Below are 56,270 nucleotides of genomic sequence, written 5' to 3' on the forward strand. Positions count from 1 at the left end.
CCTCCGCCTTGCAGCTGCACGCACCAGACCCCGCTCGGGTCAGCCGAAAGGCACCGCCGCCCCAGGCCGACCTGATCCGAAAGAAAGGACCTAGTGGGCGCTGCCCGAGGTGGCCGGTGGGAGTTCCACCTGGACGCCCGGGTCGCCGCTGTCGGCCGTGTAGTCGTCCGGGCTGGTCTCGTCGACGCCGTCGGGGGCCTTCACGGCCCGCAGGACGAGCGTCAGGACCACGGTGACCAGAACGTTCAGGACGAACGCCGTCAGGCCGATGTAGCCGATCTCGCCGATGCCCGGGATCTCCTTGGCGTTGCCGCCGAAGTGCCTCTGGGACGGCGAGGCGATGCCGTACGCGGCGGCCGTGCCGTACACCATGCCGACCGCCCAGCCGGCCAGCAGCGCCCAGCGGTGGAACCAGCGGGTGAACAGGCCGCCGACCAGGGCCGGGAAGGTCTGCAGGATCCAGATCCCGCCCAGCAGCTGGAAGTTGATGGCCACCGTCTTGTCCATGGTGAGGACGAAGACCAGCGCGCCGACCTTCACCAGCAGCGACACCAGCTTCGAGACGCGCGTCTCCTGCTCCGCCGTGGCGTCCGGCTTGATGAAGTCCTTGTAGATGTTGCGGGTGAACAGGTTGGCCGCCGCGATGGACATGATCGCCGCCGGTACCAGCGCGCCGATGCCGATCGCCGCGAAGGCGACGCCCGCGAACCAGTCCGGGAACATGTCCTCGAACAGCTGCGGGATCGCCAGCTGGCCGTTGGTCACCTTCACCCCGGCCGCGATCGCCATGAAGCCCAGCAGCGCCAGCAGGCCCAGCATCAGGGAGTACAGCGGCAGGATCGTGGTGTTGCGGCGGATCACCTCACGGCTCCTGGACGACAGGGTCGCGGTGATCGAGTGCGGGTACATGAACAGCGCCAGCGCGGAGCCCAGCGCCAGTGTGGCGTAGGTCCACTGCTTGGCCTCCGGCGGGGCGAGCGCGCCGCGGGGACTCCTGGTCGCCGGGTCGACCACGCTGAACGCGTGGCCCGCCTTGGCGAAGATGTCGTCGAACCCGCCCAGTTTGATCGGGATGTAGATGATCGCCACCAGGATGACGATGTAGATCAGCGTGTCCTTGACGAACGCGATCAGCGCGGGGGCGCGCAGACCGGAGGAGTACGTGTACGCGGCCAGCACACCGAAGGCGATGAGCAGCGGCAGGTCCTTCACGAACCAGTTGGTGTTCTCGCCGCCGCCGACGCCCATCACGTCCAGCACCGCCTGGATGCCGACCAGTTGGAGCGCGATGTACGGCATGGTCGCCAGGATGCCGGTCACCGCCACCGCCAGCGACAGGCCCTTCGAGCCGAACCGGCCGCGCACGAAGTCGGAGGTGGTGACGTACCCGTGCCGGTGCGAGACCGACCACAGGCGCGGCAGGAAGGTGAAGATCAGCGGGTACACCAGGATCGTGTACGGCACCGCGAAGAACCCGGACGCGCCCGCCGCGTAGATCGCCGCCGGTACGGCGACGAAGGTGTACGCCGTGTACAGGTCGCCGCCGAGCAGGAACCAGGTGATCCAGGTGCCGAAGGACCGGCCGCCCAGGCCCCATTCGTCCAGGGAGTGCTCGTTCTCGGCCCTGCGCCAGCGCGCGGCCAGGAAGCCCATGACCGTGACGGCCAGGAAGAAGAAGACGAAGACGCCGAGCGCGACGCCGTTGACGCCGTCCTTCACTTCGCCGCACCCCCGTCCGCGCGCTCGCGGGAGCGCTGGTCACGCTGCCAGAGCCGGTACGCCAGCACGGTCAGCGCGGAGGAGACGGGCACCCAGAGCATCTGGTACCAGTAGAAGAACGGGATCCCGATGAACGCGGGCTCCGTCCTGGCGTACGAGCCGACCCACAGCATCGCCACGAAGGGCGCGACGAGACACAGGCCGATGATCACCCGGACCGGCGTCACCACCGGTGGTCTCACTTCAGGCGTTTCGGACATGCCACGGCTCCGTCCCCTCGCTGATCACCTGGGTAATGCGCAGGCAATCTAGGTGACGCCGCCGTGGGAGTGGAAGACCTCGTCCGCATGTCGGTATCCCGATTCGGCGAACGCGCGGGGCGGTTACTCCACGGGCCGCTTCAGCCTGGCCACGAACTTGTACCGGTCACCGCGGTACACCGAGCGCACCCACTCCACCGGCCGGCCCCCGCGGTCCAGCGAGTGGCGGGAGAGCATCAGCATCGGCAGGCCCACGTCGGTGCCGAGCAGACCCGCCTCGCGCGGGGTGGCCAGGGAGGTCTCGATGGTCTCCTCGGCCTCGGCGAGGTGGACGTCGTAGACCTCGGCGAGCGCGGTGTACAGCGAGGTGTACTTCGCCAGCGAGCGCCTGAGCGCCGGGAAGCGCTTGGCGGACAGGTGGGTGGTCTCGATCGCCATCGGCTCGCCGTTGGCCATCCGCAGCCGTTCGATGCGCAGCACGCGTCCGCCGGGGGTGATGTCGAGCAGCTCCGCGAGCCGGTCGTCGGCGGTGACGTACCCGATGTCCAGCAGCTGCGAGGTCGGCTCCAGGCCCTGGGCGCGCATGTCCTCCGTGTAGGAGGTCAGCTGGAGCGCCTGGGAGACCTTGGGCTTGGCCACGAAGGTGCCCTTGCCCTGGATGCGCTCCAGCCGGCCCTCCACCACCAGCTCCTGCAGGGCCTGGCGCACGGTGGTGCGGGAGGTGTCGAACTCGGCGGCCAGCGTGCGCTCCGGCGGGACCGGCGTGCCCGGCGCCTGGGTCTCCGTCATGTCGAGCAGGTGCTTCTTCAAGCGGTAGTACTTGGGCACGCGCGCGGTACGGGTGGTGCCGGCCTCGTTCTCCGCACTGCTGACGTCGGTGCTCATGCTCCGCCTTCCCGGCTCCGGATGCCGAAAGCGACCGACATCCCCATCGGCCACGGCTCACATCGTGGCACGGGATGTCGTGTCAGCACTCCACCCCGCACGCTCCGTGATCCTTCTGTATACCGTCGCACCCGTTGTTGGTCTAGTCCACCGGGCGAGCGCGCTCCCCGCGCCCCGGTGGTGGTCAGATCCCCTGCCACTCCGGCTTGTTGGCGTACGTGTGCCGGAAGTAGCCGGCGAGCTTCAGCTTGGCCGCCGCGGCCTCGTCGACGACCACCGTGGCGTGCGGATGCAGCTGGAGCGCCGAGGCGGGGCACACGGCGGCCACCGGGCCCTCGACGGTCGCGGCGACCGCGTCCGCCTTGCCCTCGCCGGTCGCCAGCAGCACCAGGTGCCGGGCCTCCAGGATCGTCCCGATGCCCTGGGTGATGACGTGGTGCGGGACCTGCTCGATGTCGCCGTCGAAGAAGCGGGCGTTGTCGATCCGGGTCTGCTCGGTCAGCGTCTTGATCCGGGTGCGTGAGGCGAGCGAGGAGCACGGCTCGTTGAACCCGATGTGCCCGTCGGTCCCGATGCCGAGCAGCTGGAGGTCCACCCCGCCGGCCTCGGCGAGCGCGCGGTCGTACGCCTCGCAGGCCGCCTGGACGTCCTCGGCCGTGCCGTCCGGGCCCAGGAAGGCGTCCATGCTCGTCCCGAGCGGCTCCAGCACCTCGCGGCGCAGCACCGAGCGGTAGGACTCGGGGTGGTCCGCGGGCAGCCCCACGTACTCGTCGAGCTGCGCTATCCGCGCCCGCGAGGCGTCCACCGCGCCGGAGCGCACCTTGGCGGTCAGCGCCTGGTAGACGGGCAGCGGGGTGGAGCCGGTGGCCACGCCGAGCAGGGCGTCGGGCTTGCGTCGCAGCAGCTGGGCCATGGCCTCGGCGATCAGCTCGCCGCCCGCGGCGGCGTCCGGAACGATGACGACTTCCACGCTGGACCTGCCGTTCTGGAGAGGGCTCTGTGCGTCTCTATGTGGTTTAGACCAATCTAACAGAACCGGCATTCCCGGCGGGGCCCACGGCCGGCTTCCACCGCCCACGGGGAGGGATGGCAAGCGCTCGCGGAAATTGCCGTGGCCATCCGGTCCCACGACCGGCCCGGGCGGGCTAGGCTGCGTGGCATCGCGTGCCGTCGCACCCTTCCGCGCGGGACGCCTTCACGTCATGGACAGGCGCTCGTGGTCCAGTCCACAATCGAGTACGACGAGAATCGAGTACGACAAGCCTCCGCCTTCCCCGCACAGGAAGGCGGATCGAGGAACCGGCGCTCTCTGCCCTGACTGCCCCGGTTCCTCGGCCTTCGGCCGACCGGGACCGCACACCCCGCGGCCGATGATGCTCCGGGCTGCGGTGCCGGGAGGGTTGAGGGTCCCTTCCAGGCGCCGCGGCCCGCGGGTGTTTTTCGGCCACCCGCGAGGCCCCGGGTACGCTCGCAGACGTGCCCTCCATGAACGAACTCGTACGCCAGCACACCGCACTCGACGACTCCGACCTCGAGTGGCTCCACCTGCTGGTCTCGGAGTGGCAACTGCTCTCCGACCTCTCCTTCGCCGACCTGGTGCTGTGGGTGCCCACCCGGGACGGCACCCGGTACGTCTCGGTCGCCCAGATGCGGCCCAACACCGGCCCGACCTCCTACCAGGACGACATGGTCGGCCACCTCGTCCCGCGCGGCCGGCGGCCCATGCTGGACGCGGCCCTGGACGAGGGCCGGATCGTGCGCGAGGGCGACCCGGAGTGGCGCGAAGAGGTCCCCGTGCGGGTCGAGTCCATCCCCGTACGACGTGAGGGCCGCGTCCTCGGTGTGATCGCCCGGAACACCAACCTGCTCACCGTGCGCACCCCGAGCCGCCTGGAGCTGACCTACCTCCAGAGCGCCTCCGACCTGGCGCAGATGATCGCGGCCGGCTCCTTCCCCTTCCCCGACCAGCAGGTCGACATGGACGCCTCCCCGCGCGTCGGCGACGGCCTGATCCGGCTGGACGCGGACGGCGTCGTCCAGTACGCCTCCCCGAACGCCCTGTCCGCCTACCACCGGCTCGGCCTCGCCTCCGACCTGGTCGGCCAACACCTCGGGCACACCACCGCCGAACTCGCCCCGACCCGCGGGCCGGTGGACGAGGCGCTCGCCAAGGTGGCCAGCGGCTGGGCGCCGCGCGAGTTCGAGATCGAGGCCCACGACGGCGTCATCCAGTTCCGGGCCATCCCGCTCAAGCCCAAGGGGACCCGCATCGGTTCGCTGGTGCTGCTCCGGGACGTCACCGAACTGCGACGCCGCGAACGCGAGTTGATCACCAAGGACGCCACCATCCGGGAGATCCACCACCGGGTGAAGAACAACCTCCAGACGGTCGCCGCGCTGCTGCGGCTCCAGGCCCGGCGCATCGAGTCCGAGCGCGGCCGGGAGGCGCTGGAGGAGGCGGTCCGCCGGGTCGGCTCCATCGCCATCGTCCACGAGACGCTGTCCCAGAACCTGGACGAGCGGGTGGAGTTCGACGACATCGCCGACCGGGTGCTCGCCATGGTCGCCGAGATCTCCCCGGGCAAGGTGACCGGCCGGCGCAGCGGACGGTTCGGCATACTCGACGCCGAGGTCGCCACCCCGCTGTCCATGGTCCTCACCGAGATCCTGCAGAACGCGCTGGAGCACGGCTTCCGCGAGGGCGACACCGGCACGGTCGAGGTCTCCGCGGTCCGGGGCGGCACCACCAAGGAGGCCCGGCTGCTGGTCACCGTCCAGGACGACGGCGTCGGCCTGCCCGAGGGCTTCGACCCGCACCGCTCGGGCAACCTCGGTCTGCAGATCGTCCGCACCCTGGTCGAGGGCGAGTTGGGCGGTACGTTCGACATGGTGCCGGCGCCGGGGCGGGGCACCCGGGTGATCCTCGACATCCCGGTGCGCGCACAGAAGTGAGCCGACGGGCGCACGGGGGTGCGGGGGTGTGCGGGCACAGCAAAAAGCCCCGGACCGCCGTTGGTCCGAGGCTGATGCTCGTTGATGTACTGCGCGCTGCGGCTCGGGGGCGGGAGATGCGTACGTGCTGTGCGCGCCGCCAAGCTCAGGCTGTCAGCAGGGGTGGGTATGTCAGGCGGAGGCCTGACGAGCCCGGTTGCGAGCGGCGCGGCGCTTCATGGCGCGGCGCTCGTCCTCGCTGAGACCACCCCAGACGCCGGAGTCCTGACCGGACTCGAGCGCCCACTGCAGACACTGCTCGATCACCGGGCAGCGACGGCAGACGGCCTTGGCTTCCTCGATCTGCAGCAGCGCAGGACCGGTGTTGCCGATGGGGAAGAAGAGCTCGGGGTCTTCCTCGCGGCAAACGGCGTTGTGACGCCAGTCCATGGCTGCTACCTCTCCTTGGTATTACGTGCAAGTTGCTTGTGAATGTGAACGCTTTCACGAATCCCTCAACAAGTGAAGGGCCGACTGCCGAGTCTTCACCCGGCGTGGTCCTGTGATTGAAGAGGGGTTCCGGTGATCAGTGGAGGCCGATGTTGCGGGCCGTCCCGATCGCCACGTAGAGACTCGCAAACCTCAGCGGCGGATACAACCCCTTCCGGAAAGTTTTTTTTGATTCCTCGGTGTCGACTAGGTCACAGCCGTACTTCCATGGGGTGGATCCTGGCCTAAACGTTCGAGTGAAAGGACTTTCGCCCGTTCCGCTCACACAATCACACGCAGTGCACGGCGTACGCCTGTGAACGTCACGCTGGTACGCAGCCCCAGGTGGTCACCGTCCATCTGCAGGGGCAGAGGCGCCTTCGAATGCAAGGTGAACTGGTCCAGGTCGTGCAGCGAGAGGGCATGCCTGCCCTGCGGTCCCCGCTCGGGGGACGAAGTGAGCAACTGGGTGCCATACCGGGCAACCGCGGCGGTCGACAGGCGGCTGAGACCGAGCACGTCGATACCGGTGTCGAACGACGCCTTAGGCGACGTATACATGGGGCGATTGCCGAGATACGTCCACGGGGACGTGTTCGAGACTATGGCGGCGACGAGATCCTCGACCGGGTCCGCGCCGGGCCGTTCCAGCGTGATCGTGCCGTGCCGGCGGTTCGGATCACCGAGGAACTGCCGGACCACCTGGCGGACGTAGAGCGCGTGCGTCGACTTCTTCCCGCGCTCGCGCTGCTGCTCGACCCGGCCCACCACGCCCGCGTCGAACCCGAGCCCGGCGTTGAACGTGAACCAGCGGGCCGGCACCGCCTCGTCCTCGGTGCCCGGCGTGCCCGAGGTCAGCCCGAGCCCGACGAGCCGTTCGCCGCCCTCGCGCAGCGCGTCCAGCAGGGCGCCGGTGGCCTCGACGGGATCGTTGGGCAGCCCCAGGGCGCGGGCGAAGACGTTCGTGGAACCACCGGGGACGACGGCGAGGCCGGGGAGGCGGTCCGGCGCGGGACCGGCGTGCAGGAGGCCGTTGACCACCTCGTTGACCGTGCCGTCGCCGCCGAGGGCCACCACCAGGTCGATGTCGTCGCTCTCCGCGGCCTGCCGGCCCAGGTCGCGGGCGTGGCCGCGGTACTCGGTGGTGACCGCCTCCAGCTTCATCTCGCTCGCCAGCGCGTGGATCAACACATCGCGTCCGCGTGCGCTTGTGGTGGTTGCCGCCGGATTGACCACGAGGAGTGCACGCATGCATGGCAGCGTACCTACTGGGGGGTACAGGGCCCAGACCGAGGTAGGGATCCGGTAAGAGGCCGGGGCGTGAGCCTGGACACCCGCCGGCGCGGGGCACGGCCGCGCGCCGGCGGGGGCGGGCTACCCTGCTGGGGTGAGCAGTCAGCAGAACCCCGCCCCGGACACCGCCGAACCCGTCCCGGCCGCGCAGCCCCGCCCGCGCCGGCTGACGTACGCGGCGGCGCTGGCCGCGCTGGAGGGCACCGCCCTGCTGGCCGGCGGCCTGTGGGTGCTGGTCCTCGGACTCACCGGCGCCCCGGACGACCGGCAGCAGGCCGTGACCCTCGGGATCACCCTCGCCGTGCTCGCGCTGCTGCCGCTGCTCGCCGCGCGCGGTCTGCTGCTGCTCCGGAGCTGGAGCCGGGGCCCCGCGGTGATCACCCAGATCATGGCCCTCCCGGTGGCCTACAACCTGCTCCAGGCCGACAGCGTGGCCGTCCCGGCCGGCATCGTCCTCGCGGTGGTCGCCGTGGCGGCGCTGGTGCTCCTCGTCAACGGCGAGACGACCCGGGCCCTCGGGATCAGGGGACCGGGCCGGACCGAGTAGCCACCGGACCGAGTGCCGGGCGGGTGGCTCCTGGGTGCCGAGCAGCCACCCGCTCTGTGCTCACTCGCGGGCGCTCACTCCTGGGCGCTCACTCCTCGACGAGGAGCTTCTCCCGCAGCTGGGCCAGCGTGCGGGCCAGCAGCCGGGAGACGTGCATCTGCGAGATGCCGACCTCCTGCGCGATCTGCGACTGGGTCATGTTCCCGAAGAAGCGCAGCAGCAGGATCCGCTTCTCGCGCGGAGGCAGGTCCTCCAGCAGCGGCTTGAGGGACTCGCGGTACTCCACGCCCTCCAGCGCCTCGTCCTCGGCGCCCAGGGTGTCGGCGACCGCCGGCGACTCGTCGTCGGTGTCGGGGACGTCCAGGGACAGCGTGGAGTACGCGTTCGCGGACTCCAGGCCCTCCAGGACCTCCTCCTCGGAGATGGCGAGCTTCTCGGCCAGCTCGTGCACCGTCGGGGAGCGGCCGTGCAGCTGGGACAGCTCGGCCGTCGCGGTGGTCAGCGACAGCCGCAGCTCCTGGAGCCGGCGCGGCACCCGGACCGCCCAGCCCTTGTCCCGGAAGTGGCGCTTGATCTCGCCGACCACGGTCGGGGTGGCGTACGTGGAGAACTCCACGCCCCGCTCGGGGTCGAACCGGTCGACGGACTTGATCAGGCCGATCGTGGCGACCTGGGTCAGGTCGTCCAGCGGCTCGCCGCGGTTGCGGAATCGGCGCGCCAGGTGCTCCACGAGCGGCAGGTGCATCCGGACCAGCTGGTTGCGCAGCTCCGCGTACTCCGCGCTGCCCGCGTTCAGCTTGCGCAGCTCCACGAACATCGCCCGCGCCCCGCTGCGGTCCTGCGGGCCGTGCGGTACGGCCCGCACGGCCTCCGCGCCCGGCGCCTCTTCCTCGGCGTCCCGCTCGTGCTCGCTCATCGTCCCGCCCGTAGCCCTTCCCCGAGCCGTGGCCTCCGCGCGGACACCGGGGGCGGCGCCGTCGCGTGCCTCGGGTGGCGTGCCCTGCGGGGCACCGTCACCCTCGACCCGCGCGGAGTCGTCCTCCGGGTGCGGCCTGGCCTGCTCGGGGATGCCGTCGATGCCGTCCGCCATGCGCCGGGAACCCTCCCGGGGACCCGCCCCGGAGGTCTCGGCGCCGCCCGACCAGGAGGCACCCCCGTCCCCGGTCGGCAGCTCGCGCGTGCCGCGCTCTTCGTCCCGCACCGGCCCGTCCCCGTTCCTCACGCCGGCCCAGGGCCGGCGCCACGCTGTTTGTAGAGGCTGATCGACACCGTCTTGTCCTCGTCCACGGCGGAGGAGACCTTCCCCGCGAGGGCCGACAGCACGGTCCAGGCGAAGGTGTCCCGCGAGGGGGCGTGGCCGTCCGTGGTCGGCGCCGACACCGTGACCTCCAGCGAGTCGTCCACGAGCCGGAAGACACAACTGAGCACCGAGCCGGGCACGGCCTGCTGGAGCAGGATCGCGCAGGCCTCGTCCACGGCGATGCGCAGGTCCTCGATCTCGTCCAGGGTGAAGTCCAAGCGGGCCGCCAGACCGGCCGTGGCCGTCCGCAGCACCGACAGGTAGGCACCCGCAGCCGGCAGCCGGACTTCCACGAAGTCCTGGTTCGCCGCGGACTCGCCTGCGATCTGGGACACCCTCACCTCCATGGTGGTACAAGCTTTACGGGGCCGAGGGTCGCCCCCCGGGGTAACGCGTACATGGTTCAAGCGGTGACGCTATCGCGCTCCGAACATTCCTGTCCCGGGACCCCAACCCCCTGGCGTCACTCACAGTAAAGCTGTGGATACGCTCCGTGTCTAGAGGGTTTGCGGGCCCAAAAGGGAAGAGCGCGCGCCGGGTTGACGTACCCAGACGTCAGACACTCGAACCGTCGTGCGGCAGCCGCCGCATGCAGTGTCACACGAGAACCCCGTAGGACGGGAACGCCGGACGGAAACGCCGTCCTGGAACGGTCGGCCGGGAACGCGGCCGGACCGAACGCTCAGACGAGCACGTGGTCCACGAAGCACCACCGCCAGTCCTCGCCGGGCTCGAAGGTCCGCATCACCGGGTGACCGGAGTTCGCGTGGTGCTCCGTCGCGTGCCGCCCCGGCGAGGAGTCGCAGCAGCCGACGTGGCCACAGGTCAGGCACAGCCGCAGCTGCACCGGGTGGGTGCCGTCGCGCAGGCACTCGGGACAGGTCTCGGCGAGGGGGTCCGGCTCCGGGTGCGGCAGCGCGTCGGCGTGCGTGCACTGTTTCATGATTGCCAGATTACGACGGGTGTGCGGGTGGCCGCGCGGAAGACGAGGGTGGGCGAGGACCATGGACGTGATGCCCCTGCTGTTGCTGGTGGCGGGCAGTGCGGCGGTGGCGGCGGCGGCCCGGCGCACTCCCGCGCCGGCGCCCCTGCTGCTGGTCGCGGTCGGACTGCTGGTCTCGTACATCCCCGGTGTGCCGTCGTACACCCTCGATCCGCACATCGTCCTGCCGCTGCTGCTGCCCCCGCTGCTGTACACCTCCGCGAGCGACAGCTCCTACCTCGACCTGCGGGCGCAGCTGCGGCCGGTGGCGCTGCTCTCCGTCGGGTACGTGCTGTTCGCGACCGTCGTCGTCGGCTGGGCCGCCTATCTGCTGGTCCCCGGGCTGCCGCTGACCGCGGCGCTGGTGCTGGGCGCGGTGGTGGCGCCGCCGGACGCGGTGGCCGCGACCGCGGTCGCGCGCCGGGTCGGACTGCCCTCCCGGATCACCACCATCCTCCAGGGCGAGTCCCTGCTGAACGACGCCACGGCGATCACCGCCTACAAGGTGGCCCTCGGCGCCGCCGTCGGGGAGGGGGCCACCTGGGCGGGCGGCATCGGCGAGTTCGCGCTGGCCGCGGTCGGCGGTGTCGGCATCGGCCTCGTCCTCATGGCGCCCCTGCACTGGCTGCGCACGCACCTGACCGAGCCCCTGCTGCAGAACACGCTCTCGCTGCTGATCCCGTTCGTCGCCTACGGGGTCGCCGAACAGGCGCACGCCTCCGGGGTGCTCGCGGTCGTGGTCGTCGCCCTCTACCTCGGCCACCGCGCGTGGGAGGTCGATTTCGCCACCCGGCTCCAGGAGGAGGCGGTGTGGAAGATGGTCGCCTTCGTCCTGGAGTCCGCGGTGTTCGCCCTGATCGGCCTCCAGCTGCCGATCGTCCTCAAGCGGCTCGGCGAGTACGAGGGCGCCTCCGCCGCCTGGTACGCGGTCGCCGTCTTCCTGGTCGTGGTGGTGGCCCGGTTCGTCTGGGTCTACCCGGCCACCTTCCTGCCCAGGCTGTTGTCGGCACGCATCAGGGAGCGCGAGGACAACCCGACCTGGCGGGGCGCGATGGTCACCTCGTGGGCCGGGATGCGCGGGGTCGTCTCGCTGGCCATCGCCTTCGCCATCCCGTCGACCATGGCCGCCGGCCCCCGCAACCTGATCCTCTTCCTGACCTTCAGCACCGTCATCGGCACCCTCGTCGTCCAGGGCGTGACGCTGCCGCCGCTGATCCGGCTGCTGAAATTCCCCGGCCGCGACCGGCAGGCCGAGACGCTCGCCGAGGCCAACGCCCAGGCGCAGGCCTCGCGGGCCGCCGAGAGCCGGCTGGACGCACTCCTCTCCGACGAGCGCAACGCCCTGCCGCCGCCGCTCGCCGACCGGCTGCGCACGGTCCTGGAGCGCCGCCGCAACGCCGTCTGGGAGCGGCTCGGCCAGGTCAACCCGGTCACGGGCGAGTCCGTGGACGACACCTACCGCCGGCTGTCCGGCGAGATGATCAGCGCCGAGCGCGAGGTCTTCGTCAGGCTGCGCGACCTGCGCTACATCGACGACGAGATGCTGCGCGCGCTGCTGCGCCGCCTGGACCTGGAGGAGGCGGCGGCCTACCGGGAGGCCGGCTAGGTCCTGCCCTTCGGAGCAGGCGGGCTTCGGGACGGCCGGAAGGGAGGGCCTAGCCCGTGGTGGCCGTCCCGGGCTCCGGGAACGGCCGTCCCGTGACGACGGCGGCGATCGCCGTCCCGCGCGCGAAGGCGCCCTCCCGCGCCAGAGCGGCGAGCCCGTACAGCATCTTGGCGACATAGAGACGTTCCACGGGCAGTCCGTGGCGCTGCTCGAAGTCCTGTGCGAACGCCTCCAGTTCCGGGGTGGTTCGGGCGTAACCCCCGCAGTGGAAGCGGTCGTCCAGGGACCAGGCGCCGGTACGGCCGCCGAAGGCACGTTCCTGCAGCTCCTGTACGCCGGCTTCCAGGAAGCCGCCCTTCAGCACCGGTACGCCCAGCGCGCGCTGGCCGGCCGCCAGCCCGGCGGCGAGGCCCGCGAGGGTGCCGCCGGTGCCGCAGGCGACCGCGACGACATCCGCGTGCCCGCGCAGCTCCGCGCCGAGGCCGCGGCAGCCGCGGACCGCCTCGGCGTTGCTGCCGCCTTCGGGCACGACGTACGCGTCCTCGGCACCGGCCGCGCGCAGGACCCGGGCCAGGGTCTCCGGCTCGGACTTGCGGCGGTATGTCGATCTGTCGACGAAGTGCAGCCGCATGCCGTCGGCCGCGCACCGGGCCAGGGACGGGTTGAGCGGGCGGTCGGCCAGCTCCTGGCCGCGGACCACACCCGTGGTCGGCAGACCCAGCAGGCGTCCCGCGGCGGCGGTGGCCCGCAGGTGGTTGGAGTACGCCCCGCCAAAGGTGACCAGCGGGCGTCCGGCGGCCGCCGCGAGGTTCGGCACGAGTTTGCGCCACTTGTTGCCGATGAGGTCGGGGTGGATCAGGTCGTCGCGCTTGAGCAGCAGCCGGAGACCGTGGCGCTCGAACCGTGCGTCGCGGATGTCGTGCAGGGGGGAGTGCGGCCGGGGGCCGAGCGGGTCCGGGCTGGTCACCGCTCCATTGTCGCCCCCGGGCGCCACCTTCCGGCGCCCGCCCTACTGCTTGAGCCGCTCCCGCACCCGCTCCCTGAGCCACGCCATCGAGAAGCCCCGCGGATCCACCTTCCCGGGCTGCCACTCCAGGTGGCCGATGACCGACCGCTCCGTCCACCCGTGGTGGCGGCACAGCGCCGCTGCGGCCCGTTCGACCGCCTCCAGCTGTGCCGGCGGCCACGGGTCCTCCCCGTCGCCGAGGTTCTCGCACTCGAAGCCGTAGAAGTGCCGGTTGCCGTCGGTGTTCGCCTCGTTGTCCGGCGGCAGCCCCTTCTCGGCGATCACCGCGCGCAGCACCTCGTCGTCGCCGAGACCGGCGTGGTTGGCGCGGCCGTAGCCGACCAGGTGGACCGTGCCGTCCTTGGTGATCACACCGTGGCACAGCGGCCCCGGCAGGTCCCCGGTGCCCTCGCGGCACAACTCCACCGTCGCCGCACTGCCACGGGTCACCGTGTGGTGGATCATCACGCCGTGCACCGGCCCCCAGGGCCCCTTGTGGTTGCGGTTGTGGTGCGGCCAGTCGCCGACCTCGGCGACCGTGACGCCCTCCGCCCTGAGCGCGTCCAGGAATCCGCTCGCCGACATGGGTGAGGCCATGCGCGACTCCTTCGTACCGTTCCCCTCCGGCCGCCGATCGCGGCCGGACGTCCTGCCAGGTTCTATCGAAACCGGACGTCACCGGACACATCGTTCGTATGGTGTGCGAGCCGATCCGGACAACCGCAAAGGCCGCGCGAGCCGGGGCGAGGTCCCTCGTTGTGCCCACTAATCAGATGATCCATTCCCGCTCTTTCGGGTTATGGCGCCATCACGGCCGGTGCTGGAACGCTCGAAGGTGAAACCGGTGCCCGTGCGATCCGGCACCGGGCATACATGGGAGGCATATCTCTATGTCGGTAGGCGAAGAGGTCCGCACGGATCAGGGCAGGCCGCAGCAGTCCCTCGGGACGGCGGCTGCGCGGAACCTGGCCACCACCACCAAGTCCGTCCCGCAGATGCAGGAGATCAGCTCGCGCTGGCTGCTCCGCACGCTGCCCTGGGTCGACGTCCAAGGCGGCACCTACCGGGTGAACAGGCGGCTGACCTATGCCGTCGGCGACGGCCGGATCACCTTTGTGAAGACCGGGGACCAGGTCGAGGTCATCCCCCAGGAGCTGGGCGAGCTGCCGGCCCTGCGGTCGTACGAGGACGAGGAGGTGCTGACGGAGCTGGCCCGGCGCTGCCGCCAGCGCGACTTCGCGGCCGGTGAGGTGATCGCCGATTTCGGCAACCGCACGGACGAGGTCTACCTGCTCGCCCACGGCCGCGTGGAGAAGATCGGCGCGGGGCCCTACGGCGACGACGCGGTGCTCGGCGTCCTCGCCGACGGCGCCTACTTCGGCGACCAGGCGCTGCTCGACCCGGAGGCGATCTGGGAGCACACCGTCCGCGCGGACACCCCGACCACCGTGCTGATCCTCAGCCGCCAGGACTTCGAGCAGGTCGCCGAGCGCGCCGACTCGCTGCGCGCCCACCTGGAGCAGCTGCGTGCGATCCCCGAGCAGCGGACCAACAAGTACGGCGAGAAGGAGGTCGAGCTGGCGTCCGGCCACTCCGGCGAGCCCGACATCCCGCACACCTTCGTGGACTACGAGCCACGGCCCCGCGAGTACGAACTCAGCATCGCCCAGACCGTCCTGCGCATCCACAGCCGCGTGGCCGACCTCTACAACCAGCCGATGAACCAGACCGAGCAGCAGCTGCGGCTCACGGTCGAGGCGCTGAAGGAGCGCCAGGAGCACGAGCTGGTCAACAACCCGGAGTTCGGCCTGCTCAGCAACTGCGAGTACGACCAGCGGATCCAGCCGCACGACGGTGTGCCCAGCCCGGACGATCTGGACGAGCTGCTCAGCCGCCGCCGGGGTACCAAGCTGCTCCTGGCCCACCCGCGCGCGATCGCCGCGTTCGGGCGGGAGCTGAACAAGCGGGGACTGGTCCCGGAGACCCTCGACATCTCCGGCAACCGCATCCCCACCTGGCGCGGGGTGCCGATCTACCCGTGCAACAAGATCCCGATCAGCGAGGCCCGTACGACCTCCATCATCGCGATGCGTACCGGCGAGGCCGACCAGGGTGTCATCGGCCTCAGGCAGTCCGGCATCCCGGACGAGATCGAGCCGAGCCTGTCCGTCCGGTTCATGGGCATCAACGAACAGGCCATCATCAAGTACCTGGTGACGGCGTACTACTCGGCCGCCGTCCTGGTGCCCGACGCGCTCGGCGTGCTGGAGAACGTCGAGATCGGCCGGTGGAGGTGACGTCTGCGCATGTCACGGCCGTGTCCCCGGCCGCCGGCGCGGGCAGGCCCCCGGGGCCCGCGTCCGGCGGGGCCGACGGCACCGGGCCTTGCGGACCCGGCGAGGGGGAGGCAGGGCCGAGTTCATGACGGAGACCGAGGAGCGTTCCTCCGCCGTGCCGCGTCCCGGCACGGCGGAGGAACCGGGGGAGCGGGCCGGAGAGACCGCCGGACCGCTCGATCCGCAGGAGGCGACGGCACAGCTGGTGCGCACCCGGGCGCTGGTCGACCCGGTGCTGCGCGCGGCCGTGGAGTCGCTGCCCGGCACCATGCGCCGGGTCGGGCTGTACCACTTCGGCTGGCAGCACGCCGACGGCAGCCCGGCGGAGGACAACGCGGGCAAGGCGATCAGACCGGCGCTGGTGCTGGCGGCCGCCGACGCGCTCGGCGGGCCGGCGGCCCGGACCGCGGCCGTGCGGGCGGCGACCGCGGTCGAACTGGTCCACAACTTCACACTGGTGCACGACGACGTGATGGACCGGGACACCACCCGCCGGCACCGGCCGACGGTCTGGAGCGTGTTCGGCGTCCCCGACGCGGTCCTCGCCGGGGACGCCCTCCAGGCGCTGGCCCTCCGGCTGCTCGCCGAGGACCCGCACCCGGCCGCCGCCCCGGCCGCGGCCCGGCTCGCGGCCTGTGTCGTGGAGTTGTGCGAGGGCCAGCACACCGACACGGACCTGGAGCGGCGCCCACCGGAGGCGGTCACCCTGGAGGAGGTGCTCGCCATGGCGGAGGCCAAGACCGGCGCCCTGCTGGGCTGCGCCTGCGCGATCGGCGCGCTGTACGCGGGCGCGGGCGAGGAGGAGGTGGCCGCGCTGGACGGCTTCGGCCGCCAGGCCGGGCTCGCCTTCCAGCTGATCGACGACGTCATCGGCATATGGGGAGACCCGCGGCACACCGGCAAGCCGGCCGGCGCGGATCTCGCCGCCCGCAAGAAGTCCCTGCCGGTCGTGGCGGCGCTGACCACCGGCACCCCGGCGGCGGCCGAACTCGCCGCGCTGTACGGGAAGCCGTACCCGGGGCAGAAGGCGGCGGACGGGGAGATCGCGCGTACGGCGCTGGCGGTGGAGCGGGCCGGTGGCCGGGACTGGGCGCAGGCCGAGGCGGCCGACCGGATGGCCCGGGCCATGCAGGAGCTGGCCCGCGCGGTCCCCGAGCCCGAGGCGGCGGGCGGTCTGCTGGCGCTCGCCGAGTTCGTGACCCGGCGCACCAGCTGAGGCCGCCCGGCCCCGCGCACCAGCTGAGGGCCGTCCGACCCGGCGGCCGGTAAGGCCCCGGAGTCCCCGGTCCGTGCGGCTCCTGACCCCGCACGGACACCGGGGGCTCCGGCCAGGCGGCCCCGCACATTCCCACCGTGTGCGGGGCCACGTACGGCAGCGAGCGCCGAGGCGGCCCCCGGCCTACGCTGAGGACATGGACAGCGACGAACACGCCTGTCCCGTCTGCGGACAGCCCGTCGGGACGGTCGTCAAGCGGCACAAGACGCTGGGCGCCTGGGTGCCGGTCTGGAGCCCCGGTCCGTGCCGCAACGCCGACTGCGCGCGGTTCGACGCGGCCGACCGGCCCGCCGGCCCCGGCCGGGAGAACCCGTCGGCGGCCGGCTCCGGGAACAGCGCCGGCTGAGAGCGGGCGGTCCCGTCACGGAGACGGCCGGGGGACGCCGTAGCGTGGGCGCATGCCGAAACTGCCGTACATCCTCCACATCACCGAGCGCTCCCTGTGGGAGGCGGCGCGCGAGCGGGGCACCTACGAGGTGTCCACCCGGGGCCGCACCCTCCAAGAGGAGGGCTTCATCCACTTCTCCACCCGCGACCAGCTCCCGACCGTCGCCGGCTTCCTCTACGGCGGTTACGACGGCCCGGACGAGTTGGTCGTCCTGGTGGTGGACCCGGCCCTGGTCGGCGTGCCCGTGAAGTTCGAGCCGGCCGAGCCGGGCGGGGAGGAGTTCCCGCACGTGTACGGGCCGGTGCCGGTCGAGGCCGTGGTGGACGTGGAGACCTGGGGATGAGGCGACCGTAGGACCCTGACGCGGGGGCTATCCGACGGGGGTCCGGCGGGCGGTGCCGGCCGGCAGTCCGCCCGTCTCCGGGTCGCGGCCGGTCAGGCAGTACGTGCCGCCGGCCGGGTCGCGCATCACCGTCCAGTGGGCGCCCTCGTGCACGACTACGGCGCCCAGCTCCTCGTGCCGGGCGCGGACGGCCGCGAAGTCCGCGCAGGCGAGGTCGAGGTGGGCGGAGGCCGGGCGCTCCTCGTCCAGCCGCTGGAGCAGCAGCCGTACCGGGAAGCCCGCCGGCGGTCGCAGCACGGTGAACTCCGGCCGGGAGCCGGCCTGTTGCTCCCACCCGGTCAGTGCGGCCCAGAACGCGGACTCGGCGTCGTACCGGGACGGCGGGATGTCGAGGCACACCTGGTCCAGGCGGCTGCCGGACACCACCGGCGGCCGTACCGTCTCCCCGTGCCAGGGCACGGCACAGAACAACTGCCCGGCGGGAGAGCGCAGTACGGCCCAGTCGCCGTGGTCCGCCACCAGGCCGGCGCCGAGCCCCCGGGCGAGCGCGACCACGTCCCGTACGTCCTCGGCGCACAGGTCGATGTGGGCGCCGCCGTCGCCCCCGGTGACGCCCTGGAGCTTCACGCTCGGGTCCGTCCCCTCGGGCAGCAGCGTCACGAACTCGCCGTCGTCACCACGGAACGCCGACAGCCGGCTACCGGTGACGGCCGTCCAGAAGGCGCACGCCTCGGCGAGGCGAGCGGCGGGGCGGTCGGCGAAGGCGTAGGTCCAGCGGATCGTCATCCGGGGAGTGTAGGGGCGCTGCTGGGGGCTCAACCAGGGGTTTCTTGGGAGTCCGGCCGGGATCTCAGCCGGTGGGGCGTTCGATGAAGCGGAGCTGGTTGCCCGCCGGGTCCCGGAAGGCGCAGTCGCGGACCCCGTACGGCTGGTCCATCGGCTCCTGGAGGACAGAGGCGCCGGACTCCCGTACCCGCGCGTACAGCGCGTCGCAGTCCGGCGTGGTGAAGATGACCCCGCGCAGCAGACCCTTGGCGAGGAGTTCGTTGAGCGCCTGCTTGTCCCCGGGGGAGGCGTCCGGGCTCGCGTCCGGCGGCTCCAGGACGATCTCGACGTCCGGCTGGAGCGGGGAACCCAGGGTCACCCAGCGCATCCCCTCGAAGCCGACGTCGTTGCGGATCTCCAGGCCGAGCACGTCGCGGTAGAAGGCGATGGCCTTGTCGTGATCGTCCACGGCGAGGAAGCACTGCGCGAGTTTCACGTCCATGAACCCACCCTAGGACCGGCGGGGCCACCGCGCCTCAGCACGGGCCGCGCCTCGGTACGGGCCCGCGCCTCGGCACGGGGCCCGGGTCTTGGGACGGGCTTGCGCCTCGGTACGGGCCGCGCCTCAGTACGGACCGAGGCCTCGGTACGGGGCCCGCGCCTCGGTACGGGCCGCGCCTCAGTACGGGCGCCGCCGCGGCCGGGTCAGCCGGCGGGCCACACAGGGCGGGATCGCCGCGCTCTCCTCGTGGTCCCGGGCGCGGTAGGCGCTCGGTGTCTCGCCGACCAGCTCGGTGAAGCGGGAACTGAAGGAACCGAGGGAGGTACAGCCGACGGCGAGGCACACCTCGGTCACGCTCAGGTCGCCCCGGCGCAGCAGCACCTTGGCCCGCTCGATGCGCCGGGTCATCAGATAACCGTACGGCGTCTCCCCGAACGCCTTGCGGAAGCTGCGCTGGAAGTGCCCCGGGGACATCAGGGCGTCCCGGGCCAGCTCGGTCATGTCGAGCGGCTCGGCGTACTCACGGTCCATACGGTCCCGCACCCGCCGCAACCGCCTCAGATCCTCCAGGGTGCTCACCCGGCCAGCTTCGCACAGGGTTTCCGTCCGGAGACCGGGGAAAGCTCAGTATCCTCGAAGGGGCCGGCCGTCACGGGCCGGCGGGGGTTCACGACTGTCTAGGGGGACTCGTGATCGACCTGTCCGACATGATCCGCACGCTGCGGCACGAGTTGAACACCGCGCTCCGGGACGGCGAGGGCGATCCCGTCCGGTTCGAGCTCGGGCCGGTGGAGATCGAGACGACCGTCGCCGTGGAGCGGGAGGCGGGGGTGGGCGGCAAGGTGCGCTTCTGGGTCGTGACGGCGGAGACCGAGGCCAGGCTCGCCGGCTCCCGGACGCAGAAGATCACGCTCACCCTGCAGCCCAAGGTCGTAGCGGACGACGGTGTTCCCACCACGGCACTGATCTCCGGCGGCGCGCTCCCCGGTGAGCGTTGACGGGCGGCTCGGCGGGCGGCGCCGGGCTCCAGAGGGAACGGGTCGCCCAGATCATCGTGGAACCGCCGGAGGACGGGCAGCAGGGTGAGAAGCGGACCGGGCCGTCCCGCGGATCGGGCTACCTCGTCGCGGCGGCGACGGTCCTCACCGCGGCGCACGTCGTCCGCGACGCGGCCCGACTGCGGGTGTGGCTGCCGTCCGACCGGCCTGAAGGACGCGAGTTCGCGGTCGGCGTGACCTGGCGGGACGACGGCATAGACGTCGCCGTTCTCACCCTGCTGGCGCCTGACCGCGCGCGGATCGAGGTGGTCCCCACACCGCTGGGCCGGGTCGGCGAGCACGACCGGGCGCTGCCGTGCAGCGCGGTCGGCTACCCGCTGTACAAGATCCGCGACGACCCGGCCGGCAGGTACCGCGACGCCGCGCACCTGCACGACGCCGTCTGCGCGCCCCTGTCCAACAGCCGGGGCGGCACCCTGGAGCTGACCGTCCCCACCCCTCCGGCCGACCTCGGCCCCGGGCGGTCGCCCTGGGAGGGCATGTCGGGGGCCGCGGTGTTCAGCGGTGGCCGGATCGTCGGCGTCATCGGCAGGCACCACTCTTGGGAAGGGCCGGGCCGGCTGGACGCCGGGCACGTCGGCCGGTGGGCCGACCTGCTCACCCGGGAGGAGAACGGCCACGGCGGCGGGGAGGACGCGCCGGCCCGGCTCCGCCGCCTGGAGTCCCTGCTGCGACAGCGACTGCGACCCGCCGACCTGCCGGACGTGGTGCCGCAGGCCGCCGGACCCGGGCGGCTCCCGCGGGGCATCCGCACCCACGGCCAGGTGGTCGCCCGCAGTGTCCACGGCAAGAAGTACCTGACGGACGATCAGCTGCCCTTCGTACGGCCACGCGACGGGCGGCACCAGGCCGACCCCTCACAGCTGTGGGGCCGGCTGTCGGGAGGTTCCCCGCAGGCCGTGCGCGGCATCGTGCTCGTCGGCCAGGCGGGCACGGGCAAGACCCGCACCTGCTTCGAGGTGGCGGCCGAGGCCGAACGGGCGGGCTGGCACATCCTGCACGTCACCGTGGGCGCGGCGGTGACGGCCGAGGACATCGTCGACGCGGTGCGCGCGGTGCCCGGCGGCCGCGTGCTGCTCGTCTTCGACTACCTCGACACCTATGCGCAGCTGAACCTGGCACAGCTCGCCAACGACCTGGAGGAGCTCCAGGCGTGGGAGGCGCCGGACACGCGCGTCGCGTGCGTGGCCTCCGTACGACCGGGTGCCCTCCCCGCCCTCGAACGGCAGAATCCGGGCGTGCGCCGCGTCTTCTCCCCGCCGGTGGAGGTCTGCCAGGACGAGGACCACCGGCGGGCCGTCGCCGACCGCATCCTGGACAGCGTCGCCCGCGGGGCGATGTCCCGGTTCGGCGAGGCGAACGTCAGGGCGCTGTGCGTGCGGCGGCACGTCCCGGCCGTGGTGCTGATGGAGGGCCAGAAGGTCGAGGCGGCCGCGCGCGAGGGCGTGACGCTGCAACAGCTCCGCCACGGTGCCGGGCGCAACGAGGACACCCCGCTGGCGGTGTGGACACGGCAGCGCTCGGAGGCGGACCTCGCCACCTTCCCCGGCGAGGCCGAGACGACGCGGCTTGCCTCGGCCGTGGTGGCGGCGGCCTGCCCGCAGGACCGGCGGGCCGTCGAGGAGGCCGTCCAATACCTCCTGGACCACCACGACGGGCCCGCCCCCGCAACGGGCGCCGTAGGAGTGATCGACGGCCTGCTGCACCGGGGATGGCTGGTCGAGTCCGACGCCGAGACCGGCGAGATCGACGTCATGCACGACTTCTTCGGCGACGAGTACCTGCGCCAGGCCTGCTTCCGGGACGACTGGTTCCGGGCCGAGACGCTCAAGGAGCTGCTCTCCGCCTTCCTCGTCGGCACGCGCACCCTGCACCTGGCCGCGGGCCATGTCCGCCGCTGGGTGACCGACCTCGAAGAGGATCGGCGGACCCAGGTCCGCACCATCTGCGACCGCTGGCTCGACGCGCACGCCGAATCCCTCGGCGAGCGGCTGGTCACCGGCACGGGACGGGCCGAGGCCGGCGCCATCCTGCTGACCCTGCTGACCGGCCCACCGTGGCAGACCGGCGCCGTCGCCGCCTGGGACCGGCTGGTGGCGCCGTGGCTGCGTGTCACCGAGACCGAGGCGCCGGACCTCGTCCGCAACCTGTTCGCCGCCGCGATCCGCAACACGGCCGACGCCGTTCCCGAGCCGCTGGCCGCCGCGGCCGTGGCCTGGCTACGGCAGAACCGCGACGCGCCCGAGGCCCGTACCGTCGCCGAGGCCCTGGCCAGGGCGGACGGCCTGCCCGACGCCTGGCGCACCGACGGCGTGGCCGAGGCGGTCGAGTGGCTCGCCACCCAGAGCGTCTCGCCCCGCAACCGGCCCGTCTTCGCGGCACTGCTCGACCGGGAGGACCTCACCGCGAAGGTACGGGGCCGGGTTCTGGACCTGGGCATGCTCGGCATCCGCCGGCACCTCCCCGCGCCGGCCACGGCGTACGTGCTGCGGACGCTCCTCAACCTGCCGGACCTGAAAGGCGACCGGCTGAACCGTGCCGTCCGCCTGGCCCACCAGTGGCTCGCCGTCCACCCGGCACAGCCGAGGGCGTCGTACGTCCTGCGGTCCCTGCTCCTCCGGACGGAGATGGCCGCGCCGTGGCGCACGCGCAGCATCGACGCGGCGCTGGCCTGGGCCGAGGCCCAGGGAGCGGAGCCGGTCGCCAGCTACGTGCTGCGCAACGTGCTCGCTCACCCGGACCTGACGCCCACCGCCGCCGCCCGGGCGGTCGACAGCGCCCAGCAGTGGCTCACGGCCAACGGCACCCTGCACGACGCGTCCTTCGTACTCGGCCCGCTGCTCACGCTGTGCGGCCGGGAGCAGGACCAACACCCCGACCGGGCCACCGCGGCGGTGGACCGGGCCCTCGCGTGGCTCGACGAGGACGACAACGGTACGACCGAGGAGGCCGGCTATGTCCTCCGGCCGCTGCTCGACCAGCTCTCGCTCCCGCCGGAGACGGCCGAGTACGTCAACGAATGGGCCCTCGCCTGGCTCGGGGTCCACGGGGGGAGCGTGGAGGCCTGTTCCGTGCTGACGGGGGTGCTCGGCCTGCCCAGCGAGGAGCCGCACCAGCATGCACGGCTCGCCTGCGCGTTCGCCCTCGACTGGCTGGAGGACCACCGCACCACCCCGGACGCCTCCTACGTTCTGCGCCGCCTGCTCGGCCATCACGTGCTCCGGGGGGAGCGGGCGGAGGACGCGGCGGGACATGCGCTGGAGTGGTTGGATCAGCATGCCGTGGGGGGCGGTGCCGCGACGGGTGCGGGGCGTGACTCCGCGTCCGGCAGGGTGCCTGACTCCGCGTCCGGCACGGGGCCCGACACCCCGTCCGACATGGGCCCCGACACTCCGTCCGGCACGGCGCCCGGGACCCCGTCCCGCGCGGCGCACGACGACAAGCCCGAAGCCGACAAGCCCGAAGCCGTGTCGTTCGTGCTCAAGGCCCTGCTCGGCAAGCGGGACATCACTGCGGAGCAGACCAGGAAGGGCATCGGCATCGCCCTGGACTGGCTCGGACCTCGGCACACCGACGACACGGCGCGGTTCGTCCTCGGCGCCCTCCTGCAGCGCATGAGGAACACCGAGGACGAGCGGGTCACCGACTTCGCCCTGGCGTGGCTGGCTGGTGACCACGGCAGCGCCGTCCACGCCGCGCACGTCCTCGGCCCGCTGCTCGCCCGCGGAGTTCCGGACCCGGAACGGGCGAAGTGCCTCGTCCGTCACGCCACGCGCTGGCTGAAGGCTCACCACGTCACCCGGGAGGCCAGGTTCGTCGTATGGCCCCTGCTCGCCCAGCCCGGACTCGACGCCGACCAGCGCGGCCTGGCGGCGGAAGTCGCCCTGCGCCGGGTGAAGGGTCGCCCCGAGGAACTCGACCAGCGCCGCCTGCTGCGGCTCTCCCGGCTGGGCCCGTTGCCCCCCGAGTGCGGAGCCGCCATCGCCGACCACGTCCTCGCCCGGGGCGAGGACGCGGGGTATGCCCTGCTGCTGGCCGTCCTGCGGCGGCAGGACATCCGTCCCGACCAGGCCGAACGGCTGGCGGACCGCGCGGCGGAGTGGCTCGACGCCAACTCCAGTCCGGACCGGCGGTGTTACCTGTTGTGCGCCCTGCTGGAACGGACCGACCTCGATCCCGGCCGGTCCGAGCGGGCCGTCTCCCGGGCGCGGGCCTGGCTGGCGGACGGGGCCGGTTTCGTCTTCGCCGCCCGCCTCCTGGAACTGCTGCTCGCACGCCCCGACGCCGACTCGAACGACGGCCGACCCGGCCGCCCGACGACCGACCTCGCCCTGGACTGGCTCGGCACCCATCCCACGCACCGCAACGCCGGAGACGTCCTGCTGACGGCCCTGAACCGTCCCGGCCTGACGCCCGACCAGACACAGGCGTACGCGGCGTCCGCGCACCTCTGGTTAGCCTCCGCCGACCCGGCCGACGAGCGCGTCCCGCGCCTCCGGCGCCTGCTGCCACCGCGGGGGTAACCGGGGTTCAGCGGGAGCGGCGGCCGGCGGGGCCGGCTAAGCCACTCGCCCTGTCGACCACCCGGACCAAGGTCACCTGAACCGTCCCCTTCCTCCGTATCCCGGCCGCGCGCCGGGCAACAGCCAGTGGTACGCGGTTGTGGGGCGGGCAGTTCAAGGAATCGGGGGGCGGCTCGAGTGGGCGGGCGGGTTGCGCTCGGGCTCCGGCCCCGGGCGGTCTTGTCGGCCCGGGTGGGTGTGGCAGGGCCACCCTTCTCGCGGTGGCCGCCCTTACGTTGGTCGGCATGCACACGAAACGGCTGAGTGAGTTCCTGCGGGCCCGGCGGGCGCTGGTGCGCCCCGAGGACCACGGGATGCCCTCGGGGGTGCGCCGTACTCCCGGCCTGCGGCGAGAGGAGGTCGCGGTCCTCGCCGGGGTGAGCACCGACTACTACGTGCGGTTGGAACAGGGGCGCGAGCACCGTCCCTCGCCCCAGGTCCTGCGGGCCCTGGCGGCCGCCCTGCTGCTGAAGGACGAGGAAGCCGCCTACCTGCGCGCGCTGGTCGATCCGCCGCACCCGGGGCGCCCCGGGCCCGCCCGGGAGTACGCGGGCCCGCAACTGGTGTCCCTGCTGGACGCCTGGGCGGACACACCGGCTCTGGTCTACGGCCGGTACCTCGACCTGCTGGCCGTCAACGAGCTGGGCGAGGCGCTGTTCTCCTGGCTCGGCGGCGAGACCAGTCTCATCACGGCCATGTTCATGGAGCCCGCCGCCCGGGACTTCTACCGCGACTGGACGGTAGTGGCGCAGGGGTGCGTGGCCGCGCTGCGGGCCGCCAACCCCGATCCGGACGACCGGCGGCTGCAGGAACTCGTGGGCGAACTGTCCGTGCGCAGCCCCGACTTCGCACACATGTGGGCGCGCCACGAGGTACGCGCCAAGACGGCCTCGACGAAGCGCTTCCACCACCCGCTGGTCGGCGAGCTGACCCTGGGGTTCGAGACCTTCTCCGTCAACAGCGCACCCGGCCAGCACCTGGTCGTCTACCGAGCCGAACCCGGCAGTGCCGCCGCACAGTCGCTGGCCCTGCTGGGCAGCATCGCCCTCACCGACTTCCAAGACGTCCAGGACGGCTTCCAAGACGTCCAGGACGCTTTCCCAGACGTTCAAGACGAAGGACACACCCCGCATGACCTCTCCTGACGCCCCCGAGACCCCTGGCACCCCTGACACCCCCGTGTGGTTCATCACCGGCTGCTCCTCCGGCCTGGGCCGGGCGCTGGCCCGAGCCGTGCTGGAACGCGGATGGCGGGCGGTGGTCACCGCCCGGGACGCCGGCAAGGTCGCCGACGTGGTCGCCGGACACGACGACCGGGCCATCGCCGTGGCGCTGGACGTCACCGACCCCGAGCAGATCACGAAGGCGGTCGCCCAGGCCCAGGCCGCCTTCGGGCGGATCGACGTACTGGTCAACAACGCCGGCTACGGCTACCTCGCCGCCGTCGAGGAAGGCGAGGACGACGAGGTGCGCGCCTTGTTCGACACCAACGTCTTCGGCCTGGTCGACACCACCAAGGCCGTCCTGCCGGGCATGCGCGCCCGTCGCGCCGGCCACATCGTGAACATCTCCTCGCTCGGCGGCCTGGCCGGCTTCGGCGCCACCGGCTACTACCACGCCACCAAGTTCGCCGTGGAAGGCCTCTCCGAGTCACTCGCCGCCGAGGTCGCCCCCCTGGGCATCAACGTGACGATCGTCGAACCCGCCGCGTTCCGCACCAACTGGTCCGGGCCCTCCATGCGCCAGTCCGCCACCGTCATCGACGACTACGCCGCCACCGCGGGCGCCCGCCGCGCCGGCACCCTGGCCAGCTACGGCCACCAGCCCGGCGACCCGGCACGCGCGGCCCGGGCCGTCATCGACGCCGTCACGGCGAAACAGCCTCCGACGCGTCTGCTGCTGGGCAAGGCCGCGTACGACATCGCCACCGCCAAGCTGGACGCACTCAGGACCACCTTCGACGGCTGGCGAGAGGTGACCCTGAGCGCCGACTTCCCCCCGGACCAGCCCGCGGGCTGACGGCGCGACCGCCGCTCGCACGCGGTCCGCTGCCCTGGCGGAGATCAGCATCGCCCGCCCGGGAACAGGGGCGACGCCCTCCATGACACGGCACGGCAGGACACGACACCGACCAACGGGCCGGCTTCCAGAGGCACTTCGTGGAGCGCGAGCCGGACCTGGCGGCCCGCCGTGGCGGTCACGGGCGGGGACCGGCGCCCGGAGGACCGCGCCGAGGTCATCAACTGATCACTACTCTGTTCGCATGTCCATGAACGGAGATCGACAGTTTCCCGCCGCGCTTGCCGCCGCCATGGCGGTCCGGCTCGAAAGCATCGGCGAGGACCATGTCTCGTTCGAACCTTACGAGTCGTTCCTGACCGCCGACGAGACCACCGAGTGGTTCCGCGCATGGACGCACAACAGCGAGCTGAACGGCGACGGCTTCCGCGTGTTCGGCCAGGACGGCACCGGCGGGAAAGCGGCGTTCTGGCTGGTCCGTCCAGGCCGGGAACTGGAAGAGCAGCCCGTGGTCTTCCTCGGCTCCGAAGGAGAGACCGGCGTCGTCGCTCGCGACCTGGGCGCCTTCCTGTGGCTGCTGGCCGGCGGCTTCGGCCCCTGGGAAGCGGCCACCTCACACGAGCCCGAGCCGGACTGGGCCCCCCAGGCCCATCGCGGCCTGGCGGCCATCGCGGAACAATGCGCCCCGGAGCGCCGCGCCCCGGCAAGGTCTATCATCGCCCAGGCCGCACAGGAGTTCCCCGACTTCGACGACATCATCATGAACCTCTGCCGCTGAGCCGGACCGCGGCCGCGTGCGTCCGCCGGTTCGGCTGAGCGGCCGCTCCCGGGCGGAGGAGAACGGGACGGCCAAGCCGCGCACGCCCGTCCGCCTCCACCCGGGCGGGAAACGTCAGGCCTTCTTGGTCTCCCAGAAGATCTTGTCGATCTGGGCGATGTAGTCCAGCGCCTTCTGGCCCGTCGCCGGGTCGGTGGACGCCTTGGCGGCCGAGAGGGCCTTCAGGGTGTCGTTGACCAGCTGGTGCAGCTCGGGGTACTTCTCGAAGTGCGGGGGCTTGAAGTAGTCGCTCCAGAGCACGGAGACGTGGTGCTTGGCCAGCTCCGCGCGCTGCTCCTTGATGAGGGTGGCGCGCGTCTGGAAGTGAGGGTCGTCGTTCGCGGCCATCTTCTCCTGGACGGCCTTCACCGACTCCGCCTCGATGCGGGCCTGGGCCGGGTCGTACACGCCGCAGGGCAGGTCGCAGTGGGCGCTGACCTTCACCTTGGGGGCAAACAGGCGGGAAAGCATGGAGCATTCCTTCCTCGTGATCGTCTTCTCAGGTGCGACATTACTCCCTGCGGAAGGCGATTTCTCGGGTGCCCCCTAGGGCTTAGGACAAAAGTCCAGGGTGAGACTGAGACTGGTGGAGGAACGGACCGGGGAGGTGCCGGGGATGCCGGAGCTGTCGCAGGAGACCGAGCGGGGGCGGGCGATGGCGCCCTTCGGACTGGCCGAGGTGACCGGCCCGTCGATGGTGCCCACGCTGCACCACGGGGACCGGTTGCTGGTGCGGTACGGGGGTGCGGTCGGGCCCGGGGACGTCGTGGTCCTGCGTCATCCGTTCCAGCAGGACCTGCTGGTGGTCAAGCGGGCCGTGGAGCGGCGTGAGGGCGGCTGGTGGGTGCTCGGGGACAACCCGTACGCCGGCGGGGACAGCACGGACTACGGGGTGGTGCCCGAGGAGCTGATCCTCGGGACGGCGTGGCTGCGGCTGCGGCCGGTCGCGGCGGGTCAGCGTTCGCCGCTCGCGCTGCTGCGCTGGGCGCTCTCGGCGGCGAGGCCGCTGCTGCCGGGCCGGTCGGCTTCCAGGCGCTTGCGGGCCCGGTAGGCGGCCACGTTGGCGCGGGTCGCGCAGCGGTCCGAGCAGTAGCGCCGGGAACGGTTGGTGGAGGTGTCCAGGTAGGCGTTGCGGCACGGGGGTGCCTGGCACAGGCCCAGGCGGTCCACGCCGTACTCGGTGAGGTGGAAGGCCAGGCCCATGGCGGCGATCGCCGCGTATCCGGCGGTGGCGTTGGACGGGTGGTCGGCCAGGTGCATGTGCCACAGCGGGCGGCCGTCCTCGTCGCGGTGGTCGTGCCCGGAGATCTGCGGGCTGACCGGGAACTCCAGCAGGAGCGAGTTGAGCAGATCCACGGCGAGGGTCTCGTCGCCCTGGTCGGCGGCCTCGAAGACCCCGCGCAGCCGGGCCCGGACCGAGCGGAACCGGGTGACGTCGTTGTCGGTGGCGCGGCGGGCCGCCGACGCGTTCTCGCCGAAGAGGTCGCGGACGGCCTCGACCGTAGTCAGGGTGTCCCTGCCCCGAGCCGGTTCCTCGCTGTTCACGAGACGGACGGCGTAATCCGAGTAATAGGCCAGTTCCACTTGTAGTCCTTACGGAGGCGCATTATCGTCGTGTCTGCGGTCGGGTAACAGCCGGTCGTGCCTTAAGGGTATTACGCGAACCGAGGGGAGTCGGTGTCTCATGACCACCACCGCCGGAACCGACTGGGCAGCGTGGCAGGAGAGCTGGGACCGGCAGCAGGAGTGGTACATGCCGGACCGCGAGGAACGGTTCCGGATCATGCTCGACATGGTCGAGGCGCTCGTCGGCACCGCCCCGCGCGTGCTCGACCTCGCCTGCGGCACCGGCACCATCACCGCCCGGGTGCTGCGCCGCTTCCCCGAGGCGACCAGCACCGGCGTCGACCTCGACCCGGCGCTGCTCGCCATCGCGGAGGGCACCTTCGCGGGCGACGACCGCGTCACCCTCGTCACCGCCGACCTCAAGGACCCCGACTGGCCGGCGACACTGCCGTACGACTCCTACGACGCCGTCCTGACCGCCACGGCCCTCCACTGGCTGCACAGCGAACCCCTCGCGGCCCTCTACGATCGGGTCGCGGGGCTGGTCCGCGACGGCGGTGTCTTCATGAACGCGGACCACATGATCGATGACACCACGCCCCGGATCAACGCGGCCGAGCGCGCCCAGCGCCACGCCCGCATGGATCAGGCCAAGGGGGGCGGCGCCCTGGACTGGTCCCAGTGGTGGCAGCTGGCCGCCCAGGACCCGGTCCTCGCCGAGCCGACCGCCCGCCGCTTCGAGATCTACGGCGAACACGCGGACGGGGACACCCCGCCGGCCTCCTGGCACGCGCGCGTGCTGCGCGAGAAGGGGTTCGCCGAGGCCCGGCCGGTATGGTGCTCGCCCTCCGACACCCTGCTGCTCGCCCTCAAGTAGGGGAGCGGGAGCGGCCGGACGGCGCGTGGCACGGCGAAGGGCGGTACGGGGAGCCGTACCGCCCTTCGCCGAACGCGCAGCGTCGGATCGTCCTGTGCGGCGTCAGAGGACCTTCGACAGGAAGGACTGCGTCCGCTCGTGCTGCGGGTTCGTCAGGACGTCCCGCGGGTGGCCGGATTCCACCACCACACCGCCGTCCATGAACACCAGGCTGTCGCCCACCTCGCGGGCGAAGCCCATCTCGTGCGTGACGACGACCATGGTCATACCGGACTCGGCGAGGTCCCGCATGACGTCCAGGACGTCACCGACCAGCTCCGGGTCCAGGGCCGAGGTCGGCTCGTCGAACAGCATCAGCTTCGGCTCCATCGCCAGCGCCCGGGCGATCGCCACGCGCTGCTGCTGGCCACCGGAGAGCTGGGAGGGGTAGTGCCCGGCCCGGTCGGCCAGGCCCACGCGCTCCAGCAGCTGCATGGCCCGCTCCCGCGCCTCCGCCCGGCTCGCGCCCTTGACCTGCACCGGCGCCTCCATGACGTTCTCCACGGCCGTCATGTGCGGGAACAGGTTGAAGCGCTGGAAGACCATGCCGATGTCCCGGCGCTTCATGGCGACCTCGCGGTCGCGCAGCTCGTACAGCTTCTCGCCCTGCTGGCGGTAGCCGACCAGCTCGCCGTCGACGTACAGCCGCCCGGCGTTGATCTTCTCCAGGTGGTTGATGCACCGCAGGAAGGTCGACTTGCCGGAGCCGGAGGGGCCGATGAGGCAGAACACCTCGCCCGGCTTCACCTCCAGGTCGATGCCCTTGAGCACCTCGACGTGGCCGAAGGACTTGTGGACGCCCTCCGCCCTGACCATCGGGACAGTGTCCTTCGCCGGGGTGTCCTGCGTCTTGCTCAGCTTCTCGGTCATACGCCCACGGCTCCCTTCGGGCGGCCCAGCGACAGCATGTTCGCCTTCACCTTCTGCCACGGGGTGGCGGGCAGCTGACGGCTGGAACCACGGGCGTAGTACCGCTCGATGTAGTACTGGCCCACGCTCAGCACCGAGGTCATGATCAGGTACCAGGCCGCGGCGAGGAAGTACATCTCCACCGGGGCCCCGGAGTTCTGGCCGATGTCCTGGGCGTAACGGAAGAGTTCTGGATACTGGACGGCCGCCACGAGCGAGGTCGTCTTCAGCATGTTGATCACTTCGTTGCCCGTCGGCGGCACGATCACGCGCATCGCCTGCGGGATGACCACCCGGCGCAGCGTCTTGGCGTGGCTCATGCCGAGCGCGTGCGCCGCCTCGGTCTGGCCCTCGTCCACCGCGAGCAGGCCCGCGCGGCAGATCTCGGCCATGTATGCCGCCTCGTTCAGACCCAGGCCGAGCAGCGCCGTCAGCAACGGCGTCATGAAGTTCGACCAGTAGTCCTTGTAGAACGGCATCAGGTTGATGTACTCGAAGACCAGGCCCAGGTTGAACCAGAGGAACAGCTGGACCAGGACCGGGGTGCCGCGGAAGAACCAGATGTAGAACCAGGCGATGGACGAGGTCACCGGGTTCTTCGACAGCCGCATCACCGCCAGGACGATGCCCCCGACGATGCCGATGACCATCGACAGCACCGTCAGCAGGAGGGTCTTGCCGACGCCGGTCATGATCCGGTTGTCGAAGAAGTATTCCGGTACCGCGTGCCAGTTGATCTTGCCCTGGCCGAACGCGTAGATGATCGCGACGAGGAGCGCGATCGCGATGACGGCGGAGACGTACCGTCCGTAGTGCCGGACCGGGATGGCCTTGATGGCCTCCGCTCCCGCTCGGGGCGCGTCCTCGGGCCCCGCCGTCTTGTCGATGTCAGTCACGGGTATTGCCTCTACTGCCTCTCACTGGCCGTTCGGCTGTCGCGGATCACTTGCCGCCGTTGATCACGGACTGCTTGACGGCGCCGTCCTGAGCGCCCCACTTCTCGAGGATCTTCTGGTACTCGCCGTTCTTGATGATCGCGTCCATCGCGGCCTTGAGCGCGTCGCGCAGCCGCGTCTGCGTCTTGGAGACCGCGATGCCGTACGGGGCCGCCTCGACCTGCTCGCCGACCGTCTCGAAGTCCTTGCCGCCGCCGGAGGTCTTCACCGCGTACGCGGCGACCGGGAAGTCGGCGGACACGGCGTCCGCGCCGCCCGAGCGCAGCCGGGTCTGGGCCTGCTCGTTGTCGTCGAAGGGCTCGATGGTGATCTTCTTGCCGGCCGGACACTTCTTGGCCTGCTGCTTGGCCAGGTCCTCGGAGGTGGTGCCACGCTGGACGGCGAGCTTCTTGCCGCACAGGTCGTCCCAGGTGGTGATGCCCCTGGTGTCGCCCTTGCGGGTGTAGATCGAGACACCTGCGGTCAGGTAGTCGACGAAGTCGACGCCCTCGCCGACCTTCTTGCCGGTGTCCGGGTCGACGCCCTCCTGACGGTTCTTGTTGTCCGTCATCGCCGACATCGCGATGTCGTAGCGGTCCGAGCGCAGGCCGGTGAGCAGGCCGTCGAAGGTGCCGTTCTGGAAGTCGAACGTCACGCCGAGCTGCTTGCCCATGGCCGCCGCCAGGTCGGGGTCGAGGCCGGCGACCTTGCCGGAGGCGTCCTTGTACTCGACCGGGGCGTAGGCGATGTCCGAGCCGACCCTGATCGTGCCCTTGCTCCGGATCTCCTGCGGGAGCTTGTCGGCGAGCGGTGCGCTGCTGGTGGCGCTGCCGGAGTTCTGGTTCTTGTCCTTCGTCTGGTCACCGCAGCCGGTGAGCAGCAGGGCCCCTGCGACCGCGATCGCACCGGCCGCGGCCAGAGGGGAGCGCGCTGCGGTCGTACGACGGGTGGAGCTTGCGGTCATCGTGGTTCCTCCGGCGGATGGGAAGAGTTGCCGATGGGTCGACGGAAACACACACCTTCGGGTGTCGCGACCTCGTGGGTTTACGGCATCTTGCCATTCGGACTACGCCATTCAGGGTCGTCACTATGTCAAAATCGGATAACGGGTGACCCCCGAACCACATCAGGTCGGTACATCCCCGGTGCGCCACCGCCGAGGATCTGCGGGAATCCAGCACTCCGGCCGGAAAATCTTCAGCGTGTCTCAGGATGTGGTCACTCTTCGTAGTGCCTCTTCGGCCGCCTTGGGCGCATTCGCGCCCTTCCGGCCCGCCGACCGCGCGCCATCGGCGGTTCACCTGTCCGTATCCGAATGTGACCTTGAACCTAATGGACTCGTCGCGGGTACCGTCCGTCCGGTAAGAAGGTTCTTTACACCCCTCATCCGGGGCTCAGGGCGCGTGTGCGGCGCGCCCGTCGCGTAGGCGCTCGTACGTATCCGCAATCGAGCCCTGCGCGGTGCCCGCCCACCCCTCACCAGGAGTGGTCGACCCTCAAACCATGCATAGCTAAGGGGTAAAACAAAGTGGCAGCGGAGATCGTCAATCCTCGCAGCGACAGCGGTACGGACCAGGACGGCGGGGCCGAGCCCCTCGATTCCTTCGATCCGGCGTTCGCGCTGCACCGCGGCGGCAAGATGGCCGTGCAGGCCACCGTGCCGGTCCGTGACAAGGACGACCTTTCCCTCGCGTACACGCCCGGCGTCGCTCGCGTGTGCACCGCGATCGCCCAGCAGCCGGAGCTGGTCAACGACTACACATGGAAGTCCAACGTGGTCGCCGTCGTCACCGACGGCACGGCCGTGCTCGGACTCGGGGACATCGGTCCCCAGGCCTCCCTCCCCGTGATGGAGGGCAAGGCCATCCTGTTCAAGCAGTTCGGCGGCGTCGACGCGGTGCCGATCGCGCTCGACTGCACCGACGTGGACGAGATCATCGAGACCGTCGTCCGGCTCGCTCCCTCCTTCGGCGGAGTGAACCTGGAGGACATCTCGGCGCCCCGGTGCTTCGAGATCGAGCGCCGGCTCCAGGAGCGGCTGGACATCCCGGTCTTCCACGACGACCAGCACGGTACGGCCGTCGTGACGCTCGCGGCGCTCAGGAACGCGGCGCGGCTGAGCGGGCGCGAGATCGGGCAGCTGCGGGCCGTCATCTCGGGCGCCGGCGCGGCCGGTGTCGCCATCGCCAGGATGCTGGTCGAGGCCGGCATCGGGGACGTGGCCGTCGCGGACCGCAAGGGTGTCGTGTCGGCCGACCGGGAGGACCTCACGCCGGTCAAGCGCGAGCTGGCCGGGTTCACCAACAAGGCCGGCGTCACCGGCTCGCTGGAGGACGCCCTCGCGGGCGCGGACGTCTTCATCGGCGTCTCCGGCGGTACGGTCGCCGAGGCGGCCGTGGCCTCCATGGCCGAGGGCGCCTTCGTGTTCGCGATGGCCAACCCGAACCCCGAGGTGCACCCCGACGTCGCGCACAAGTACGCGGCGGTCGTGGCCACCGGGCGCTCGGACTTCCCGAACCAGATCAACAACGTGCTGGCCTTCCCCGGCATCTTCGCGGGCGCGCTCCAGGTGCGGGCCACGCGGATCACGGAGGGCATGAAGATCGCGGCGGCCGAGGCGCTGGCCTCGGTGGTCGGTGACGACCTCGCCGCCGACTACGTGATCCCCTCGCCGTTCGACGAGCGGGTCGCTCCCGCGGTCACCGCCGCGGTCGCCGCCGCGGCTCGGGCCGAGGGCGTCGCGCGCCGCTGACGTGCGGTGCGGCTAACGGCCCCGCCCGGGAGGGCGGGGCCGTTCGCCGTCCGGCGGGGTTCTCCGTTCCCAGGGCTTTGTCCGGCGGGGCTCTCCGTTTCCCGGCGGAGGCCGTTCGTTTCCGGCGGTGCCGGGCGGTGCCGGGCGGTGCCGGGCGGTGCCGGGCGGTGCCGGGGGGTGCCGGGGGGCGCCGGCGTGCCGCTGCGCCGCAAGGGTGTCGTCGCGCAAGAGGGCATGTGTCACAGGGGCCGCTGGTTCCGCCGGCCGCACCGCGCACTTATCGTCGGCAGCATGTTCGCTGTCTACGCCGCCCGAATCGACCGCGACCAGCCGCTCAGCGGCCTCGAGTTGGGGGAGCGTCCGGCTCCCGAGGCCCGTCCCGGCTGGAGCACCATCACTGTGCGGGCCGCTTCCCTCAACCACCACGACCTCTGGTCCCTGCGGGGCGTCGGCCTCCAGGAGGACCGGCTGCCGATGATCCTCGGCTGCGACGCCGCCGGTGTCGACGTGGACGGCAACGAGGTCGTCCTGCACTCCGTCATCGGCCAGACCGGCCACGGCGTCGGCCCCGACGAGCCGCGCTCCATCCTCACCGAGCGCTACCAGGGCACCTTCGCGGAACAGGTCGCCGTACCGACCTGGAACATCCTGCCCAAGCCCAGGGAGCTGTCCTTCGCCGAGGCCGCCTGTCTGCCGACCGCCTGGCTGACGGCGTACCGGATGCTGTTCACCAACGCCGGGGTACGACCCGGGGACTCGGTCCTCGTGCAGGGCGCGGGCGGCGGTGTCGCCACGGCCGCGATCGTCCTCGGCAAGGCGGCCGGGCTGCGGGTCTTCGCCACCAGCCGGGACGAGGCCAAGCGGAAGCGGGCGCTGGAGCTGGGTGCGGTGGAGGCCGTGGAGCCGGGGGCGCGGTTGCCGCAGCGGGTCGACGCCGTCATCGAGACCGTGGGCGCCGCGACCTGGTCCCACTCGGTGAAGTCCCTGCGGCCCGGGGGCACGCTCGTCATCTCCGGGGCGACCAGCGGGGACCGGCCCTCGCACGCCGAGCTGACCCGGATCTTCTTCCTGGAGCTGAAGGTGGTCGGCTCCACCATGGGCACCAAGGACGAGCTGGAGGATCTGCTCGCGTTCTGCGCGGCGACGGGGGTACGGCCCGTCATCGACGACGAGCTGTCGCTGGACCGGGCCCGCGAGGGCTTCGAGCGGCTTGCGTCGGGGGAGCAGTTCGGGAAGATCGTGCTGACCAACTCCTGAGGTTCGCCGGGCGTTGGGCGTAAGTGGGTGAGAGGCGGGTCCGGGTGCCGGGCCCGCCTCTCGCTTGGCCTGCCTGTCAACATGGGTTGACAGCCGTCAGTGTGTCAACCTAGATTGACAGTATGAGTGAGGCAACAGATCTCGCCGAGCGCGCCGGTGACCGGGATCCCCGGGTAGGGCTGCGCGCCGTGGCCGCGCTGCGCCGGCTGCTGGAGCAGCTGGAGGCGGTACAGGTGCGCAGCGCGCGCAACCAGGGCTGGTCGTGGCAGGAGATCGCCGCGGAGCTGGGTGTCAGCAGGCAGGCCGTGCACAAGAAGTACGGGAGGCATTGATGTTCGAGCGGTTCACGAAGGATGCCCGGGCGGTGGTCGAGGGGGCGTACGCCTACGCGGAGGAGGGCGGGACGGGGTCGGTGGACGCCGAGCACCTGCTGCTGGCGCTTCTCGACCGGGAGGGCAGCCGGGGGTCCTACGCCCTGTCCGCCCTCGGGCTCGCCCGGCCACACGAGCGCGAGGCGGTACGGCGGGCCCTGCGCGAGGCGCGGCGGCGGGCCGGGCTGACCCGGGCCGAGGCGGATGCGCTGGCGGGGCTGGGGATCGACGTGACGGAGATCGTGACGCGGGTGGAGGAGGTGCACGGCGTCGGGGCGATGTCCGGTGGCCGGGGTCGTGCGGGGTCGCGGCGGCGGCCCGGCTTCGGCCGGGGGGCGAAGGGGGTCTTGGAGCGGGCGTTGCGGGTTGCCGTCGCCCGGCACGAACGGTTCATCGGGGACGAGCACCTGCTGCTGGCGCTCACCGTGGTGCCGGGGGTAGCGGGGGAGGCCCTGGCCGACAGCGGGGTGACCTTCGCAGAGGTGTCGAGGGTATGCCCGGGGGCGCGTGCGGCTGCGGGCTGAGCGGGGGTTGGGGGCGGGGTTCGGCTGGCCGGGGCGAGGGGGCCCGGTTGGCCGGGGTGAGGGGGCCCGGTTGGCTGGGGTCCGGGGGCTCCGACGGCCTTGCCCGCCCGGCTGCCCGACTGGGTTGGCCGGGGTGCGGCGGTTGGCCGGGGTGAGCGGGCCCGGTTGGCTGGGGTCCGGGGGCTCCGAGGGCCTCGCCCGCCCAGCTGCCCGACTGGGTTGGCGGGGGTGTGGCGGTTGGCCGGAGTGAGGGGGCTCGGTCGGCTGGAGGTGGCCCCCGGGGCTCCGCCCCGGGCCCCGGTGTCTCGCCAGGCCGCCCCCGGCTCGGTTGCCTGGAGGGTGGACGGGGGTGGTCGGCCGGGGTGAGCGGGCTCGGTTGGCTGGGGTCCGGGGGTTCCGAGGGCCTCGCCCGCCGGGCCACCCGACTCGGTTGCCTGGAGGGTGGACCGGGGCGGTCGGCCGGGATGAACGGGCCCGGTTGGCTGGAGGGCAGGTGCGGTTCGGTTGGCCGGAGTGCAGGGCTCGGTCGGCCGGGGCCCGGGGCTCTGCCCTGGGCCCCCGGGGTCGTGCCCGTCTGGCCACCCGAGGCCGAGCGCGCGGCTCGGTTCACTGGGGAGCGGGGGTCAGTGGGTGTGGAGGATCGCTGCGATGTGGGCCGCCGCCGTGGCGAGGTGGTGGCGGGTTTCGTGGAGTTGGGTGGGGGTGACCCCGTGGTCGCGGGCCGTGTCGCGGATGTCGTCGCGGAAGCGGTCCAGTAGGCGCTCCAGGTCACGGGCCGGGTCGCCGGTGAGGTCCTCGTGCGCCCAGGAGGGTTCGTACTCCGCGGGGAACTCCTCCGGCGGGGCGGTGTAGTGCGGCTCCTCAGCGGGCGTGGGCTCGGCGGTGCGGGAGAAGCCCCAGTCCCTGCCGACGTCCTTGCCGAAGTCGCCGAACTCCTTGGCCAGTTCCGTCAGGCCCTCGCGGACGCCCGTCGGCCAGTCGCCGCGCGTGAAGTGGTCCTGGACGCGGGTCTGGACCCGGCGCGCGATGCGCTGGACCTCCTCCTGCGCCTGGGCCCGCGCCCGCGCCTGCGCCTCCTGGGCCTGGCGGCGGGCCCGCTCGGCCTCCTCGCGGGCCCGGCGGCTCTCGTCCTTGGCGCGCCGTGCCTGCTCCTTCCACTCCTGCTTGGCCCGGCGCATCTCCTCCTTGGCGGCCTTCCAGGCCTCCTTGTCGCCCGGCTCGCCCCACTCCCCGTAGACCTGCTCACCCCCAAACGTCTTCGCACCCCGGCGGGCCTCCGAGGCGGCGGCGCGCACCTCCCGGCGCAGGTCGCCCGCCGCGCCGCGCACGTCGGCCCTCATCTCGGCGGCCAGCTCCGCCACCGACTCGCGGATCTCCAGCTCCAGGTCGGCCAGTTCACCGCTCCGGGCGGCCAGTTCGGCACGGCCGGCGTCCGTGATCGCGTAGACCTTGCGGCCGCCCTCGGTGGTGTGCCGGACCAGGCCTTCTGCCTCCAGCTTGGCCAGGCGGGGGTAGACCGTGCCCGCCGAGGGGGCGTAGAGGCCCTGGAAGCGTTCCTCCAGGAGCCTGATCACCTCGTAGCCGTGGCGCGGGGCCTCGTCGAGCAGCTTGAGCAGGTACAGGCGGAGGCGGCCGTGGGCGAAGACGGGAGGCATGTCAGAGCACCTTCTTGTCGGTCGTGCCGTCGGCCGGGGCGCCAGGGGTACCGGGGGTGCCGGGGGCTTCGGTGGCGGTCGCGGTGGCGTCCTGGCCGGAGACGGAATTGTCTCCCGGGGTCGCCGGGGAGCGATCGGCCGGGTGGGGTGCGTCGGAGGCGCCGTGCGCCGGGGGCCGGGTCTTCCAGGAGGTGCTCTCCTCGTCGTCCCGGGGCGGGCGGCGCAGGAGCGCGATCGAGCCGGAGGCCGTGATGGCGCGCAGCTTGCCGGTGCCCGCGCCGAGGCGGCCGGTGATCTTGTGGGCGCCCCACTGGCCGTGCACCCGCAGTCCGTCGAAGGCGTTGGAAATCGTGCCGCTCGCGGTGTTCGCCTCCACCTCGGCGTCCGCCGGGTGCGGCAGGCGGATCGCGATCTCGCCCGAGACGCTGGTCAGGTGGATGTCCGTGGGGCCGTCCGGATCCAGGTCGACGATCATGGAGCCGCTGACGGAGTCCGCCCGCACGGAGGCGCCGGAGCCGTCGACCACGGTCAGGTCGCCCGAGACCGAGTGGAAGCGGAGGTCGCCGGTGACCGCCTGGGCCTCCAGGTTGCCCGAGACGGTGTCCGCGCGGACCGGGCCGGAGACACCGACCAGGGTGGTGTCGCCGGTGACGCCCTTGATCACGGCGGGGCCGCGGATGCCGGAGACGACCGCGGCGGCGCCGACCACGCCGACCTCCACGCGGGTGTCGGCGGGCACGGCGAGGGAGACGACGACGCTGCGGCGCCAGCCCTTGCGGTCGAGCCACTTGAGGAAGCCCCTCCAGGGCAGGTCCTCGTAGGCCACGGTGAGGGTGGAGCCGGTCTGTGTGACCACCAGGGGTGGGCCTTCGATCTCCGAGACCTCCAGGCGGGGGGTGGGGTCGTCCGTGCCCACCACGTTCACCGTGCCGTTGACGACGCGGACCGCCAGGTCGCGTACGGGGGTGTCGAAGGTCAGCTTCCGGGGTTCTGTGACGGACCACTCCGACATGGGGCCTCCTTGGCCGGGCACGGTTGCGACGCGCCATATCGCGTCCTCCTGTGAACACGATATATCGCGGTTCGGTGAAGTCAAGGGACTCTTCCGGGTGGCCGCACGGGCGCTGCTCCCGGTGCGCCGGCGCGGCCGGAGTGTGCGCGGGGGCGGTGGCCGGAACGTGGCGGCTCCGCCGGGCACAACGGCTTCGCCAGGTGAGGTGGTTCGCCGGGCGAGGCGGGTTCGCCGGGCGAGGTGGCTTCGCCAGGATGTGGTGGCTTCGCCGGGCGAGGCCCGGCTGATCCCCTCCCCCTCGCGCAGGGCGCTTACGCTGGTGGTGTTCGTTGTCGGTTGCTGGATGTTCGCTCAGGAGACGTGGCCCTATGTACTTCACCGACCGCGGTATCGAGGAGTTGGAGAAGCGGCGTGGCGAGGAAGAGGTCACCTTCGAGTGGCTCGCGGAGCAGCTGCGGACGTTCGTGGACCTGAACCCGGACTTCGAGGTGCCCGTGGAGCGGCTGGCCACCTGGCTCGCGCGGCTCGACGACGAGGACGACGAGTGACGGCGGGCGGATCTCCCCTTCCCCTCCCCCTCTCCCTTCCCGGGAGTTAGCCTTCTCCTCCCATCGACGAACGGGGGCGTCATGGCCGGAGGAGTCGAACGCATACGCCTGGACGACGGGACCGTCGTCTGGGCCAGGATCGCCGCCGCCGACGAAGAGGCGCTGGACGGCGGCGGTTACCGGGACACCGGGCTCGGCGACCGGGTCATCGACATGGCGGGAGGACTGGCCGGCACGGTCGGGGGCGTCGTGCGCTCCCTGCGCGCCGGTCTGGACACACCGGCCCCCGTCGAGGTCTCGGTCAGCTTCGGCATCGAACTGACGGCGCAGTCCGGCAAGATCGTGAGCGCCATCGCCGAGGGAGGCGGCAAGTCCTCGCTCACCGTCTCCCTGACCTGGACCGAGCCCGCCACGGCGGCGGGCGGCGCGGATCCCGCGGCGCCGGGCGGCGGGTTCGTACCGTCGCAGTCCTCGGCTCCCGGCGCCGTATGAGCGCCTTCGACGAGATGGTGCGCCCCTGCCTCGCACGCATCGGCGCACCTGGTGACGGGTATGCAACGGACCGTGACGCGTACTGGGGGTCGGGGTTCTTCATAGCCCCGGGTTGGCTGTTGACCTGCGCCCACGTCGTGGGGAAGGGGGGAGCCGCGGTGTGCCGAGGGACCAGCGCCCTGAGCGTGACCTGGCAGGAGCGCACCGCCGCCGGCGCCTGGGAGCCGCGCGGCGGCACCGGCACGGCCGTCGTCGTCGCGCCCCGGCCCGAGGGCGCGGGACCGGCGCGTGACCCCTGGCCCTTCCCCGACCTCGCGCTCGTCCGCGTGACCGGCGCCGACGACGTGCGCTGCCTGTGGCTCGCCGACCGGGAAGCGGGCCCGCGCACCCCGCTCGGCCTCTACGGCTGGTCGGTGCAGACCGGCGAGCTGGGCATCCGGCACGGCATCGGCGAACTCGCCGGGTCCGACGCGCGGGCCCTGCTGCTCGCCGGAAGCCTGCCCATCGGCGGACTCTCCGGCGGCCCGGTGCTCGACCTGCGGCACGGCTCCGTCATCGGTGTGATCAAAGGGCGCCGGCGCGAGGAGGGCGTCGCGGTACCGGTCACCGCGCTGTACGAACTGCTGGACGCCCGCGAGGCGGCACGCCCGGTGCGCGAGGCGCTGCGCGCGCACGACGTGCACCACGCGCGCCTTCTCGACACCCCCTCGCCGTACCCGGACTGGACCGCCTTCCAGGCCGCCCTGCCCGGTCACGGGCACGCCGTCTCCGGGATCACCGCCGAGCTGCGCACCCGGCTCCACGGCCATCTCGCCCACCTGCCGCCGCCGACCGGCGCCGGTGAGGTCGTCCACCTCGTGGAGGACGTGAAGGCGCAGGTGCGCGGCGAACGCCTGCCCTCGCTCGTGCTGCGGAACGTGCGCACCTGGCGCGAGGGCGCCGCGCTGCTGCACGGTCTGCGCACGCTCGAACCGGGCGGCGGGGGCACGCTGGTCGACCTGGACGCCGTACTCCTCTACGCCGCCCGGGTGGCCCGTACGGTCCGGCAGCGGACCGGTGAGGTGGACGAGGCACGGCTGCGGGCGTTCACCGCGTGGATAGCCGGGCAGGCCGCCGACCACCGGCACTGGGCCGTCGGCGAGGCCATCCGCGCGCTGCTGGACGGGAGCGGGGAGGACGGCGGCACGACCGCGTCGGCCTCCGGTGGTCCGGCGGGTGGGCCGCCCAACGGTGTGCCGGTCGCCGACGGGTGGCCGGCCGTCACCCCCTCACCGGTTCCTTCGCAGATCCCTTCGCAGGTTCCCGCGTTGGGGGGCCGGGCGGTCGAAACCCCCTCCGTTGCCGGCCCCGTCGGCCCCGTCCCGCACGTCGGTACGCCGTCACCCGTCGAGGCCGCCCCGACCCCCGTCCCCAGCGAGCTCATACCCACCCCCACCGGCCCCGCTCCCGCCGGCACCCGCACCGACGTCCTCGTCCGCGTCGGGCCGGCCACCTACGGCCGGCATCCCTGGAGTGTGCAGTTGGTGTACGACGGGCGGGACGTCACCCCGGTCGACGGTGACGACCGGGGCGTGCCCGCCGAGGAGTTGGCGGGGGTGCTGCGGGAGCCGTTGGCGCAGGCGCTCGGTCAGGGGGACCACGGGGAGCATCTCGCCGCGATCGAGGTGTTCCTGCCCCGCAGGCTGTTCGATCTCCCGGTGGACGACTGGCAGTTGCTGTCCGGACCGGGCGACGCTGAGGGCGGGGACGACGAGGACGACGACTTCGAGGACGCGCGGCACCTGCCGCTCGGTATGCGGCGGACCGTCATCATCCGCGAGGTCCGGCGCAACGGCCTGCCGCCCGCCCCGGAGTGGCGCCGTCGCTGGAAGGGCGTCCAACGGGGCCCGCTGGCGCACGCGGCGCTGCACGGCAGGACCGTCGCCGAGGGGCATCCGCCGGGGGCCGGGACCGGGGGCAAGTACCCGTACTACGGCGCCCTGTCGGCGCTGGGCGACGCGTCCGTGCCCGTCTACTGCGGTCCCGTCGGCAGTGGAGAGGGCTATGCGGCGATGCGGGACGCGCTGCGCTCCGGGCACTCCGTGGTGCTGTGGCGCCGCGACCGGCATGATCACGGCGAGTGCGGGGACTTCCATCGGCAGGCCGCGGCCGTGCTGGACGCCGCCGGGCAGGCGGACGGGCTGCACGGCCCGGTCCGCGAGCTGCGCATCGGCCTGGCCGACCCGGACACCGCCCGGGCGCAGGGCCTGCGCGGCAAGATCGCCGTACTGTTCGATCCGCCGGACCGGTCGCCGTACGGGACGGAGAGCATGCGGCCCCCGCCGCTGGCCGCGCCCGGCGGCTGACCCGCCGGTGCCTCCGCCGCCCCGGTGGACGCTCCGTCAACTCTGCCGAGTCGCACGGAGGTTCGTGGTGGCGGGGTGGGAGCGTCGGACGCCGCGAACCTCGGCGGGCGCGGCCGACGGGCGGTAGCCTCGTACGTCGGACGGCCGGGCCCGCTGCATGATCACCAGAGCCGGGAGGAGCCCAAGGTGAACGACTGGCGGATCTACCGCGGAGTGGGTCAGCCGCACGACGGCATGCGGCGGTTGCCGGCGCCGCCGCCCTGGCGGGACTTCGCCGCCTCCCGGGACGGCGCGGACAGCGGCCCGGAGGACCCCAGCAGCGCCCGCCGGCTCGGTGTGCGCCGCCGCCTGGTCGAGAACTACGCGCCCCGGCCGGCCGAGGTGGACGCGGTCAACGCGGCCCTCTATCTGCGCCGGCCCTTGCTGGTGACCGGCAACCCCGGCACCGGCAAGTCCACCCTGGCGTACGCGATCGCCCACGAACTCGGCCTGGGCAAGGTGCTGCGCTGGCCCATCGTCAGCCGTACGACCCTCCAGGACGGCCTGTACCGGTACGACGCCATCGCCCGGCTCCAGGACGTCCAGCTGGAGCGCGCCCGCGGTGACGACCGGGGTGCCGCGGGCTCCGCGATCGGCTCCTACGTCCGGCTCGGCCCGCTAGGCACCGCGTTCCTGCCCGCGGCGGAACCCCGCGTCCTGCTCATCGACGAGCTGGACAAGAGCGACCTCGACCTGCCCAACGACCTGCTGAACACCCTGGAGGAGGGCGAGTTCTCGATTCCCGAGCTGGAGCGCCTGGCCGACCGGGAGCCCGTCGTGGAGGTGCTCACGCACGACGGCGACCGGGTGGCCGTGCACGGCGGGCGTATCGCCTGCACCGCGTTCCCGGTGATCGTGCTGACCTCCAACGGCGAACGCGACTTCCCCGCCCCGCTGCTGCGCCGCTGCGTCCAGCTGGAGCTGGACCCGCCCGGCGAGGAGCAGCTCACCGCCATGGTCGAGGCGCACCTCGGAAGTGACGGCGTCGCCGCCGGCGCGGACCTGATCCGCCGGTTCCTGGAGCGCGAACCGGGCGAGGTGCTCGCCGCCGACCAGCTCCTGAACGCCCTGTTCCTCACCCAGCACGACCCGCGCGCACAGGGCCTCACCCGGGAGCGGATCGCCGAGATGCTGATGCAACCGCTCGACCGTACGAGGTGAGAGGCGGATGCCGGGGATGCGCCTGGATGAGCTGATCGGCAAGCTGCGCCAGGGCGGGCTCCAGCCGACCGCCGAGGACGTGGCGGACGCGTTCTGGCTGGCCCGGCGGCTCGGAGCGGCCCCGCCCGAGGACGGCACGGGCGCCGGCGGGGACGGCGGGGGCGCGCCCGGCACCGGTTCGGGCGGTCCGTCGGACCCGGGGCGGGGGGCCGTGGCCTCGGGCGAGCGTACGCCGGCCGGCTCCGGCGGTCCGCAGCCGCCGCACGTGGACGCCGTCCCCTCCGCCGCCATCCCGCTGCACACCCCGAGCCCCGCGCCACGCGTGAGCGGCGCCCACGATCCGGCCGGCGCCCCCGGAGCGTTCCCCGTCCGCGCGCCCGCCGCCGGTGCCCTGCCCGGACTGCTCGGCCTGCAGAAGGCACTGCGTGCCCTCGGCCGGTACCGCACGGCCCCCGTCCGCGGCCGCGACGAGCGGATCGACGAGGCCGCCACCGCCGACCGGGCCGCCGCGAGCGGCATCCTGCTCCCCGTCACCCGGCCCGGCCGCCGCCGGCGCTGCGACGTCCAACTGCTCATGGACACCGGCCCCGCCATGGCCGTCTGGGGCGAGATGGTCGAGGAACTGCGCCAGGCCTGCCAGCAGTCCGGCGCGTTCGCCTCCGTCCGTGTCCACCACCTGTACGCCGACGACTCCGGCGCCCCGCTCGTCGGTACGACCGCCGGTCCCGGCCGGCGCACCCGGCTGCGCCCCGCCGACGAGCTGCACGACCCCAGCGGGCGCCGGCTCACCTTCGTCATCAGCGACTGCGTCGGCCCGCTGTGGCAGAACGGCACCGCGCAGCGCCTGCTGCACGGCTGGCCGCGCACCGCCCCGCTGGCCGTGGTCCAGCCGCTGCCGCCCCGGCTGTGGGGCCGTACCGCGCTGCCCGCCGAACCCGGGCTGCTCGTCCGCACCGGCGAGAGCGGCGGGCGCCTGGACTTCCTGCCCGAGGACGAGCCCTGGGAGGAACCACCGCCCGGCGCCCGGCCGGTCCCGGTGCTCCAGCCCACCCCGGAGGCGTTCGCGGCCTTCGCCCGGCTGCTCGCCGGCACCGGGCCGACCCGCGAGCACGCCTGGGCCGGATACGCCCACCCCGGCACCGCACCGGCGGCCGCCGGCCTCGCCCCGCCCGCGCGCAGCGACGACGACCTGCTGCGCGCCTTCCGCGCCGGCGCCTCACCCGGCGCCCTGCGGCTGGCCGTCTACCTCGCCGCCGCCCCCCTCACCCTGCCCGTGATGCAGCTGGTCCAGCGGGCCATGCTGCCCGACACCGGGCCCATGGAACTGGCCGAGGTGCTGCTCGGCGGCCTGCTGCGGCAACTGCCCGGCACCGGGGACCAGCCGTGCTTCGCCTACTCGCCCCGGATGCAGGACCTGCTGCTGTCCTCCCTCGACCAGGACACCGCCGGACTCGTCCTCAAACACTGCTCGGCCTACGTGGAACGGCACTTCGGCAAGGGCACCCGCAACTTCGCCGCGCTGGCCGCGGCCCGGCTCGCCGACCACGGCCCCGCCGCCGGCGCGGGGCGGCTCACCGAGGACGGCGCGGCACGGGACGGCACCGGCAGCGTGGAGGCCGAACTGTTCGCCCGCATCCCCGCGCGCGTGCTGCGGTTCTACCTGCCGGACCTGGTCACCCCCGACCCGCTGACCGAGGCCGAGCGGCTGCTCGCCCGCTGGCGGCAGCTGGCCGACCCGGAGATGCTGCGCCGGGCCCGGGAACAGGCCCGCGTCGCCACGGCCGGTAGGGGCGCGGGCCCCGCCGTCCGGGCCCGGCTGGTCCTCGGCCGCGTGCTGCGCGTGGAGGCCGGTACGGCGGGCGCCCGCGCGGAGGGGCGGCGCGCCGGGCTGCTGCGGGAGGCGGAGGCCGAACTCGCCACCGCGTACGAGGACGCCCCCGCCGACAGCCGGGAGCGGGCCGAGTCCGCACTGGAACTCGCGCTGTGCCGCCGGGAGTTGTGGCAGCTGACGGCCGAGACGGACCACCTGACGGGGGCCCTCGCCGTCCTGGCCGCCGGCACCCCGCCCTGGCCCCGCGTCACCACCACCGCCCGCGCCTGGCAGGCCTCCGACGCGGACGCCTCCGGTGAGCCGGGAGAGCCGGGGGAGGGCACGTCCGCGCCGGCGGCCACCGCACAGGACGCCGACGGGACCGCCGCAGCACCGGAGGGCGCCGACGGGACCGCCGCAGCACCGGGGGACGCCGACGGGACCGCCGTAGCACCGGACGGCGGCCTCCGGTCGTCCGAAGGCCCCGCCGCGCCCCGGGATCGCACCTCGCCCTCGGACCCCACCTCGCCCGCAGGGCACGGCACCGTGCCCTGGGAGGTGGCCGCCCATCGGGAGCGGCTGTTGCTGCGGGGGCGGGTGCTGCTCGACCTGCGGCATCCCGGGGCCGCCGTGCCGGAACTGCGGGAGGCCTGCCGGTCCTTGGAGCGGGAGCGGGCGGGCGACACCGTGCGGGGGCCCGCGTTGCTGGATCTGGCGCGGGCGCTGCGCGGGGCCGGCGCCGAGGACGCCGAGACCCGGCAGGCGCTCGACGAGGCGCTGGCGGCCGCCGGGGACGACACGGCGCTGCTGCTGCCCTGCCTGACCGCGCTGGCCGCGTTCCACGACGCCGTAGGGGAGACCGGGCAGGCCGACGCGGCGTACGAGCGGGCCGCGCTGCTCGCCCCCGTCGACGACCCCCTGCGCGTCCGGCTCCTCACCGCCTGGGGCGAGTCGCTGCTCAGGCGGGCCTCCACCGGCGACGGGGCCGGCGTGGTGGACCGGGCCGAGTCCGTGCTGCGGGAGGCGCTGACGTCGCTGCCCGCCCGGTCCGCGCACCGCGGCCGGCTCCAGGGCCTGGTCGGCAGCGCCCTCGCCCAGCGCTTCCGGCACCTCGGTTTCCTGCCCGACCTGTTCGAGAGCCGGCACCTGCTCGGCCAGGCGGTCCGCGCGGCGACCGACGCGGCCGTACGGGCCGAGGTGTGGCTCCAGTTGGGCCGGGTGCGACTGGAGGGCTGGTACCACGCGGGCGCGCCGGTGCTGGTGGAGGCGCTCCAGGCGTACGAGAACGCCGAGCGGGAGGCCGAGGCGGCCCACGGCGGCGACCCCGGCTCGGTGACGGCCGCCCGCGCCCGGCACGGCTGCGGGGCGGTGCTGGCGCTGATGGGCCGGCCCGGCGCGGCCGGCGGTGCCTTCCGGGCGGCCCGGGAGCAGTGGCAGCGGCTCGTCGGGGCGCTGTGCGAGGTCGACTGGGCCGACGTCGAGCTGACCCGGCGGGCGGAGGCGGAGCCACCGTCGGCCGTGGACCCGCGGTCGCTGCCGGAACCGGCCTGGCGGGACACCGCACCGCCGTGGTGGCCCTGGTCCCAGGACTGGGCCAACGCGAGCGAGAATGACCGGAGTTGAGCAGTCCAGGGTTTCTGGTTCCGGCCGGTCGGGAAGAAGTGGGCAGCCACTGCGGCCGAGCGGGGCGGGCGCGGGGCAGGGAGGAGCCGAGGGTGGGGGAGCCAAGGACACGGGTGGCCGGCGTCGGCGCGGACGCCGGAGAGGCCGCGCTCCCATCCGGCCTCACCGACGTCGACCTGCGGACACTGCGTGCCATGGACGATCCGGCGGTACTCGCGGCGGTCGCCGGGGTGCTCGCCGACCCGGACGGGCTGCGCCGGGTCTGGTATACCACCGGCGGTGACGACGAGATCATGCCCGGCCGGCCCGGGCATGCGTTTTCGGCCGGTCCCGCGCGGCGGCCGATACACGGCGAGGACACCGTGGCATGACCCCGGGAGCCCCGGGAACCACCGGTCCCCTGGGAGACGTACGGCCGGCCGGACCCGCTCCCGGACCGGTGCCGTCCGAGACCCTCGCCGCCCTGGCCCGCACCCACCCGCTGCCCGCGGCCACCGGGGCCCTGCGCGCCGCCCTGCACGCCCGCCGGATGCTGCTGCTGAAGTCCCTCCTGGTCCGCGTCGACGGCGCCCGCGCCACCCTGCCCGCGACGGCCCGGCGGCGCTTCGAGGACGACTGGGCGCTGCTGGAACGGGCCGAGCGCACCGACACGGGCGCCGTCCGTGCCGTACTCGACTACCCGACGACCGGCGCCTGGCTGGCCGCGGCGCTCGCCACGCCCGACGGCCCGGAGTTCGAGGACGCCCTTGCCGGGCTCGGCGCGGTGGCCGTCGCCGCCGCGCTGCGCGCCGGCTGCCGCTTCACCAGCACCCGCGTGCTGCCGGCCGGCACCCTGCCCTTGCCCGGCGTCGGGCTGCTGCGCTGCGCCCGCGGCCCGGTAAGGCTGTCCGGGCGGGCCGGGGTCGTACGGATCACCGACGCGGCCGGCCAGACCCTGCTGCTGCCCGGAACCGCCCCGGCCGGACCCGGCGCCCGGTGGACCGCCGACTCCGCTCTGGCCTGGTCCGCGCTGCACACCCTGCCCGGCGGCACCGTCGTCCTCGACGACGTCGACCCGCACCGGGTGCCCGCGGGCGGCATCGGGCCGGCGGCGCTGCCCCCGGCCGAGCGCCCGTACTCCGACCCCGCCGCGTGGGCCGCCCGCTGGCGGGACGCGCACGCCCTGCTGGCCGTGACGCACCCCGCCCGGGCCACCGAGACCCTCGCCCTGGTCCGTGCCGTCGTCCCGCTCGCGCCGTCCGCGCGCCCCGGACCGGCGCTGAGCGCCACCGTGCGGACCGCGCCCGGTGCCGTCCTGGCCCAGCTGCCGGCCGACCGGCGCGAACTGGCCGAGCTGCTGGTGCACGAGACGCACCACACCAAGCTGGCCGTGCTGGACGAGCTGGTCCCGCTGTGGCGGCCCGGCGGCAGCCTGCACCGGGTCGGCTGGCGGCGCGATCCGCGCCCGGTCCCCGGCGTGCTCCAGGGCGCGTACGCCCACCTGGCGCTGCTGGACCTGTGGGCGCGGGCCCGCACCGGACCCGCCCGGGCGTGGCGGCGGCGCGCGGGCGAGCGGTTCGAGGTGTGCCGGGAGCAGGTCGCGGAGGCCTTGTCCGTGCTCGCCGGGTCCGATGAACTGACCCCGCACGGAAGGGAGTTCGTCCGGCACATGGGCGGCCACCACGCGCGTCTCGCGGGGGCCGGCCGTTCGCCGGGCTGACGCTGAGTAGACGAGTACGTGCGTTACGTTATGCGTACGGCCGCCCATGTGACCGGGCGGCCGTGTGGAAGCAGGGAGCGGCGATGTCGGAACAGCGGCGGCCGGGCGCGAACGGCGCGACGGCACCCGAGCACGTGCTCGTGGTCTTCCCGGGGTACTACCGCTCGTGGGCGGCGTGGATCGCCCAGTGCCTGGAGCGGCACGGACACCGGGCCACACTCCAGCGCTGGGACCCGCCGCGCGAGGTGGCGCTGGAGGACTCCCTCGGCGACCTGCTGCTGGCCAGCGGAAAGGTGCTGCTGGTCCTGAACGACTGGTTCTTCGAGCTGGGCCCGCGCCCGCCGGGCGAGTGGAACGACGCGCTGCGCGGCTTCGTCGCCGCGCACGCCGACCGGTTCGCCGCGGTCAACCTCACCAACCGGCCGCTGCTGCCCGCCACCGCCGTCCTGGAACCGGCCAGCCTGTGGGCGCTGAGCGAGGAGGCCGCCGAGGAACGCCTGCTGCGCCGACTGGGCCTGGAGCCGCACGCCCGCCCCCGGACCCCGTCCGGCCGGGTCCGCTACCCGGACGAGCGCTGCGAGATCTGGGGCGAGGTACCGCGCCGCAATCCGCGCTTCACCGGTCGCGACGACCTGCTCGGCGAACTCCACCAGAGGCTCGCCGACGCCGAACGCGGCGCCGCCGCCTGCACGCTCGTCGGCATGTCCGGCATCGGCAAGACCCAGCTGGCCGCCGAGTACGCGCACCGCTTCAGCACCGACTACGACCTGGTGTGGTGGGTCAACAGCGACGACCGCACCATCCAGCGCGACCGGCTGGGCGAACTCGCCGTCGAACTCGGGCTGCGCATCGGCAGCGAGCCCGGCGAACGCATCCGCGCGGTCCGCAACGCGCTGCGCCGCGGCGAGCCGTACGCCAACTGGCTGCTCGTCTTCGACGGCTGGGACGACACCGACGGCGTGGCCTCGCTGCTCCCGCAGGGCACCGGACACGTGCTCATCACCTCCCGCAACCGGGGCTGGAGCGAGCACACCGACGTGCTGGAGATCCCCGCGTTCCTGCGCCCCGAGTCCACCGCCTACCTGATGCGCCGCGCCCCGCACATCACCGCCCACGAGGCCGACGAGGTGGCCGCCGAGTTCGGGGACGTGCCGCTGCCGCTGGTGCAGGCCGCCTCCTGGCTCGGCGAGTCCGGCATGGAGGCCGGCGAGTACCTGCGGATGGTCCGCGAACGCCGGCTGTCCACCGTCGACGAGCCCGTCACCGGCGAGGGCTTCCCGCAGTCCTCCCTCACCTCCTGGGCCATCCTGCTCAACCGGCTGCGCCGCTCCCAGCCGCAGGCCATCGAGGTGCTCGGGCTGTGCACCTCCTTCGCCCCCGGACGCATCCCGCTCGGCCTCATCCGCGCCTACCCGCGCGCCGAGCTGCCCGAGGAACTGCGCTGGATGTCCACCGACCTGCCCGCCTGGACCCGCGCCCTGGACACCCTCGTCAACTACTCGGTGCTGACCCGGGAGACCCGCGGCCCGCTGGCCGCCGAGATGGGCCCGCACCAGGAGTCGGTGCACATGCACCGGCTGGTCCACGACATCGTCTCCAAACTGACCGGCGACGGCAGCCAGGAACTGCACCGGCGGGCGGTGCGCACCCTGCTCGCCGAGGCCGACCCGGGCAACCCCGCCGACAGCCGCAACTGGCCGCGCTACGCCGAACTGCTGCCCCACCTCGAACCCTCCGGCGCGCTGGAGAGCCGCCAGCCCCGGGTGCAGGAACTGGTGCTGAACTGCCTGCGGTACTGCACCCGCAGCGGCGAGTACAGCGGCGGCCTGGAACTGGCCCAGCAGGTGCGCGAGCACTGGTCGCGGTTCATGGACCCGATCGACCAGCCGATGCTCGACCTGGCCACCCAGGAGGGCAACATGCTCCGCAACAGCGGCCGGTTCCGCGAGCTGTACGAGCTGCACCGGGGCGTGCTCAAGCAGCTGCGGGCCGCGCCGGGGCGCAACGAGATCGGCGAACTGGTCAGCAAGAGCGCCATCGCCTCCGGCCTGCGCTCCCTCGGCCGCTACCAGGAGGCCTACGACCTCCAGCGCGAGGTCCTCGACGGCAACGAACGGCTCCTCGGGCCCGACGAGCCGCCCACCCTGGTCGCCCGGCACAACCTCGGCGTCATCCTGCGCATGCTGGGCCGGTACGGCGAGGCGCTCGACCTCGACCTGGAGACCCTGGCCCGGCGCGAGAGCGTGCTGCGCGCCCGGCACATCAACACCCTCCACTCGGGCAACGCGGTCACCCACAGCCTCCGGCTGCTCGGCCGCTACCGGGAGGCGCTGGCCCGCCAGGAACCCGTCGTACGGCTCCATGTGCAGGTGCTCGGGCCGCAGCACCCGCAGACCCTCGAAGCCCGCTCCCAGCTGGCCATGTGCCGGCGCCGGGAGGGCGGCCACGCCCCGGACGTCGGCCCGGCCATGGCGAGCCTGCTGGACCAGCTGATCCAGCTGCACGGCCGCGAGCACTACCGCACCCTGGCGTTCCTCACCAACTACGGCAACTACCTGCGCGAACACGGCGACCTCCGCCAGGCCCGCGACCTCATCGACGAGGCGGAGGCCGGCTACCGCTCGCTGCTCGGGCCCGCGCACCCGGTGGCCACCGGCATGCTGTCCAACACCGGGCTGGTCATGCAGGTCGCGGGCGAGCGGGGCGAGGCGCTGTCGATGTTCGAGTCCGCGTACGCCGGCCTCGGCGCCACGCTCGGCCCGGACCACCCGTGGGTCCTGGGCTGCGCCCTGAACGCGGCCGGCGCGCGCAACTTCAACGGCCGGATCGAGGAGGCGACGGAACTGAGCCGCGACGCCCTGCGCCGTTCCCGGCACGCGCTCGGCCACGAGCACCCGCTCACCCTGTCCTGCCAGGTGGCGCTGGCCGCGGACCTGCGCGCGGCGCACGAGCAGGAGGAGGCGGGCAAGCTGGAGGAGGACGCCCTCCTGGCTCTCACCCGCACCCTGGGCGCCCAGCACCCCCACACCCTCTCGGCCCGCCAACGGGTACGCCCCTACTGGGACTTCGAGGCGTACCTGGGCTGAGCGCGCCACGCGCCACGCGAAGGGCCCGGTACCGAGTGGGAACTCGGTACCGGGCCCTGCGGCGTCAGCGAGACCTACGCCTCGAAGACCTCACGCACCAGCTGCTCCTGCTCCGCCTGGTGGCGCTTGGCGGAGCCCACCGCCGGGGACGAACCGTGCGGACGCGAGATGCGCCGCAGCCGCTCGCCGGCCGGGATGTCGGCGCCGACCGCCAGGTCCAGGTGGTCGATCAGGTTGAGCGCGATGAACGGCCAGGCACCCTGGTTCGCCGGCTCCTCCTGCGCCCACAGGTACTTCTCGGCGTTCGGGTACTTGTTGACCTCGGCCTGCAGCTCGTCACCCGGCAGCGGGTACAGCCGCTCGATGCGGATGATCGCCGTGTCCGTGGCACCGCGCTTGACCCGCTCGGCCTCCAGGTCGTAGTAGACCTTGCCGGCGCAGAAGACGACCCTGCGGACCGCGGCCGGGTCGGCCGTGCTGTCGCCGATGACCGGACGGAACTCGCCCGTGGTGAACTCCTCCGCCTTCGAGGCCGCGGCCTTCAGGCGCAGCATCGACTTCGGGGTGAAGACGACCAGCGGCTTGTGGTGCGGGTTGTGCACCTGCCACCGCAGGAGGTGGAAGTAGTTCGACGGCAGGGTCGGCATGGCGACCGTCATGTTGTTCTGCGCGCACAGCTGCAGGAACCGCTCCGGGCGGGCCGAGGAGTGGTCCGGGCCCTGGCCCTCGTAGCCGTGCGGCAGCAGCAGGACGACGCCGGAGGTCTGGTTCCACTTCTGCTCGGCCGAGGAGATGAACTCGTCGACGACCGTCTGCGCGCCGTTGACGAAGTCGCCGAACTGGGCCTCCCACATCACGAGCGCGTCGGGGCGGGCCAGCGAGTAGCCGTACTCGAAGCCCATCGCCGCGTACTCGGAGAGCAGCGAGTTGTAGACGTTCAGCCGCGCCTGGTCCTCGGAGAGGTACTGGAGCGGGGTGTACTCCTCGCCGGTCGACCGGTCGATCAGCACCGCGTGGCGCTGGCCGAAGGTGCCGCGCTGGGAGTCCTGGCCCGCGAGGCGGACCGGGGTGCCCTCCAGCAGCAGGGAGCCGATGGCCAGGGTCTCGCCCATGCCCCAGTCGATCGTGCCGTCCTCCACCATGGCCGCACGGCGCTGGAGCTGCGGCAGCAGCCGCGGGTGGACGGTGATGGAGTCGGGGATGGTGACCTGGGACTCGGCGATCCGCTTGACGACCTCGGAGGAGACCGCGGTCGGCACCGCGACCGGGAAGCCGTCCTGGGGCGCCTGGGCGTCACCGGCGGCCGGCTGGGAGGTGGCCTCGCGGACCTCCGTGAAGACCTTCTCCAGCTGGCCCTGGTAGTCCTGCAGGGCCTGCTCGGCCTCTTCCAGGGTGATGTCGCCGCGACCGATGAGGGACTCGGTGTAGAGCTTGCGCACCGAGCGCTTCTTGTCGATCAGGTCGTACATCAGCGGCTGGGTGAAGGCCGGGTTGTCGGACTCGTTGTGACCGCGGCGGCGGTAGCAGATGAGGTCGATCACCACGTCCTTGTTGAACGCCTGGCGGAACTCGAAGGCGAGCCGCGCGACGCGGACCACGGCCTCCGGGTCGTCGCCGTTCACGTGGAAGATCGGGGCCTCGATCATGCGGGCCACGTCCGTCGCGTACATGGAGGAGCGCGAGGACTCGGGGGCCGCGGTGAAGCCGACCTGGTTGTTGATGACGATGTGGACCGTGCCGCCGGTGCGGTAGCCGCGCAGCTGCGACATGTTCAGGGTCTCGGCCACCACGCCCTGGCCCGCGAAGGCCGCGTCGCCGTGGATCGCCACCGGCAGGACGGTGAAGTCCGTGCCGCCCTTGTTGATGATGTCCTGCTTGGCGCGGGCCACACCCTCCAGGACCGGGTCGACGGCCTCCAGGTGCGAGGGGTTGGCGACCAGCGAGACCTTGATCTGCTCGCCGTCCAGGCCGGTGAAGGTGCCCTCGGCGCCCAGGTGGTACTTCACGTCACCGGAGCCGTGCATCGACTTCGGGTCGAGGTTGCCCTCGAACTCGCGGAAGATCTGCGCGTACGACTTGCCGACGATGTTGGCGAGCACGTTCAGGCGGCCGCGGTGGGCCATGCCGATGACGACCTCGTCCAGGCGGGACTCGGCCGCGGAGTCGATGACCGCGTCGAGCAGCGGGATGACGGACTCGCCGCCCTCCAGCGAGAACCGCTTCTGGCCGACGTACTTGGTCTGCAGGAAGGTCTCGAAGGCCTCCGCCGCGTTCAGCCGGCGCAGGATCCGCAGCTGCTCCTCGCGCTCCATCTTGGAGTGCGGGCGCTCCACCCGGTCCTGGATCCACTTGCGCTGCTTGGGGTCCTGGATGTGCATGAACTCGATGCCGGTGGTGCGGCAGTACGAGTCGCGGAGCACGCCGAGGATGTCGCGCAGCTTCATCATCGACTTGCCGGCGAAGCCGCCGACGGCGAACTCGCGCTCCAGGTCCCACAGGGTGAGGCCGTGCTCGACGATGTCCAGGTCGGGGTGCTTGCGCTGCTTGTACTCCAGCGGGTCGGTGTCGGCCATGACGTGGCCGCGGACCCGGTAGGAGTGGATCAGCTCGAAGACGCGGGCGGCCTTGGTGACGTCGTCGTCGTGGCTGGCGTCGATGTCCTTGAGCCAGCGGACCGGCTCGTAGGGGATGCGCAGCGCTTCGAAGATGTCGTCGTAGAAGCCGTTCTCGCCGAGCAGCAGGTTCGCGACCTGGCGCAGGAACTCGCCGGAGGCGGCGCCCTGGATGACCCGGTGGTCGTAGGTCGACGTGAGCGTCATGACCTTCGAGATGCCGAGCTTGTTCAGGGTGTCCTGGCTGGTGCCCTGGAACTCCGCCGGGTAGTCCATGGAGCCGACGCCCATGATCACGGACTGGCCGGGCATCAGGCGCGGCACGGAGTGGACGGTGCCGAGGCCGCCGGGGTTGGTCAGGGAGACCGTCACACCGGTGAAGTCGTCCATCGTCAGCTTGCCCTCACGGGCGCGGCGGACGATGTCCTCGTAGGCCTGCCAGAACTCGAAGAAGTTCAGCGTCTCGGCCTTCTTGATGGCGGCCACGACGAGCTGGCGGTCGCCGTTGGGCTTGACCAGGTCGATGGCCAGGCCGAGGTTGACGTGCGGCGGCTTGACGAGGGTCGGCTTGCCGTCCTTCTCGCCGAACGACCAGTTCATCGCCGGCATGGCCTTGATGGCCTGCACCATCGCGTACCCGATGAGGTGCGTGAAGGAGATCTTCCCGCCGCGGGCGCGCTTGAGGTGGTTGTTGATGACGATGCGGTTGTCGAACAGCAGCTTCACCGGGACCGCGCGGACCGAGGTGGCGGTCGGCAGCTCCAGCGAGGCGTTCATGTTCTTCGCGACGGCGGCGGCCGGGCCGCGCAGCGTGATCAGCTCCGGGCCCTCGGGGGCCTTAGCCGCAGGGGCGGAAGACCGCGCGGCGGAGGCCGCTCCGGTGGAGCCGGTGCCTGCACCGGGCTTGGGCTGAGCGGGCGCCTGTGCGGGCTGCGCCGGCTTGGCCGGGGCGGGGGCCGCCTTCGCCGCGGGGGCGGGGGCCGGGGCGGGGGCCTTCGCGGCAGGGGCCGGAGCGGCGGGCTGCGGGGCCGGAGCGGCCGGGGTGGTGGTCTCTGCGGCCCCCGCGGCCGCAGTACCCGCCGGAGCCGGGGTGGCAGGAGCACCCGGCTTGTAGTCGGCGAAGAAGTCCCACCAGGCGCGGTCTACCGAATTCGGGTCCTGGAGGTACTGCTGATAGATCTCGTCGACGAGCCACTCGTTCGGACCGAACGCGGCAGCGGGGTTCTTCCCGGCTTGGTCGTCGGTGGAGATGCTCGAGTTACTGGGGGACTGTGGCGACACGGCGGCAACCGCCCTCTTCCGCTTCACAAGGTGATGGACAGCGGGAATAAAGGCTACGCCCCCATGGCGGGGAAGGTCAGGTCGGGCATGGGCATCGTCGCGTAAGTCACATCAAGAATCTTGTTTCAGGGCTTGAAATGGCGGGAAACAAGCGTGGTTCCGCATGTGTGAGGGTGCACCGGCCCCGGCCCGGCGCGTCTTCGTTCGACGGGTGGCGCGGGCCTGCCTGTGATCACACGTGTTCAGCTGCGTGGAACGGGCAGCGACCGTCGTGGATCTTGTGCTTCCGGTTCGGACTTTACGTCAACTTGGCACGGAAGTCAGGCCCGGGAGGGTGACGATGATCCGGCAGCCCCGCTCCGATTCGGCCACACCGATCCGGCCGCCGTGCAGGTCCACCGCCCACCGGGCGATCGCCAGCCCCAGTCCCGTACCGCCGTCGCTGCCCGGCCCGTGCGGCCGGGTGACGGCGCCCCGGTTGAACCGCTCGAACACCCGGTGCCACTCGGAGCGGGGGATGCCGGGACCCTCGTCCAGGACCTCCAGCTCCAGCGACTCGGGCTGCGGCCCGCGCCGGGCCCGCACGGTGACCC

At 72.7% G+C, this 56,270-nt stretch carries 49 protein-coding genes (1 of these 49 running past the window's edge); 26 read left to right on the forward strand and 23 right to left on the reverse strand.

Annotation, left to right across the window (positions count from 1 at the left end; genetic code table 11):
• Positions 1-90 precede the first annotated feature (90 nt).
• The 4 genes from mctP to nagB all read right to left on the reverse strand — a co-directional run bounded on the left by mctP (position 91) and on the right by nagB (position 3,834).
• The gene (gene mctP, locus ACZ3ZD_RS28580) at positions 91-1,719 is read right to left on the reverse strand and encodes a monocarboxylate uptake permease MctP (protein WP_467403165.1); all 1,629 of its coding nucleotides are present in this window, start codon (positions 1,717-1,719) and stop codon (positions 91-93) included.
• The gene (locus ACZ3ZD_RS28585; RefSeq protein WP_467403169.1) at positions 1,716-1,979 is read right to left on the reverse strand and encodes a DUF3311 domain-containing protein; all 264 of its coding nucleotides are present in this window, start codon (positions 1,977-1,979) and stop codon (positions 1,716-1,718) included. The genes mctP and ACZ3ZD_RS28585 overlap by 4 nt, the downstream gene beginning before the upstream one ends.
• Before the next feature lie 123 nt (positions 1,980-2,102).
• Complete coding sequence (locus tag ACZ3ZD_RS28590; protein ID WP_467403172.1) at positions 2,103-2,864, reverse strand: GntR family transcriptional regulator; 762 nt, start codon at positions 2,862-2,864, stop codon at positions 2,103-2,105.
• 184 nt (positions 2,865-3,048) lie between these two features.
• Positions 3,049-3,834, reverse strand: a complete 786-nt coding sequence (gene nagB, locus ACZ3ZD_RS28595; protein ID WP_467403174.1) for a glucosamine-6-phosphate deaminase — start codon at positions 3,832-3,834, stop codon at positions 3,049-3,051.
• A gap of 515 nt (positions 3,835-4,349) precedes the next feature.
• Here nagB and ACZ3ZD_RS28600 point away from each other — a divergent pair.
• The gene (locus ACZ3ZD_RS28600) at positions 4,350-5,816 is read left to right on the forward strand and encodes a sensor histidine kinase (RefSeq protein WP_467403729.1); all 1,467 of its coding nucleotides are present in this window, start codon (positions 4,350-4,352) and stop codon (positions 5,814-5,816) included.
• Positions 5,817-5,987: 171 nt separating this feature from the next.
• Here ACZ3ZD_RS28600 and ACZ3ZD_RS28605 read toward each other — a convergent pair whose 3' ends face one another.
• Positions 5,988-6,245 carry a WhiB family transcriptional regulator gene (locus ACZ3ZD_RS28605; RefSeq protein ID WP_003992873.1) on the reverse strand — a complete coding sequence of 86 codons (258 nt, stop codon included), beginning with the start codon at positions 6,243-6,245 and terminating at the stop codon, positions 5,988-5,990.
• 321 nt (positions 6,246-6,566) lie between these two features.
• Positions 6,567-7,535: a diacylglycerol/lipid kinase family protein gene (locus ACZ3ZD_RS28610; RefSeq protein ID WP_467403177.1), complete on the reverse strand. Its 969-nt coding sequence runs from the start codon at positions 7,533-7,535 to the stop codon at positions 6,567-6,569.
• A 136-nt stretch (positions 7,536-7,671) separates the two neighbouring features.
• Here ACZ3ZD_RS28610 and ACZ3ZD_RS28615 point away from each other — a divergent pair, with 136 nt between their 5' ends.
• The gene (locus ACZ3ZD_RS28615) at positions 7,672-8,124 is read left to right on the forward strand and encodes a hypothetical protein (protein WP_467403180.1); all 453 of its coding nucleotides are present in this window, start codon (positions 7,672-7,674) and stop codon (positions 8,122-8,124) included.
• Positions 8,125-8,212: 88 nt separating this feature from the next.
• Here the strand turns inward: ACZ3ZD_RS28615 and ACZ3ZD_RS28620 are convergent, their stop codons facing one another.
• The 3 genes from ACZ3ZD_RS28620 to ACZ3ZD_RS28630 all read right to left on the reverse strand — a co-directional run bounded on the left by ACZ3ZD_RS28620 (position 8,213) and on the right by ACZ3ZD_RS28630 (position 10,367).
• The gene (locus ACZ3ZD_RS28620) at positions 8,213-9,325 is read right to left on the reverse strand and encodes an RNA polymerase sigma factor SigF (RefSeq protein ID WP_467403183.1); all 1,113 of its coding nucleotides are present in this window, start codon (positions 9,323-9,325) and stop codon (positions 8,213-8,215) included.
• A gap of 17 nt (positions 9,326-9,342) precedes the next feature.
• On the reverse strand, positions 9,343-9,759 hold the full coding sequence (locus ACZ3ZD_RS28625; protein ID WP_467403186.1) for an ATP-binding protein: 417 nt from the start codon (positions 9,757-9,759) through the stop codon (positions 9,343-9,345).
• 347 nt (positions 9,760-10,106) lie between these two features.
• A complete protein-coding gene (locus ACZ3ZD_RS28630; protein ID WP_467403189.1) occupies positions 10,107-10,367 on the reverse strand; it encodes a UBP-type zinc finger domain-containing protein in 261 nt (86 codons plus the stop codon).
• A 61-nt stretch (positions 10,368-10,428) separates the two neighbouring features.
• On the opposite strand from ACZ3ZD_RS28630, the gene ACZ3ZD_RS28635 reads away from it, so the two are divergent.
• Positions 10,429-12,012, forward strand: coding sequence for a Na+/H+ antiporter (locus tag ACZ3ZD_RS28635; RefSeq protein WP_467403191.1), 1,584 nt, complete (start codon positions 10,429-10,431; stop codon positions 12,010-12,012).
• Between the two features lie 49 nt (positions 12,013-12,061).
• Here the strand turns inward: ACZ3ZD_RS28635 and ACZ3ZD_RS28640 are convergent, their stop codons facing one another.
• The gene (locus tag ACZ3ZD_RS28640) at positions 12,062-12,979 is read right to left on the reverse strand and encodes a 1-aminocyclopropane-1-carboxylate deaminase/D-cysteine desulfhydrase (RefSeq protein WP_467403194.1); all 918 of its coding nucleotides are present in this window, start codon (positions 12,977-12,979) and stop codon (positions 12,062-12,064) included.
• A gap of 42 nt (positions 12,980-13,021) precedes the next feature.
• Entirely contained in the window at positions 13,022-13,615 is a 594-nt protein-coding gene (locus ACZ3ZD_RS28645) for an N-acetylmuramoyl-L-alanine amidase (protein ID WP_467403198.1), read from the reverse strand.
• A gap of 293 nt (positions 13,616-13,908) precedes the next feature.
• On the opposite strand from ACZ3ZD_RS28645, the gene ACZ3ZD_RS28650 reads away from it, so the two are divergent.
• The 4 genes from ACZ3ZD_RS28650 (at position 13,909) to ACZ3ZD_RS28665 (ending at position 17,361) form a co-directional block, all read left to right on the forward strand.
• The gene (locus ACZ3ZD_RS28650) at positions 13,909-15,315 is read left to right on the forward strand and encodes a family 2B encapsulin nanocompartment shell protein (protein WP_467403200.1); all 1,407 of its coding nucleotides are present in this window, start codon (positions 13,909-13,911) and stop codon (positions 15,313-15,315) included.
• A gap of 124 nt (positions 15,316-15,439) precedes the next feature.
• On the forward strand, positions 15,440-16,570 hold the full coding sequence (locus ACZ3ZD_RS28655) for a family 2 encapsulin nanocompartment cargo protein polyprenyl transferase (RefSeq protein WP_467403202.1): 1,131 nt from the start codon (positions 15,440-15,442) through the stop codon (positions 16,568-16,570).
• Between the two features lie 196 nt (positions 16,571-16,766).
• The gene (locus ACZ3ZD_RS28660; RefSeq protein WP_467403205.1) at positions 16,767-16,976 is read left to right on the forward strand and encodes a hypothetical protein; all 210 of its coding nucleotides are present in this window, start codon (positions 16,767-16,769) and stop codon (positions 16,974-16,976) included.
• Between the two features lie 52 nt (positions 16,977-17,028).
• Positions 17,029-17,361: a DUF952 domain-containing protein gene (locus ACZ3ZD_RS28665; RefSeq protein WP_467403207.1), complete on the forward strand. Its 333-nt coding sequence runs from the start codon at positions 17,029-17,031 to the stop codon at positions 17,359-17,361.
• Positions 17,362-17,388: 27 nt separating this feature from the next.
• Here ACZ3ZD_RS28665 and ACZ3ZD_RS28670 read toward each other — a convergent pair whose 3' ends face one another.
• The 3 genes from ACZ3ZD_RS28670 to ACZ3ZD_RS28680 form a co-directional block, all read right to left on the reverse strand.
• The gene (locus ACZ3ZD_RS28670) at positions 17,389-18,147 is read right to left on the reverse strand and encodes a VOC family protein (protein WP_467403210.1); all 759 of its coding nucleotides are present in this window, start codon (positions 18,145-18,147) and stop codon (positions 17,389-17,391) included.
• Positions 18,148-18,211: 64 nt separating this feature from the next.
• Complete coding sequence (locus ACZ3ZD_RS28675; RefSeq protein ID WP_467403212.1) at positions 18,212-18,628, reverse strand: VOC family protein; 417 nt, start codon at positions 18,626-18,628, stop codon at positions 18,212-18,214.
• A gap of 177 nt (positions 18,629-18,805) precedes the next feature.
• Positions 18,806-19,207 carry a helix-turn-helix transcriptional regulator gene (locus ACZ3ZD_RS28680; RefSeq protein WP_467403216.1) on the reverse strand — a complete coding sequence of 134 codons (402 nt, stop codon included), beginning with the start codon at positions 19,205-19,207 and terminating at the stop codon, positions 18,806-18,808.
• Positions 19,208-19,317: 110 nt separating this feature from the next.
• On the opposite strand from ACZ3ZD_RS28680, the gene ACZ3ZD_RS28685 reads away from it, so the two are divergent.
• The 5 genes from ACZ3ZD_RS28685 (at position 19,318) to ACZ3ZD_RS28705 (ending at position 27,045) form a co-directional block, all read left to right on the forward strand.
• A complete protein-coding gene (locus ACZ3ZD_RS28685) occupies positions 19,318-19,626 on the forward strand; it encodes a trypco2 family protein (RefSeq protein WP_467403218.1) in 309 nt (102 codons plus the stop codon).
• Entirely contained in the window at positions 19,623-24,209 is a 4,587-nt protein-coding gene (locus ACZ3ZD_RS28690) for a trypsin-like peptidase domain-containing protein (protein WP_467403221.1), read from the forward strand. The genes ACZ3ZD_RS28685 and ACZ3ZD_RS28690 overlap by 4 nt, the downstream gene beginning before the upstream one ends.
• A 284-nt stretch (positions 24,210-24,493) precedes the next feature.
• A complete protein-coding gene (locus ACZ3ZD_RS28695) occupies positions 24,494-25,393 on the forward strand; it encodes a helix-turn-helix transcriptional regulator (protein WP_467403224.1) in 900 nt (299 codons plus the stop codon).
• Entirely contained in the window at positions 25,380-26,267 is an 888-nt protein-coding gene (locus ACZ3ZD_RS28700) for an oxidoreductase (RefSeq protein ID WP_467403227.1), read from the forward strand. Before ACZ3ZD_RS28695 ends, ACZ3ZD_RS28700 begins: the two co-directional genes overlap by 14 nt.
• Before the next feature lie 244 nt (positions 26,268-26,511).
• Complete coding sequence (locus ACZ3ZD_RS28705; RefSeq protein WP_467403230.1) at positions 26,512-27,045, forward strand: SMI1/KNR4 family protein; 534 nt, start codon at positions 26,512-26,514, stop codon at positions 27,043-27,045.
• Between the two features lie 114 nt (positions 27,046-27,159).
• On the opposite strand, the gene sodN is transcribed toward ACZ3ZD_RS28705, so the two are convergent.
• A complete protein-coding gene (gene sodN, locus ACZ3ZD_RS28710) occupies positions 27,160-27,555 on the reverse strand; it encodes a superoxide dismutase, Ni (RefSeq protein ID WP_467403233.1) in 396 nt (131 codons plus the stop codon).
• A 145-nt stretch (positions 27,556-27,700) separates the two neighbouring features.
• On the opposite strand from sodN, the gene sodX reads away from it, so the two are divergent.
• The gene (sodX, locus tag ACZ3ZD_RS28715; RefSeq protein ID WP_467403734.1) at positions 27,701-28,135 is read left to right on the forward strand and encodes a nickel-type superoxide dismutase maturation protease; all 435 of its coding nucleotides are present in this window, start codon (positions 27,701-27,703) and stop codon (positions 28,133-28,135) included.
• Here sodX and ACZ3ZD_RS28720 read toward each other — a convergent pair.
• On the reverse strand, positions 28,039-28,668 hold the full coding sequence (locus tag ACZ3ZD_RS28720) for a CGNR zinc finger domain-containing protein (protein ID WP_467403236.1): 630 nt from the start codon (positions 28,666-28,668) through the stop codon (positions 28,039-28,041). The two genes, sodX and ACZ3ZD_RS28720, sit on opposite strands and share 97 nt — an antisense overlap.
• 100 nt (positions 28,669-28,768) lie before the next feature.
• On the opposite strand from ACZ3ZD_RS28720, the gene ACZ3ZD_RS28725 reads away from it, so the two are divergent.
• Positions 28,769-29,527 (forward strand): class I SAM-dependent methyltransferase, encoded by a 759-nt coding sequence (locus ACZ3ZD_RS28725; RefSeq protein WP_467403240.1) that lies wholly within the window; start codon positions 28,769-28,771, stop codon positions 29,525-29,527.
• Positions 29,528-29,629: 102 nt separating this feature from the next.
• On the opposite strand, the gene ACZ3ZD_RS28730 is transcribed toward ACZ3ZD_RS28725, so the two are convergent.
• The 3 genes from ACZ3ZD_RS28730 to ACZ3ZD_RS28740 are packed head-to-tail and all read right to left on the reverse strand — an operon-like array spanning position 29,630 to position 32,374.
• Positions 29,630-30,436, reverse strand: coding sequence for an amino acid ABC transporter ATP-binding protein (locus ACZ3ZD_RS28730; protein ID WP_467403243.1), 807 nt, complete (start codon positions 30,434-30,436; stop codon positions 29,630-29,632).
• A complete protein-coding gene (locus tag ACZ3ZD_RS28735; protein ID WP_467403246.1) occupies positions 30,433-31,371 on the reverse strand; it encodes an amino acid ABC transporter permease in 939 nt (312 codons plus the stop codon). The genes ACZ3ZD_RS28730 and ACZ3ZD_RS28735 overlap by 4 nt, the downstream gene beginning before the upstream one ends.
• 46 nt (positions 31,372-31,417) lie before the next feature.
• The gene (locus ACZ3ZD_RS28740; RefSeq protein WP_467403249.1) at positions 31,418-32,374 is read right to left on the reverse strand and encodes an ABC transporter substrate-binding protein; all 957 of its coding nucleotides are present in this window, start codon (positions 32,372-32,374) and stop codon (positions 31,418-31,420) included.
• A 564-nt stretch (positions 32,375-32,938) separates the two neighbouring features.
• Here ACZ3ZD_RS28740 and ACZ3ZD_RS28745 point away from each other — a divergent pair.
• From ACZ3ZD_RS28745 to ACZ3ZD_RS28760, 4 genes are all read left to right on the forward strand, one after another.
• Positions 32,939-34,162 (forward strand): NAD(P)-dependent malic enzyme, encoded by a 1,224-nt coding sequence (locus ACZ3ZD_RS28745; protein ID WP_467403252.1) that lies wholly within the window; start codon positions 32,939-32,941, stop codon positions 34,160-34,162.
• A gap of 291 nt (positions 34,163-34,453) precedes the next feature.
• On the forward strand, positions 34,454-35,419 hold the full coding sequence (locus ACZ3ZD_RS28750) for a zinc-binding dehydrogenase (RefSeq protein WP_467403255.1): 966 nt from the start codon (positions 34,454-34,456) through the stop codon (positions 35,417-35,419).
• Positions 35,420-35,541: 122 nt separating this feature from the next.
• Positions 35,542-35,751, forward strand: coding sequence for a helix-turn-helix domain-containing protein (locus ACZ3ZD_RS28755; RefSeq protein WP_014674937.1), 210 nt, complete (start codon positions 35,542-35,544; stop codon positions 35,749-35,751).
• A complete protein-coding gene (locus ACZ3ZD_RS28760; protein WP_467403259.1) occupies positions 35,751-36,314 on the forward strand; it encodes a Clp protease N-terminal domain-containing protein in 564 nt (187 codons plus the stop codon). The genes ACZ3ZD_RS28755 and ACZ3ZD_RS28760 overlap by 1 nt, the downstream gene beginning before the upstream one ends.
• 623 nt (positions 36,315-36,937) lie before the next feature.
• Here the strand turns inward: ACZ3ZD_RS28760 and ACZ3ZD_RS28765 are convergent.
• Positions 36,938-37,969 (reverse strand): PadR family transcriptional regulator, encoded by a 1,032-nt coding sequence (locus ACZ3ZD_RS28765; RefSeq protein ID WP_467403262.1) that lies wholly within the window; start codon positions 37,967-37,969, stop codon positions 36,938-36,940.
• A gap of 1 nt (position 37,970) precedes the next feature.
• On the reverse strand, positions 37,971-38,981 hold the full coding sequence (locus ACZ3ZD_RS28770; protein WP_467403265.1) for a DUF4097 family beta strand repeat-containing protein: 1,011 nt from the start codon (positions 38,979-38,981) through the stop codon (positions 37,971-37,973).
• Between the two features lie 368 nt (positions 38,982-39,349).
• Between ACZ3ZD_RS28770 and ACZ3ZD_RS28775 the strand changes: the two genes are divergently transcribed.
• From ACZ3ZD_RS28775 to fxsT, 8 genes are all read left to right on the forward strand, one after another.
• Positions 39,350-39,529, forward strand: a complete 180-nt coding sequence (locus ACZ3ZD_RS28775) for a DUF6104 family protein (RefSeq protein ID WP_003992906.1) — start codon at positions 39,350-39,352, stop codon at positions 39,527-39,529.
• A gap of 81 nt (positions 39,530-39,610) precedes the next feature.
• Positions 39,611-40,021: a CU044_2847 family protein gene (locus tag ACZ3ZD_RS28780; RefSeq protein WP_467403267.1), complete on the forward strand. Its 411-nt coding sequence runs from the start codon at positions 39,611-39,613 to the stop codon at positions 40,019-40,021.
• 14 nt (positions 40,022-40,035) lie between these two features.
• On the forward strand, positions 40,036-42,366 hold the full coding sequence (locus ACZ3ZD_RS28785; RefSeq protein ID WP_467403738.1) for a VMAP-C domain-containing protein: 2,331 nt from the start codon (positions 40,036-40,038) through the stop codon (positions 42,364-42,366).
• 186 nt (positions 42,367-42,552) lie between these two features.
• Positions 42,553-43,566, forward strand: a complete 1,014-nt coding sequence (locus tag ACZ3ZD_RS28790; RefSeq protein ID WP_467403270.1) for an AAA family ATPase — start codon at positions 42,553-42,555, stop codon at positions 43,564-43,566.
• Positions 43,567-43,582: 16 nt separating this feature from the next.
• Positions 43,583-46,999: an SAV_2336 N-terminal domain-related protein gene (locus ACZ3ZD_RS28795; protein ID WP_467403272.1), complete on the forward strand. Its 3,417-nt coding sequence runs from the start codon at positions 43,583-43,585 to the stop codon at positions 46,997-46,999.
• A gap of 92 nt (positions 47,000-47,091) precedes the next feature.
• On the forward strand, positions 47,092-47,370 hold the full coding sequence (locus ACZ3ZD_RS28800) for a hypothetical protein (protein WP_467403276.1): 279 nt from the start codon (positions 47,092-47,094) through the stop codon (positions 47,368-47,370).
• A complete protein-coding gene (locus tag ACZ3ZD_RS28805) occupies positions 47,367-48,698 on the forward strand; it encodes an aKG-HExxH-type peptide beta-hydroxylase (protein WP_467403279.1) in 1,332 nt (443 codons plus the stop codon). Before ACZ3ZD_RS28800 ends, ACZ3ZD_RS28805 begins: the two co-directional genes overlap by 4 nt.
• Positions 48,699-48,781: 83 nt before the next feature.
• On the forward strand, positions 48,782-51,784 hold the full coding sequence (gene fxsT / locus ACZ3ZD_RS28810; RefSeq protein ID WP_467403282.1) for an FxSxx-COOH system tetratricopeptide repeat protein: 3,003 nt from the start codon (positions 48,782-48,784) through the stop codon (positions 51,782-51,784).
• Between the two features lie 74 nt (positions 51,785-51,858).
• On the opposite strand, the gene ACZ3ZD_RS28815 is transcribed toward fxsT, so the two are convergent.
• On the reverse strand, positions 51,859-55,677 hold the full coding sequence (locus ACZ3ZD_RS28815) for a multifunctional oxoglutarate decarboxylase/oxoglutarate dehydrogenase thiamine pyrophosphate-binding subunit/dihydrolipoyllysine-residue succinyltransferase subunit (protein ID WP_467403285.1): 3,819 nt from the start codon (positions 55,675-55,677) through the stop codon (positions 51,859-51,861).
• Positions 55,678-55,980: 303 nt separating this feature from the next.
• Positions 55,981-56,270: the final stretch of a HAMP domain-containing sensor histidine kinase gene (locus ACZ3ZD_RS28820; RefSeq protein WP_467403288.1), read on the reverse strand. It continues 835 nt past the right edge of the window; 290 of the gene's 1,125 nt are visible here — the last part of the coding sequence; its start codon lies beyond the right edge, outside the window; its stop codon occupies positions 55,981-55,983.

The organism is Streptomyces sp. NPDC023481, assembly GCF_055560195.1.

Coding starts and splice junctions, on each gene's coding strand:
- ACZ3ZD_RS28585 (WP_467403169.1), bottom strand. CDS start 1,979: ATGTCCGAAACGCCTGAAGTGAGACCACCGGTGGTGACGCCGGTCCGG.
- ACZ3ZD_RS28590 (WP_467403172.1), bottom strand. CDS start 2,864: ATGAGCACCGACGTCAGCAGTGCGGAGAACGAGGCCGGCACCACCCGT.
- ACZ3ZD_RS28600 (WP_467403729.1), top strand. CDS start 4,350: ATGAACGAACTCGTACGCCAGCACACCGCACTCGACGACTCCGACCTC.
- ACZ3ZD_RS28605 (WP_003992873.1), bottom strand. CDS start 6,245: ATGGACTGGCGTCACAACGCCGTTTGCCGCGAGGAAGACCCCGAGCTC.
- ACZ3ZD_RS28610 (WP_467403177.1), bottom strand. CDS start 7,535: ATGCGTGCACTCCTCGTGGTCAATCCGGCGGCAACCACCACAAGCGCA.
- ACZ3ZD_RS28630 (WP_467403189.1), bottom strand. CDS start 10,367: ATGAAACAGTGCACGCACGCCGACGCGCTGCCGCACCCGGAGCCGGAC.
- ACZ3ZD_RS28635 (WP_467403191.1), top strand. CDS start 10,429: ATGGACGTGATGCCCCTGCTGTTGCTGGTGGCGGGCAGTGCGGCGGTG.
- ACZ3ZD_RS28645 (WP_467403198.1), bottom strand. CDS start 13,615: ATGGCCTCACCCATGTCGGCGAGCGGATTCCTGGACGCGCTCAGGGCG.
- ACZ3ZD_RS28650 (WP_467403200.1), top strand. CDS start 13,909: ATGTCGGTAGGCGAAGAGGTCCGCACGGATCAGGGCAGGCCGCAGCAG.
- ACZ3ZD_RS28655 (WP_467403202.1), top strand. CDS start 15,440: ATGACGGAGACCGAGGAGCGTTCCTCCGCCGTGCCGCGTCCCGGCACG.
- ACZ3ZD_RS28660 (WP_467403205.1), top strand. CDS start 16,767: ATGGACAGCGACGAACACGCCTGTCCCGTCTGCGGACAGCCCGTCGGG.
- ACZ3ZD_RS28665 (WP_467403207.1), top strand. CDS start 17,029: ATGCCGAAACTGCCGTACATCCTCCACATCACCGAGCGCTCCCTGTGG.
- ACZ3ZD_RS28670 (WP_467403210.1), bottom strand. CDS start 18,147: ATGACGATCCGCTGGACCTACGCCTTCGCCGACCGCCCCGCCGCTCGC.
- ACZ3ZD_RS28675 (WP_467403212.1), bottom strand. CDS start 18,628: ATGGACGTGAAACTCGCGCAGTGCTTCCTCGCCGTGGACGATCACGAC.
- ACZ3ZD_RS28695 (WP_467403224.1), top strand. CDS start 24,494: ATGCACACGAAACGGCTGAGTGAGTTCCTGCGGGCCCGGCGGGCGCTG.
- ACZ3ZD_RS28700 (WP_467403227.1), top strand. CDS start 25,380: ATGACCTCTCCTGACGCCCCCGAGACCCCTGGCACCCCTGACACCCCC.
- ACZ3ZD_RS28705 (WP_467403230.1), top strand. CDS start 26,512: ATGTCCATGAACGGAGATCGACAGTTTCCCGCCGCGCTTGCCGCCGCC.
- sodN (WP_467403233.1), bottom strand. CDS start 27,555: ATGCTTTCCCGCCTGTTTGCCCCCAAGGTGAAGGTCAGCGCCCACTGC.
- sodX (WP_467403734.1), top strand. CDS start 27,701: ATGCCGGAGCTGTCGCAGGAGACCGAGCGGGGGCGGGCGATGGCGCCC.
- ACZ3ZD_RS28725 (WP_467403240.1), top strand. CDS start 28,769: ATGACCACCACCGCCGGAACCGACTGGGCAGCGTGGCAGGAGAGCTGG.
- ACZ3ZD_RS28730 (WP_467403243.1), bottom strand. CDS start 30,436: ATGACCGAGAAGCTGAGCAAGACGCAGGACACCCCGGCGAAGGACACT.
- ACZ3ZD_RS28740 (WP_467403249.1), bottom strand. CDS start 32,374: ATGACCGCAAGCTCCACCCGTCGTACGACCGCAGCGCGCTCCCCTCTG.
- ACZ3ZD_RS28750 (WP_467403255.1), top strand. CDS start 34,454: ATGTTCGCTGTCTACGCCGCCCGAATCGACCGCGACCAGCCGCTCAGC.
- ACZ3ZD_RS28755 (WP_014674937.1), top strand. CDS start 35,542: ATGAGTGAGGCAACAGATCTCGCCGAGCGCGCCGGTGACCGGGATCCC.
- ACZ3ZD_RS28760 (WP_467403259.1), top strand. CDS start 35,751: ATGTTCGAGCGGTTCACGAAGGATGCCCGGGCGGTGGTCGAGGGGGCG.
- ACZ3ZD_RS28765 (WP_467403262.1), bottom strand. CDS start 37,969: ATGCCTCCCGTCTTCGCCCACGGCCGCCTCCGCCTGTACCTGCTCAAG.
- ACZ3ZD_RS28770 (WP_467403265.1), bottom strand. CDS start 38,981: ATGTCGGAGTGGTCCGTCACAGAACCCCGGAAGCTGACCTTCGACACC.
- ACZ3ZD_RS28775 (WP_003992906.1), top strand. CDS start 39,350: ATGTACTTCACCGACCGCGGTATCGAGGAGTTGGAGAAGCGGCGTGGC.
- ACZ3ZD_RS28780 (WP_467403267.1), top strand. CDS start 39,611: ATGGCCGGAGGAGTCGAACGCATACGCCTGGACGACGGGACCGTCGTC.
- ACZ3ZD_RS28785 (WP_467403738.1), top strand. CDS start 40,036: ATGGTGCGCCCCTGCCTCGCACGCATCGGCGCACCTGGTGACGGGTAT.
- ACZ3ZD_RS28795 (WP_467403272.1), top strand. CDS start 43,583: ATGCGCCTGGATGAGCTGATCGGCAAGCTGCGCCAGGGCGGGCTCCAG.
- ACZ3ZD_RS28805 (WP_467403279.1), top strand. CDS start 47,367: ATGACCCCGGGAGCCCCGGGAACCACCGGTCCCCTGGGAGACGTACGG.
- fxsT (WP_467403282.1), top strand. CDS start 48,782: ATGTCGGAACAGCGGCGGCCGGGCGCGAACGGCGCGACGGCACCCGAG.